Genomic DNA, 56,875 nt, shown 5'->3' with positions numbered 1-56,875 from the left:
TGCGCGGCCGACTTCGCCCAGATCACGAACACATCCGCGATCGGCGAATTCGAGATCCACATCTTCGAGCCGGTCAGCTTGTAGCCGTCGGCCACCTTCTCGGCGCGGGTCTTCATGCCGGCCGGGTCGGAGCCGGCGTCGGGCTCGGTCAGGCCGAAGCAGCCGATCCACTCGCCGGAGCCGAGCTTGGGCAGGTACTTCTTGCGCTGGTTCTCGTCGCCATAGGCGTAGATCGGATACATCACGAGCGAGGACTGCACGCTCATCATCGAGCGATAGCCGGAATCGACGCGCTCGACCTCGCGGGCCACCAGCCCATAGGAGACGTAGTTGGCGCCGGCGCAGCCATATTCCTCCGGCACCGTCACGCCGAGCAGGCCGAGTTCGCCCATCTCATTGAAGATGGAGCGGTCGGTCTTCTCCTCGAGATAGGCCTCCGAGACGCGCGGGAGCAGCTTCTCCTGCGCGTATTGGCGGGCCGTGTCGCGGATCAGGCGCTCGTCCTCGTTGAGCTGGTCGTCGAGCAGGAAGGCATCGTCCCACTGGAATTCCGCGAGCTTGTGGCTTGCGGAGTGGCTGCGTGCGGCTTCGGCCATGGTTTCTCTCCCGTTCGCTCAGGCGTCGACGTCGAAGCTGACGCCCTGCGCCAGCGGCAATGTCGTGCCGTAGTTCAGCGTATTGGTAGCGCGGCGCATATAGGCCTTCCACGCGTCCGAACCGGCCTCGCGGCCGCCGCCGGTCTCCTTCTCGCCGCCGAAGGCTCCGCCGATCTCGGCACCCGAAGGGCCGATATTGACGTTGGCGATGCCGCAATCCGAGCCTTCGCCGGAAACGAAGGTCTCGGCCTCGCGCATGTCGAGGGTGAAGATGGACGAGGAGAGACCGGCACCGACCGCGTTCTGCAGCGCGATCGCCTGGTCCAGCGTCTTGTACTTCATGACATAGAGGATCGGCGCAAAGGTCTCGCGCTCGACCGGGCCGGTCTGCTCGGGCATCTCGACCAGCGCCGGACGGACATAGAAGCCACCGCTGCCGACATCGACCTTCTCGCCGCCCTGGACCTTGCCGCCGGCAGCCTTGGCTTCGCCGAGCGCCTTCTGCATGCCCTCATAGGCAGCCTCGTCGATCAGCGGCCCGACCAGCACGCCGGCCTCGCGGGGATCGCCGATCTTGACCGAGCCATAGACCTTGATCAGGCGCGGGATCAGCGCGTCATAGACGCTCTCATGGACGATCAGGCGGCGCAGCGTGGTGCAGCGCTGGCCGGCCGTGCCCATCGCAGCAAAGGCGATGCCGCGGAGCGCGATATCGAGATCGGCGGAAGGCGCCACGATCGCGGCATTGTTGCCGCCGAGTTCGAGAATGGCGCGGGCGAAGCGGGCGGCGAGCTTCTGGCCGACTTCCTTGCCCATCCGGGTCGAGCCGGTGGCGGAGAGAACCGGCACGCGGTGATCCTGCACCAGTGCGTCGCCGATCTCGCGACCGCCGATCAGGACTTCCGACAGGCCGACCGGAGCCTCGGGGCCGAAGCGCTTCATGGTGCGCTCGACGATGGCCTGGACGGCGAGCGCCGTCAGCGGGGTCTTCTCGGAGGGCTTCCAGACGACGCTGTCGCCGCAGACGAATGCAAGCGCCGCATTCCAGGACCAGACGGCGACCGGGAAGTTGAAGGCCGAGATCACGCCGCAGACGCCGAGCGGATGCCAGGTCTCCATCATGCGGTGGCTCGGGCGCTCGGTGGCGATGGTCAGGCCRTAGAGYTGGCGCGAMAGRCCGACSGCGAAATCGCAGATGTCGATCATCTCYTGGACTTCGCCGAGCCCCTCGGAGGTGACCTTGCCGGCTTCCAGCGTCACCAGCAGGCCGAGATCGGTCTTGGCGTTGCGCAGCTCCTCGCCGAGCAGGCGGACGAATTCACCACGGCGCGGGGCCGGGACCTTGCGCCAGGCCAGGAAGGCAGACTGCGCGCGGCCGATCGCCGCCTCGGTCTCCGCAACGCTCGTCTCGCGCAGCGTCGCCACCGTCTCGCCGGTGATGGGGGAGCGTGCTGCAAGGCCCGCGGACGCGAAGACGGTGTCCGGCACGCCGAGACGCTTGAGCAGCGCGAGCGCATCCTTCGGCAAAGATGAAGCCATGTCCTGGTTCCGACCTGTCGATTGCTAGTATGTCAAATGGCGCGGGAAAGAGCCGCCGCGCCGGAAGGGCGCAGAATGCCCTCTTCCGGTTGCGCTCGGCAACCGATATGTTCTCACGAGTTGATGAGAATAGCTCATGACCTTTGATCTCGTTCCCGGACGCCTTTCGGTGCCCTCCCTGTCGGCGCTCGCGGCCTTCGAGGCGGCTGCGCGCCATGGCAGTTTCACGCGCGCCGCCGAGGAACTGAACCTGACGCAAGGGGCGATCAGCCGCCAGGTCGCGCATCTCGAGCAGGTGCTCGGCGTCAGTCTGTTCCAGCGCGTCAAGAAACGCGTCAGCCTGACGCCGGCCGGGAGCGCCTATGCGACCGAGATCCGCGATGGGCTCTCGCGCCTTGCGGCTGCGACCGTCTCGGCCATGGCCTTTCGCGGCGCGGCCGGCGTGCTGCATCTCGGTATCCTGCCGACCTTCGGCACACGCTGGCTAATTCCGCGTCTGCCGCGCTTCATCGAGGCCCATCCCGGCGTCACCATCAACTTCACGACCAAGCTGGTGCCCTTTGATTTCGCGCGCGAGCCGATCGATGCCGCCGTGCATTTCGGCGATCCGGTCTGGCCTGGCGCTGTGCTTCATCGCTTGATGGGGGAGGAGGTCGTTCCCGTGGCGGCGCCCTCGCTGGTCGAGCGCCTGGGCTTGAAGGAGCCGGCGGATATGCTGCGCGCGCCGTTGCTGCAGCAGGCGACGCGACCCCGGGCCTGGGCGAACTGGCTGAAAAAACAGGGGCTGCCGCCGGAGCGGGCGCTGATGGGGCCGCGCTTCGAGCAATTTGCCATGGTCTCGCAGGCGGCCGTGGCTGGGTTGGGTCTTGCGATCGTGCCGCGCTTCCTGATCGAGGAGGAATTGCGCTCGGGCGCGCTCGTCGTTCCGGTCGACCGGCCGGTCAGCGGCACGGAGGGCTATTACCTGGTCTATCCCGAGACCCGGGCGGCGCTGCCGGCGGTGATCGCCTTTCGCGACTGGCTGCTCGGCGAATGCGGGCTCACGGCCTGAGCACTCGACAAGCCGGCGCAGTCGCGTCATTCATGCGTGAAATTCACCAACCCCGGCCACAGAGCGTCGTGGCCCGAACTGCGCAGGACTGACATGCCGTCCTTTTCCGAGACCGCCGATGTCGTGATCTGTGGAGGGGCCGCCATCGGTTCCTCCGTCGCCTATCATCTCGCCGCCGACCCAGGCTTCAAGGGCAAGGTGGTGGTCCTGGAGAAGGATCCGACCTACCGCTACTCCGCCTCGGCGCTCTCGGCGGCTTCGATCCGCCAGCAATTCTCGAGTTCGGTGAACATCCGTATCTCGCTCCACGGCATCGAATTTTTGCGCAATATCGGGACGCATCTCGCCGTCGATGGCGAGGTTCCGGCCATCGATCTGCATGAAGGCGGCTACCTCTATGTCGCGAGCGGCGAGGGAGCCCCGGTCCTCGCCTCGAACCAGAAACTGCAGCAGGACGAGGGCGCCGATATTGCGCTCTATGCTGCGGATATGTTGCGCAGCAAATTTAGCTGGCTCAATGTCGAGGATCTCGCCTGCGGCACCTATGGGGTCAGCGGGGAGGGCTGGTTCGACGGTTGGGCGCTGCTCCAGGCCTTTCGCAAGAAGGCGCGCGCGCTCGGTGTCGAGTACCGCCAGGGCGAAGCGGCGCGCTTTATCGTGGAAGGCGGTCGCGTCGTCGGCGTCGAGCTTGGCGATGGCAGCCGCATCGGCTGTGGCGCGGTCGTCAACGCCTCGGGCACGCATGGTGCGCGGCTGGCGGCAACGGCCGGCATCGCGATTCCCGTCAGGTCGATGAAGCGCTACGTCTTCAGCTTCACCTGCAAGGGCGAGGTCGATAACTGCCCGCTTCTGATCGATACCTCCGGTGCCTATTGCCGGCCCGAGGGCAAGCGCGGCAGCGAGGGGCAGATGTTCATTTGCGGCGCCTCCCCGCCGGCCGAACTCGATCGCGAATGGATCGAGACCGATGCCGATGTGGAGGATGTCGACTGGTCCTTTTTTGAGGAGCATGTCTGGGCGCCGCTCGCCCATCGTGTGCCCGCCTTCGAGGCGATCAAGCCCGGTCGCGCCTGGGCCGGCCCCTATGACATGAATGAACTCGACGGCAATGCCATCCTCGGCCCGGCCGTCGGCCTGCCGAATCTCTATCTCGCCAATGGTTTCTCGGGGCACGGCCTGCAGCAGTCCCCGGCTGTGGGAAGGGGGATTGCCGAGCAGATTGTGCATGGCGGCTATCGCACGCTCGATCTTGCCGATCTCGGTCACGAGCGCATCGTTGCGGGGCGGCCGCTGACGGAGGCCAATATCATCTGAGGAGGCACGCATGGTCGATCCGGCTTATGTTCAGACCATGGCGCGCTACAACGCCTGGCAGAACCGGAGCCTGTGCGATGCGGCCGATACGCTTGACGAGGAAGGTCGCCGTCGGGATCGCGGCGCCTTCTTCAAGTCGATCCACGGTACGCTGAACCATATCCTGTGGGCCGACGAAATCTGGCTCCACCGGCTGATCGGGACGCCCAAGCCGCCGATCAGCGGCCGCGATGCACCGATCTATGTCGATGACTGGGCCGAGTTCCGCCGTCGGCGTGCCGAGCGCGACGAGGCGATCCTGGCCTGGGCTGCTACCGTCGACGCCAACTGGCTGCGCGGGACCCTGATCTGGTATTCGGGGGCCGCCGGCCGCGAACTCGGCAAGCCGCGCGCCTTTGCGCTCATGCACATGTTCAACCACCAGACGCATCATCGCGGGCAGGTTCACGCCATGCTGACGGCGGCCGGCACCAGACCCGAGGATACCGATCTCCTCCTCGTCGACGAACCGCGCTGAACGGCCCTCCGGTTCAGGCCTGCTTGGTCCGTTTCGCCCGGGCCAGAGTCTTCACGGGGGCAGGCTTGTCGCTGTCTTCTTTCGCTTCAGGCACGGTTGCCGTCGTGTTCTGGCTCAGCTTCTGGAACAGGCCGAGCCCGACCATCGCCAGCACAGCGAGCAGGACCAGCAGGCCGGGATAGACGACGTCGCTCATCGTGGTCCGCGACGCCTTGGTGATCAGCACCAGCGATTCCAGGCTGAGCGCAATGATGATGATCGTCATGAATTTGGTCAGCGAGCCGCGCGCTTCTGCCGGGCGCCGCAATTCGCGATCGCTGATCACCTCTTCCTCGAACAGGAATTTGCCGACATCCGCGACCGCGACCGCAATGATCACGAGGCCGATGCCGTCGAGCATGGTCTCAAGTGCGCCGTCGCCGGTTCGGAACCCGGTGAACGTCCGCCAGACCGCAACCACCATCAGCATCACCGAGGCGGCGAGCAGGGAACCCGCAATGGCGGTGTAGAGGATGCGACTGAAGAGCAACATGAGAGGCGCTGTCTGTCCGCAGAAATTCGGGCGGTTGGCGTGAGAAACGGGCATGGCGGCCCACTGTTCCATGCGGCTTGTCGATTGTTCCGGTTCGATGCAGGTTGCCGGCGCTGTTTCGGAGACCCGCCATGCCCGAGCTCTCGAGCCTGCTTGCCTTCGCCCTGATCGCGTTCGGCATGGTGCTGACGCCCGGTCCGAACATGATCTACCTGATCTCGCGCTCGATCTCGCAGGGACATGCTGCCGGGCTGATCTCGCTCATCGGCGTCGTGCTTGGCTTCGTCATCTACATGCTTTGCGCCACTTTCGGCATCACGGCGCTGCTCTTCGCCGTGCCTTATGCCTATGACGCGCTGCGCTTCGGTGGCGCGGCCTATCTCCTGTACCTCGCCTGGCAGGCGCTGCGGCCGGGCGGGCGCTCGCCCTTCCAGGTTCGCGAGCTGGTGCCTGACGGGCCGCGCAAGCTCTTTGCCATGGGCTTCCTGACCAGCCTGCTCAATCCCAAGATCGCGATGTTCTATCTCGCGCTGCTGCCGCAGTTCATCGATCCCGCGGCGGGTAATGTCCTGACGCAGTCGCTGGTGCTCGGCGCGATCCAGATCGTGATCAGCGGCAGCGTCAATGCGCTGATCATCTTTACCGCCGGCAGCATTGCCCTCTTCCTTCGCACACGGCCGTTCTGGGCGGTGGTGCAGCGCTGGCTGATGGGCACGGTGCTTGCCGGCCTCGCGGTGAAGATGGCGACGGAAGCGCAGCGCTAGCTCACATCCCCTTTCCGGATATCGTGCCGGACATCATGCGTCGTAGCCCCGGCCGCAACGGGCATGGACATGCGGCGCAGCAAGGCCAGCAGGAGTTTTTCATGAGTGTCGCCAACGGCCGGGCTTTGCTCGCAATCCCCGGCCCGACCAATATCCCCGATCGCGTGCTGCAGGCGATGATGCGGCCGGCCGAGGAACTCAGCTCCAAGCCGATCCTCGATCTGACCGAGACGCTCCTGACCGATTTCCGGAAGATCTTCCGCACCAAGGGCGAGACCTTCATCTATGCCGCCAACGGGCATGGCGGCTGGGAAGCGGCCCTGACCAATGTGCTCTCCCGCGGCGACAAGGTTCTCGTGCTGGCGAGCGGGCGCTTTGCCGTAGGCTGGGGCGAGATGGCCCGTTTCCTGGGGGCAGATGTCGAGGTCCTCGCCGGGTCATGGCGCGCAGCGGTCGATCCGGTGGCCGTCGAGGAACGCCTGCGGCGCGACACGAACCATGAGATCAAGGCCGTGCTCATGGTGCAGATCGATACGGCATCCGGCGTCGTCAACGACGTGCAGGCCGTGCGCAAGGCGATCGATGCCGCCGGCCACCCGGCCTTGTACATGATCGATGGCGTCGCCTCGCTCGGCTGCATGCGGTTCGAGATGGACGATTGGGGCGTCGACATTGCCATGTCTGCGTCGCAGAAGGGGCTGATGACGCCGCCCGGGCTGGCCTTCGTCGCGGCGAGCGGGAAGGCGCTGCACGCGCATCCGCACGCGACGATGCGGACGGCCTACTGGGACTGGACCTCACGGCTGAGCCCGCTCCTCTACATGAAGCATTTCGGCACTCCGCCCGAGCATCTGATGTTCGGCCTGCGCGCCGCGCTCGACATGATCCTCGAGGAGGGACTGGAGCCTGTCTGGCGCCGTCATGCCCTGCTTGCCGGGGCAACCCATGCTGCCATGTCGCGATGGGCCGAGGGCCAGGTCCTGACCTGCAATATCGAGGAACCATCGCAGCGGGCGCCCTCGGTCACGACAATCCTCGTTCAGGGCGATCCGAGTTCGATCACCGATTATGCGCGGACGGTCTGCGGCGTGACGCTCGGGCTCGCGATCGGCGATCTCGCCGGCAAGGCCTTTCGCATTGCCCATATGGGCCATGTCAATGCGCCGATGGTGCTTGGCAGCCTGAGCGCCGTCGAAATGGCCTTGCAGGCGCAGAATATCCCGCATGGTGCCGGTGGCGTTGCTGCAGCCATCACGCATCTCGCCCAAGGCGCGTAACCGGGCGGTTTGGGAATCGGCCCCAAGGGTGGATTGCAGCTTTCGGGGAAGCCGATGCAAGCACAGAAGGTCAGATCATCGGACCCGATACGATCCGCTGATCTGACGGCTGAGGCTCGCCGCAATGCGGCGGGCGCATTCTCGTGAAGAGGTCTGCTCGGCAAAAGCAGGGCTGTCCGGCGCAAATGCCCGTTCCCAGACTTCGCAGTCCTGCTCTAGCTTCGCGGTCCCATTCGGAACCAAGAGAGCGCAGGCCATGAGTGAGTTGACCCCGGACGAAGCCAAGGTGACGGCGTGGCTTGCCAGCCGCAAGGACGCGATGGTCGCGCTCCTGCGGGAGATGGTCGACACCGACTCCGGCTCCTATGACAAGCCGGGCGTCGACAGGGCAGGGCAGGTGCTCGCCCGGTTCCACGAAGCGAACGGGCTCAGCGTCGAGATCATCCCGGATGCTCGTTATGGCGATGCCGTCAAGGCGCGACTGCCGAATCCGGCCGCCAACGACCAGCGCCCGGTGCTGTTGCTGGGACATCGCGATACCGTCTTCCCGGAAGGCGAGCCGACGCGCCGGCCCTTCACCATCAAGGCCGGCCGGGCTTATGGTCCCGGTGTCGCCGACATGAAGGCTGGTCTCGTCATCGAGGCCTTCGTCGCCGCCGCCTTTGCCGAATGCGGTGGGCTTTCCGCTCCGCTCACCATGCTGACGACGAGCGACGAGGAGATCGCTTCCCCCTCTTCGCGCCCGATCATCGAGGCGGCGGCGCGTGAATCGCGCTGTGTCTTCAATGCCGAGCCGAGCCGGCTGCCGCCTGGCACCGAGTTCCTGCGCGATCACAAGCAGTCGATCACCAGCGGCCGCAAGGGTGGCGTCTTCATGCGTGCCGAATTCGTCGGCAAGGCCGCCCATTCCGGCGCAAATTACGAGAAGGGCGTCTCGGCCATTGTCGACCTCGGCCACAAGATCCCGAAGCTTCAGGGGCTGACCGATCTCGAGCGAGGCGTCACCGTCAATGTCGGGCTGATCGGCGGCGGCCAGACCGTCAATACGGTCGCTCCCCATGCCTGGTGCGAAATCGATCTGCGCTATGTCACGGCCGCGCAGCGCGATGAACTGGTCAGCGCGATCCGCGGCATCATCGAGACCCCCATCGTCGAAGGCTCGAGTGCGAAACTGACCATCAAGGGCGAGTTCGTGCCGCTGGAGAAAACCCCCGAGGCCGCTGCCCTCTACGATACCTATCGTGATGCCGCCGCGAGCTTCGGGATCAGCGTCAGCGCCGAGTTCACCGGTGGTTGTGCGGATTCCGGCTTCACTGCGGCGCAGGGTTGCCCGACGCTGTGCTCTGTCGGCCCGATCGGCGGAATGGCGCACACTCCCGACGAATTCCTCGAAGTCGAGAGCATCGTGCCGGCGGCGCAGGTGCTGGCGCTTGCCGTGATGCGCACGCCTGCGCGCATGGAGTGAGGTCCGGGCGCATTGCCCCGACGCGGATGCGCGGTCGCGCGCCGACCATCCGTCGGCCGAATCGCTGCTGACAGGGCGGCGACGCAAACTGCATCGATGCTCGCTCCCGGGGCGAGCGTCGATGGCGGGAATGGCCCCTTGTTTCAGTGGGCCCTCAGAACGCCTCTTCCCAATTTCGGCTGAGCCGCATCGCCGAATTGATGAGCCCGACCATGGAATAGGTCTGCGGAAAATTGCCCCAGAGCTCGCCGGTTTCGAGATCGGCATCCTCCGAAAGCAGGCCAAAGCTGTTGCGCCGTTTCAGGATGCGGCAGAACAGGTCCTTGGCTTCGTCGCGCCGGCCGATCGCATGCAGCGCGTCGACATACCAGAAGGCGCAGATCAAGAAGCCGGTATGCATGAAGCCGAAATCATCCTGCGTGCCGTAACGCAGCAGGAGGTCGCCGCGGCCGAGCTCGCGGCCGATGGTTTCGACGGTCGCAATATAGCGCGGATCCTCCGCCGTGACGAAGCCGAGCTCCGCAATCAGCAACAGGGTCGCGTCGAGATCGCTGCCGCCAAAGGTCGAGACGAAGGTGCCCTTCTCCTGGTTCCAGATCTGGTCGGTAATGACGCCCTTCAGACGTTTGGCCTCTCCACGCCAATAGTCCTTGCGGTCGGTGCGACCGAGCGTCCCGGCGATGCGTGCGAGCCGGTCGCAGGCCGCCCAGCACATCACGCTGGAGAAGGAATGCACGACCTGCTTCTCGCGCAGCTCCCACGGGCCGGCGTCGGGCTTGTCGAAGACTGCGATCGCGAGCTCGCCCATTCGCTCGAGCTGCCCGAAGAGCGCGTCCTTGCCGGGCTGGATCAGGCGGCGGTCGAAGAAGGAATGCGTCGCCGCGAGCACCACGGCGCCGTAGCCGTCATTCTGGATTTGCGTCGCTGCGCCGTTGCCGACACGCACGGGCTGGTGCCCGCGATAGCCTGACAGGTTTGGCACCTCGAATTCGGTCAGCACGCCGCCGCGCGTGATCGGGTAGAGTGGCGGCAGATGCTCCGCTCCGCTCTCGGAGAAGGTGTCGACGATATTGGTGATGAAGCCGAGGTAATCCTCCATCGTCCGCGTCGTGCCCAACCGATTGAGCGCATGCACCACGAAATAGGCGTCGCGCAGCCAGCAGAAGCGGTAGTCCCAGTTGCGCTGGGTGCCGGGAGCTTCCGGAATCGAGGTGGTCAGCGCGGCGACGATGGCGCCGCTCTCCTCGAAACTGCAAAGCTTCAGCGTGATCGAGGCGCGAATGACCTCCTGCTGCCACTCGAAGGGGATGGAGAGGGAGCGCACCCAGTCGCGCCAGTAATCCGTCGTCTTGTCCAGGAACTCGCGCGCGGTCGTCTCGATCTCGGCGCGCAATGCCTCGTCCGAGCCGATGAAGAAGGAGAAGGTCCGGTCGACCGCGAAAGGGACGCTGTCCATCACATAGGAGATCGGCGCATCCGTCGTCAGCCGGATCGTCTGGTCGGCGCCGACATAGCGGACATGGTTGGAGCCGCGCGTAATCTCGTCCGGCAATTCGCCGAGGCCGAGGCATGGCTTCAGCACGACCCGGATACGCGGCCGGCCAGAAAGCCGGCGCACGCGCCGCACCAGCAGCGGCGGCCGGAAAGAACGCTCGTAGCGCACGAAACGAGGCGCGAAATCGAGAATCTCGATGGCGTTGCCCTGGTCGTCGGACAGGACTGAGGAAAGGATCGCGGTGTTGTCGAGATAGCTTTGTTCGCATCGCGTCATGCCGACGAGTTCGATCGCGAACACGCCCTTCTCGGGCATGGCGTCGCCGTCATCGGGCTTGTTGTCGATCAGCGAACAGAAAACCGGGTCGCGGTCGAAGCGGGGAAAGCAGCCCCAGACGATATGGGCGCGCCGGTCGATCAGTGCGGCGATCGAGCAATTGCCGATCACGCCGAGATCGAGCGAGGCGGAATGCCGCGCCGTGGTGGAGGTTTCTACGGTCATGATCAGCCTTGGCAGAAAGCGTCAGTCGTCAGGCTGCCGCTTTCTGCGGCGGCGAGCAGGATGGTGCGGAGCGCTGTCGGGGAAGCAAGGCGCTGGCCGGCACAGGTTTCGCCCGCACCGATGCGGATCGACAGGCCGCCCAGCGCGTTCACCGTGGCAAAGCCCGCCTCGTCGGTAATGTCGTCGCCGATGAAGACCGGTGTCCGGCCGCTATAGGGTGCTTCCCGCATCAGCCAGGAAATGGCGTTGCCTTTGCTGGCCCCGGCTGGGACCAGCTCGGCGACCGATTTGCCTTCCTGCAAACGCACGGAGGGGCCCATCCCGGCTGCAAGCTTCCTGACCAGCGCGAGGGATTCATCCTGGAGTTGCGGCGCCAGGCGCCAGTGCAGAGCGGCCGAGATCCGTTTGTCCTCGACGAGGATGCCGACATGGCTGTTGGCGAAACGGATGAGCTCCCGCAGCGCCTCGCGCAGGGCTTCGGGAGCGTCCGCCTGGCTGCGGATGGTTCCGCCGAGGCGGATCTGTGCGCCATGAAGGCCGGCGATGTCGAAGTGATAGGGGGCGAGAAACCCGTCGAGGTCGGGGATAGGGCGCCCGGAGACAAGCGCCAGCGCTCCGCCCAGCGTAGAGCGCAGCGTATCGAGCGCCGGCGCGAGCTGCCTGTCGAGTTTGACCTCGTCGGGCATCGGCGCAATTTCGACCAGCGTTCCGTCAAAGTCGAGAAACAGAGCGACCTGCTTCGCCACCTTGGTGAAGTCGCGGGATTCGTTGGTAGATTCCGATTCGATCAGTTCCATCATCTCGTTCTGTTTGCGTGACGAAACGGGCGAAAGAACGACAGGTGAGCTGTCCAATGCCTGAGCGAGGGTTCTTGCATCATCCGCGCTATGGGCGGATGTTAGTGAACTTGCCACATTCTGCTTTCAGTTTGCCACAGTCATCATGATTTCAGCGCGAGCCTGACGCGGCTTCGCCATCTGACATCCGAAGCCCCTCGGAAACATTACGTGCGCCGGCGCGTTCTGTTCCCGCTTCCGGTGTCGAAATTCGGGCAGCCGGCTGATCGGAGTTTTCCCGGACATGCGTCTCGTCATCGTTTCCAATCGCGTCACCATTCCCGACCGCAGCGAGAAGGTCGCCGCCGGCGGTCTTGCCGTCGCGTTACGGGAGGCGTTGGAGAAACATGGCGGGCTCTGGTTCGGCTGGAGCGGGCATGTCAGCGAAGAGAAGACCCGTGCGGTGCGGACGCTCCAGCGCGGCAAGGTGACCTATGCGGTGACCGATCTGAGCGAGGAGGAGCGGCAGACCTATTATCTCGGCTTCTCGAACCGGGCCCTTTGGCCGAACATGCATTACCGGCTCGGTCTGACCGAGTTCTCGCGGGCCGACTATGCGGGCTATCTCGCCGTCAATCGCCGCTTTGCCAGGGCGCTCGTCGCGATGTTGCGGCCGGACGACCTGATCTGGGTTCACGATTACCACCTGATCCCCTTGGCTGCGGAACTTCGGCGGCTCGGGGTGAAGAACCGGATCGGCTATTTCCACCACATCCCCTGGCCGCCCTCCGAGGTCTTTGGCGCTCTGCCCTCGAGCATCACCCTGATGAAGACGGTCGGCGCCTATGACCTCGTTGGACTGCAGACCGAGATCGATGCGCGCAATGTGGTGAGCGGACTGGTCAATCTCTGCGGCGCAAAGGTCGATGGCGACGGGGTCCGCCTCGGTCGGCGTTCGATCCAGGTCAAATCTTTCCCGATCGGCATCGATGTCGAAGGCTTTCGCAAGCTTGCGACGAGTTCTGCGCGCACGACCGCGGTGTCGATCCGGCGCGCGACCGAGGCCTTTGGAGACCGCAAGCTGGTCATCGGCGTCGATCGCCTCGATTACTCCAAGGGAATCGTCCAACGCCTGGAGGCCTTCGAGCGCTTCCTGCTGGAAAATCCCGAGCAGCGCGGCCGTGTCGGTATGCTGCAAATCGCGCCACCCTCCCGCTCAGATGTTCCTGAATATGCGGAACTCGATCGCCAGTCGGACGAGACGGCCGGGCGGATCAACGCAGCGCTGGGCGAATTCGACTGGACGCCGATCCGCGTGGTCAAGAAGGCCTATTCCCGCAATGTCCTGGCCGGCTTCTATCGCCGTGCCCAAGTCGGGCTGGTGACGCCGATGCGCGACGGCATGAACCTGGTCGCCAAGGAATACATTGCGGCGCAGGATCCCGCCGATCCCGGCGTGCTGGTCCTTTCGCGCTTTGCCGGGGCGGCGCGCCAGATGAAGGACGCGCTGATCGTCAATCCCTACGATCTCTCGGAAATGTCGGAGGCGATCCAGCAGGCGCTGGTCATGCCGAAGCCGGAACGAATCCGGCGTTTCGAGAAGCTCTACGCCACCATCGCAGCAACCGATATCGGCTGGTGGACCGAGACCTATCTTGCCGCGCTCTCAGAGGGCGAAGCCGGGTTTCCGGTGACGCTCCCAGCGACCAAGAGAGCGGTTCGCGCCAAGCCGGCGACCGGAGCCAAGCAGCGACCGGCGACTTCGCGCGCTCCGGCCAAATCCGCAAGCGGCGCCGCAACGACCGTTCCGACATTGTCGGATCTGTCACAAATCGCGGCTGGAAACGGGCGCTTGCCACATTAATGAGAAGCGCTGCCGCCGATTTCACCTCGGGGTTGTAACGGCGGCCCTTGCCGAACACTCCTTTCGCTCGCTAGAAGGCGACAAGAACCGGGGCATGCTGCCGACTCATCCGGAGCCAGGTATCAGGTCTGCGAGCGGCATCGGCAACGATGTCTGAGGAGGCGGGCGGAGGGCCGATTTGATGCGAGGCGCTCTCGGAGGTCCGGGCGTTCTGCTGCGCCGTCTCCGCGAGGTCATGGCAGCGCCCGTCAGCCCGCAGGAGCGGCTGGATCGGCTTGTCGTCCTGATCGCCGGCAATCTGGTCGCGGAGGTGTGTTCGGTCTATGTCCTGCTCGAGGACGGTTCGCTTGAACTCTATGCGACCGAGGGCCTGAATCGCGAGGCGGTGCACCTGACCCGGATGCGCGCCGACGAAGGTCTCGTTGGCCTGATCGCGAGCGAAGCCGAGCCTGTAGCCCTGTCCGACGCGCAGTCGCACCCGGCCTTCTCCTATCGTCCGGAGACGGGCGAAGAGATTTATCATTCCTTCCTTGGCGTCCCGATCCTGCGCGGCGGCGCCGTGATGGGCGTCCTCGTCATCCAGAATCGCGCGTCGCGGCTCTACAACGAGGAAGAGATCGAGACACTGCAGACCACCGCCATGATCATGGCGGAGATGATCGCGGCCGGCGGGCTGAAATCGCTGGCGCCGCCCGGCAGCATGATTGGCCTCGACCGGCCGATTCACGGTGTCGGCGTCAAGCTGGCGGACGGTGTCGGGCTCGGCTACGCCGTTCTCCACGAACCCCGGGTCGCGATCACCAATCTGATTGCCGAGAATCCTGCCCGCGAGGTCAAGCGGCTCGAGGCCGCTATCGCCGAGATGCGCACCGCGATCGACGAACTGATCGAGCGTGGCGACGTGGCTCATACCGGCGAGCATCGTGACGTTCTCGAAACATTCCGCATGTTCGCCCATGACCAGGGCTGGCTCAGGCGGATGCGCGAGGTGGTGATGACCGGCCTCACCGCCGAGGCGGCGGTTGAGCGTGTGCAATCCGACACCCGCGCCAAAATGCTGCGCCAGACCGACCCTTATCTCAGGGAGCGCCTGCACGATCTCGACGATCTCGCCAATCGGCTGCTGCGGACCCTGATGGGCAAGGCGAATGGCGTTGCTCACGAGAAGCTGCCCGAGAACGCCATCCTGATCGCCCGCTCGATGGGGCCGGCGGCGCTGCTCGATTATGACCGCGTCCGTTTGCGTGGGCTTATCCTCGAGGAAGGCGGACCGACCAGCCACATCGCCATCGTGGCGCGGGCGCTTGGCATTCCGGCCGTCGGCGAGATCGTCAACGCAACCGCGCTGATCCAGTCCGGCGACGCCGTCATCGTCGATGGCCAGGCTGGCGAGGTGCAGATCCGTCCGCAGCCGGACGTCGAGAACGCCTACAAGGACAAGGCCCGCCTGCGCGCCCGCAAGCAGGAACAGTACCGCAAGCTCAAGGATCTGCCGGCCGTCACCAAGGACGGGGTCGAGATCAACCTCCAGATCAATGCCGGCCTTCTGGTCGACATGCACAGTCTCGATGAGACCGCCGCCGCAGGGATCGGGCTGTTCCGCACCGAACTGCAATTCATGGTCGCTCAGCACATGCCGACGACGACCGAACAGCAATCTCTCTACGGGGCCGTGCTCAAGGCGGCGCAGGGCCGGCCGGTTGTCTTCCGGACGCTCGATATCGGCGGCGACAAGGTGCTGCCCTATATGGAACGCGTCGAGGAGGAGAATCCGGCGCTCGGTTGGCGCGCGATCCGGATCGGCCTCGACAAGCCGCGCCTGCTGCGCGGCCAGATCAGGGCGATGCTGCGGGCCGGAGCCGGCCAGGACATGCGCATCATGCTGCCCATGGTCGCGACCGTGGACGAGTTCCTGCGCGCGCGCTTCATCGTGCGCCGCGAGCTCGCCATGATGGAGAAGCAGGAGCGTCCGGCGCCCACCAATCTCGAGCTCGGCGTCATGGTCGAAGTGCCATCGCTGCTGTTCGAACTGGCAGAAATCTCGCGCGAGGCCGACTTCCTGTCGATCGGCACGAATGATCTGATGCAGTTCCTGTTCGCAGCCGATCGTGAGAACCGCCGGGTGTCCGAGCGTTTCGATCCGCTTTGCGTTGCAGCGCTCCGCGCGCTGCGCACGATCGTTGAGGCTGCGGGCGAGGCAGGTTGCCCGGTCTCGGTCTGCGGTGAAATGGGTGGCAAGCCGCTGGAGACGATGGCGCTGATCGGCCTAGGCTATCGCTCCTTCTCGATGTCGGCGGCGTCGTTCGGGCCGGTCAAGGCGATGCTGCGTGCGCTTGACGTCAGGAAGCTGCGCGAGCGTATGGATTGGATGCTCGCCTCTTCCGATGGTGCATCGAGCCTGCGTTCGCAGCTTTCGGCATTGGCGACCGAATTGAAAGTGCCGGTCTAGCGACGCTGAAGCGCGCTTCGCCGGTCCCCAAACAGTGTTTCCGAGTTCCTGATGTCCCTTCAGCTTCCTCAAGACCGTCTCGACAGCATCGTCGCTCGCCACGCCGTTGCCACCGACGAGATCAATCGCTCGACCGATGCCGTGCGTACGGTAGAGCTTGCCAAGGAGCTGGCGGAGCTCGAACCCGTCGTTGCAGCGATTGCCTCCTGGCGCAATGCGCAGGCCTCTCTCGACGAGGCGCAGGGGCTGATCGACGATCCGGCGACCGACAGCGAATTCCGCGATCTCGCCTATGAGGAGCGGGACACCGCTCGAGCCGAGATCGACACGCGTGCCCACCAGATCCTGATCGCTCTCCTGCCCAAGGACGCTGCCGACGAACGCGGCGTCATTCTGGAAATCCGGGCCGGCACCGGCGGCGACGAGGCCTCGCTCTTCGCCGGAGACCTGCTGCGGATGTATCAGCGCTACGCCTCGCAGAAGGGCTGGAGCGTCGACATCATCTCGGAGAGCGAAGGCACGGTTGGGGGCTACAAGGAAGTCATCGCGGAGATCTCGGGCCGGGGCGTCTATGCCAAGCTCAAGTTTGAATCCGGGGTTCACCGCGTCCAGCGCGTGCCGGATACCGAGGCGAGCGGCCGCATTCACACCTCGGCCGCGACGGTGGCGATGCTGCCGTTGGCGACCGAGGTCGACGTCGCGCTCAATGACAACGATCTGCGCATCGACACGATGCGTGCCGGGGGCGCCGGCGGCCAGCACGTCAACAAAACCGAATCGGCCGTCCGCCTGACCCATATCCCGAGCGGGATCGTGGTCGTGGTCCAGGATGAGCGCTCGCAGCACAAGAACAAGGCGCGTGCCTTCGAGTTGATGCGCGCCCGGCTCTACGACATGGAGCGCATGAAGGCCGACGCCGAACGCGCGGCGGACCGACGCTCGCAGATCGGCTCCGGTGACCGGTCCGAGCGGATCCGCACCTACAATTTCCCGCAGGGCCGCGTGACCGACCATCGCATCAACCTGACGCTCTACAAGCTCGACGAGATGATGCAGGGGCTGGCGCTCGACGAGATCATCGATGCCCTTACGGCGGAGCACCAGGCGACGTTGCTTGCAGCGCAAAGCGGCGCGTGAAACCTTTTTACCGGACTGGCGTTGTTTCCATATCGACCTGAAAGCAGGCTGGAGGAAACCATGAAACTTGCATCAGTGATTGCGATGACCGGTCTGATGGCGCTGGCTACGGCAGGGACCGCTGAGGCGCAGACTCAGACTTTTGGCCGCGTCGTCCAGGGACAGGCCGTGCCGCTGCAGAATGCGATGACGCAGTCGCAGGCGCGCAAGGCGTGTTCGCAGGAAATGCACGGAGCGCGCGAGAGTAAATCTTCAATCAATCAGAAGATGAAGATTTGCATGGACCACAAGATGCAGGGCAATTGATGTCGATGCGAGCACCAACCCAGTGACGTCGCCACTGCAGAGCGGTGGCGACGCTCTAACGCCTTCGCCACAAGCTGTCGGTGTGCTGACCATTCGGGAGGCACGCCGGCAGCTTGCGGCGCGTCTGCGCGCTGCGGGGGGCGATACGCCGATACTTGATGCGCGCCTTCTTGTTGAAGCCGTGGCTGGGGCCGGCGGGGAGGACGACGCTCTGCTCGGTGAGCAGGCCGCCGCGGATCTGGATGGCTACGTCGCGCGGCGGCTGGCAGGCGAACCTGTCTGGCGCATCCTCGGCGAGCGTGAGTTCTGGGGACTGACCTTCAAGCTCTCGCCAGCGACGCTCGAGCCGCGCCCCGATACCGAGACGCTCGTCGAGGCCGCGGTCCATTCCCTTCGTGAGAGGCGCGGGGACGCGTTGTCGGTGCTGGACCTCGGGACTGGCACGGGCTGCCTGCTCATCGCGATCCTGAGTGAGTTCAGGCAGGCCAGGGGCCTGGGTATCGACCTGTCGGGAGAGGCCTGCAAGGTCGCAGCCGCAAATGCCCTTGCAAATGGCGTCGGTGACCGCGTGGCGTTTCGGGAAGGCGACTGGGTGAAGGACCTTGAGGGCCGCTTCGACCTGATCGTCTCCAATCCGCCCTATATTCCAGGCGATGAGATTCCCGGGTTGGATGTGGCTGTGCGCGCCTATGATCCGCTCCTGGCGCTGGATGGCGGGATCGACGGGCTCGTTCCGTATCGGCTCTTCGCGCGCGAGCTGACGCCGTTTCTGGCACCGGGTGGCATCGTTATTTTCGAGATCGGTGCCGGGCAGGAGCCGGATGTCTCTGCCTTGATGCGGGCCGAAGGCTTCCGGTATCACGGAGCGCGCAAGGACCTTGGTGGACACGAGCGCGCGCTGATCTTCTCCCGCTGAACCGGATACGCACAGAGATTGTGCGAATTTGCTTGGAACCGGACGCAAAAGCCGCTATGCAGATACCAGCCGAAGCTGGTGTCGTCAGCGCCGAGCCTAGGGCAACCTCCTCCTGATTGACGAGGATTTGCCTCCGGACACGTCCGAAGTTTGACGGAACTGACAAAGCAAGATCGGAATTCCGAAGGCATGGATGTGCCGTTCGGCTCATGGGGCGAGTTACCGCCTCTTTTGGAAACGAGCGCGTGAAGACCAAGAACGGCGCATTGCCCCTTCAGGTCGACTCCCTCCGGCACGGCGCCGCAACCCGCCGCGTGCCGGTACGCGTATGACAGTGACCCGGTTGCTTTGAACAGACAGAGCGCGAGATAGACGCGAATGAGACCAGGTCAGAACCGGCGTATGCGCGGCCGTAACAACAACAACAATAACAATAACAACAACGGCAATCGAAAGTCGCCCAACCCGTTGCAGCGCAGCTACGAGTCGAACGGCCCGGACGTCAAAGTTCGTGGTACCGCTCAGCATGTCGCGGAGAAGTACTTGCAGCTGGCGCGCGATGCCCAGTCGTCGGGTGATCCGGTCGCAGCTGAGAACTATTTCCAGCACGCTGAGCACTATTATCGCATCCTTCTCGCGGCGCAGGAGCAGATGGCCCAGCAATACGGCCATAGCTTCCCGCCGAATCGCGCCTTTGGTGAGGAGGGCGACGAGGGGGACGATGAGGGTGACGGCGATGAGAACGCTGCCTTCCCGCAGGGCTCGCCTCAGCCTGAGCTGCGGCATCAGGCTCAGGGAGGCGTGAACGGCAACGGCTATGGCCAGAATGCTGCCCCCCGTGGGGATGGCGAGGGCCAGGATGGCCAGCAGAACAACGGCCAACGCTTCGACCGCCCGCCCCGCACCGATCGCTTCAACGACCGCAACAACCGCCGTTTCGATCGCAATGATCGCCAGGACCGTGGCCCCGATCGTGGTGAACGCCGGTTCGACCGTCCCGAAGGCGGGCAGAACGGCCAGCCCGGGGGCTTCGCGCCGCGTTCCGAGCAGCCGGCTTCTACCGAGCAGGGCGAGAACGCCCCGGCGCAGAGCCAGGGCGAGCGTCGCTTCGAGCGCGGCGACCGGCCGGAGCGGGGGCCGCGTCCCGAGCGCGCCGAGCGTCGTCCGCGCCGGGAGGTCGAGCCTGAAGGCGAGGCGAACGATGTCGCTGCTTCGCTTCCGTCCTTCCTGACCAATCCGGTCCGGGTTCCGATCGCCGTCGCCGAGGAGCCCGTTGCGGCACCGGTCGAGGCTGCTGCTGCTCCTGCCGAAGCGCCGGCCGCCGAAGAGGCTGCCGCACCGAAGCGCACGCGCCGCCGCCGCTCGCCACGCGAAGTCATGGACGCGCTGGGTTCGGAAACCGATAGCGCTGCCGAGTAAGGCGCTCCGGTTTGACCAGATATGACAGGGGCCCGACGGGCCCCTGTTTTTTTTGGCTCAGGCGACGCCGAGGTCGAGCGTCGCTTGCGGGGCCTGGCTTTCGAGATGCATGCCAGCGGTCAGCGTGCCGCTACTCAGAATCTCGCAGTAGATTCCGCAGTCGACATGGCCATAGGTCTTCATCAACGCCTTCGGGATCTGGAGATCGCGGGCTCCGGTCTGCGGGTCGACATTGGTTGCCGCGCAGCGTTCGATTCGCTTGATCACACGCAGGCGCAGGCCCGACGGCGTGGACAGCTCCTGCCCGACCAGGTCGTTCTCCGCCCAGGCGGCCAGCCCCTCGACCATGACATTGCCGCGGAAGCGCAGCGGATCGAGCCGGGTGCCAAGGTGGTTGCCGAGATCCGCGACGCTGGCGAGGTTGATGATCGACATGAACCCCGAGCGTGAATCCATGAAGCGATAGCTTTGCGGGGCGGTGAGCAATTGCGGCTTGCCGCGCAGCTCGTCCGGCATGAAACCTTCAAAGAAGGCCGTCAGGGCCGCGTGGCCGTCCTGCGTCGTCATGTCGGCCCGCACGGTCTCGCGTCCATCCTGCCTGATGACAAGCGCGCGGCTTTCGTCGTCATAGCGCGTCTGCAGCCGTGCCAGCGATTCATTGCGCATCAGCATCAGATACTTGATCTTCGGCTGATGGACGGGCGCGGCCGGGTCGAAGCCGGAAGGGCCGTTCTCGATGGCGAAAAGCCGGTCTCCAGGGAAAAAGCCCCCCGTGCTCAGCGAAGCCGATTGCACGGGTTCGGGCGAGAGACCCTTGACGGGGTAGCGATAGAGCGAGGCGACACGCATGGAGTCTTTCAGTCCGCAGGCTGATCGGGCAGGGGTGATATAGCGGGTTCTACGAGGCGGGACCGATCAAATCCTTGCATCGGTTCGATCAGGTTGACTTCAAGCCTCCTCGGCCTCGGCCTCTTCGTTCTCCACGGAGCGCTGGCAGCCCCAGGCGGAGAGCACTGCATCGGTGTCCTCGACGACGAAAAAGCGCGCCGCGTCGCGGTCGTACCCTTCCGCCAGAAGCCGCTCGTAATCGGTATGGACGTGGCGGACATGGCTGCCGAGAGCGAGCCAGAGCGCCGTCGAGGGCGGCAGATCCTTCATGCGGCGGCGCTCGGCGAGCGCCAGGACCGCTTCGGCATCGGCAAGCGGAATGCCGGGGGCGAGCGCCCTCAACGCTTTGCGAATCGCCTGCTGTCGCCTTGTTCCCGCCATGGCCAAGGCTGAGCCTGTCGGAAGGGCGCCGTCAATCATTCGCAAGGGGCCCCCTTCCGTTGCGCGGATGTCACACTATCTTTGGTTGCGAAGGGTGTCCCTCGGGAGCCCTATCCTGATGAAAGGCAGCCGGATGCGTCGCCACGGGGCGTGCCGGCGGGCGGAGCGACAATATGAACATTGAGAAATACACCGACAGGGCAAAGGGTTTCCTGCAGGCGGCGCAGACGATTGCGCTGCGCGACGGACACCAGCAGTTTACGCCCGAACATCTTTTGAAAGCGCTGCTTGATGACAGCGAGGGCATGGCAGCCGGCCTGATCGATCGGTCGGGTGGCCAGTCGAAACTTGCCTTGCAACTGACCGATGCGGCGCTCGCAAAGCTGCCCAAGGTCAGCGGCGGTGGCGCCAGCGGCCTGCATCTGACGCCAGGCCTCGCCCGTGTCTTCGATACGGCGGAAAAGGCTGCGGACAAGGCCGGCGATTCCTTCGTCACGGTCGAGCGCCTTCTTCTGGCCCTCGCGGTCGAGAAGGAAACCGAGGCCGGCAAGGCGCTGGCCAAGGCCGGCGTGACGCCGCAGGCGCTGAATGCCGCGATCGAGGCGATCCGCAAGGGTCGCACCGCGGACTCAGCCTCTGCCGAGCAGGCCTATGACGCGCTGAAGAAATATGCGCGGGATCTCACCGCTGCTGCCCGCGAGGGCAAGCTCGACCCGGTCATTGGCCGCGACGAGGAGATCCGTCGCACCATCCAGGTGCTGAGCCGCCGCACCAAGAACAATCCCGTCCTGATCGGCGAGCCCGGCGTCGGCAAGACCGCCATCGCCGAGGGCCTTGCGTTGCGCATCGTCAATGGTGACGTGCCGGAGAGCCTGAAGGACAAGGAACTGCTTGCGCTCGACATGGGCTCGCTCATCGCGGGTGCGAAATATCGTGGCGAGTTCGAGGAGCGCCTGAAGGCGGTGCTCAACGAGGTCTCCAGCTCCGATGGTGGCGTCATCCTGTTCATCGACGAGATGCACACCCTGGTCGGTGCGGGCAAGACGGACGGCGCSATGGATGCCTCGAACCTGCTGAAGCCGGCGCTCGCGCGCGGCGAACTGCACTGCGTCGGCGCGACCACGCTCGACGAGTACCGCAAATATGTCGAGAAGGACGCCGCGCTTGCACGCCGCTTCCAGCCCGTCTTTGTCGACGAGCCGACGGTCGAGGATACGGTCTCGATCCTGCGCGGCCTCAAGGAGAAATACGAGCAGCATCACCGCGTTCGCATCACGGACTCGGCGCTTGTCTCGGCCGCGACCCTGTCGAACCGCTACATCACCGACCGCTTCCTGCCCGACAAGGCGATCGACCTTGTCGACGAGGCTTCGGCGCGCCTACGCATGCAGGTCGATTCGAAGCCCGAGGAGCTGGATTCGATCGACCGCGAGATCGTGCGCCTGCGCATCGAGCAGGAGGCTCTCAAGAAGGAGAGCGACAGCGGCTCGAAGGAGCGGTTGAAGCGGCTGGAATCCGAACTCGCCGATCTTGAAACGCGTTCGGCCACAATCACGGCCCGCTGGAAGGCGGAGAAGGACAAGCTCGGCCAGGCGGCCGAGATCAAGACCAAGCTCGACAATGCCCGCAACGAACTGGCCCAGGCGCAGCGCAAGGGCGAGTATCAGCGTGCAGGCGAGCTCGCCTATGGCGAGATCCCGCAATTGGAGAAGCAGCTCGCCGAGGTCGAGGCGATTGGCGATACCTCTGGCATGGTGGAAGAGGCGGTGACGCCTGACCATGTTGCGCAGGTCGTCAGCCGCTGGACCGGTGTGCCGGTCGACCGCATGCTTGAAGGCGAGAAGGACAAGCTGCTCCGGATGGAGGAGGTGCTGGCAGCGCGAGTCGTCGGCCAGCGTGAGGCGGTGGAGGCGGTCTCGACAGCCGTGCGGCGTGCCCGTGCCGGCCTGCAGGACCCGAACCGGCCGATCGGCTCCTTCATGTTCCTCGGACCCACGGGTGTCGGCAAGACCGAGCTTACCAAGGCGCTGGCGTCGTTCCTGTTCGACGACGATACGGCGATGGTGCGCCTCGACATGTCGGAATACATGGAGAAGCACTCGGTCTCGCGTCTCATCGGCGCGCCTCCCGGCTATGTCGGTTACGAAGAAGGTGGAGCACTGACCGAAGCCGTACGGCGCCGACCCTATCAGGTCGTCCTTTTCGACGAGGTCGAGAAGGCGCATCCGGACGTCTTCAACGTGCTCCTGCAGGTGCTCGACGATGGTCGTCTGACGGACGGTCAGGGCCGCACGGTCGATTTCCGCAACGTGCTGATCATCATGACCTCGAATCTCGGTTCGGAGTTCCTGGTGAACCAGCCCGAAGGGCAGGACAGCGACGCCGTGCGTGACGATGTCATGGGCGTGGTCAGGCAGGTTTTCCGGCCCGAGTTCCTGAACCGTATCGACGACATCATCCTGTTCCATCGCCTTAAGCGGGCGGATATGGGGGCGATCGTCGATATCCAGCTGGCACGCCTCGCCAGGCTGCTGACCGACCGCAAGATCGTGCTCGATCTCTCCGAAGACGCCCGCGCCTGGCTGGCCGACAAGGGCTACGATCCCGCCTATGGCGCACGTCCGCTGAAGCGGGTAATCCAGAAAACGGTGCAGGACCCGCTGGCGGAACTGCTGCTCGCCGGCAAGGTCACGGATGGCGAGACGGTGAAGGTCACCGTTGGGCCGACCGGGTTGATGCTGGGCGATGTCAGCGTCACCCGCGAAAGGCGGCCTGAGGGCGTGCCGCTGAACTAATAGGGACGGTACGACCTCGTTCTTCCCAACTGGGAAGGAGGCAGCGACCGCCGCGAGATGGATGAGGGAAGGGCCGCGCAAGCGGCCCTTTTCTCGTTTTAGGGCTGCGCTGCGCCGATCCGCCGACGCTTCGTCCGGCACTCGGTCTCGGGAGCGGGAGGGCTCAGCCTCGCTTCAGCAGGAACACCGCCTGCGCGCCGAACAGGTTCCAGAACCACCAGGGTGCGCTGACGCCAACCTTGCCGCCCGCCGCATCGAGCGCGACGGCGCGCTCCTTCTGTGCGCCGACGACATCGCACAGGGTGACGAAGTCGCGGATCGTGCAGAAATGGATGTTCGGGGTGTCCCACCAGGAATAGGGCAGGGCATCGGTCACCGGCATCTGGCCGCGGAAGAAGATCTGGCTGCGCATGCGCCAATGCCCGAAATTCGGGAAGGAGATGATGGCGCGACGGCCGATGCGCAGCATGTGCTCCAGAACCAGGCGCGGATTGCGCGTCGCCTGGATCGTCTGGGAGAGGATGACGTAGTCGAAGGAATCATCGGGATAGTCGGCGAGGTCGGTATCGGCGTCGCCCTGGATCACCGACAGCCCCCGCGCGACGCAGCCCGCGACACCCTCGCGAGACAGTTCGATGCCGCGTGCGTCGACCTGGCGCGTCTCGGCCAGCAGGGCCAGCAATGCGCCGTCGCCGCAGCCGACATCGAGCACGCGCGTGCCCGGCGTCACCATCTCGGCGACGAGCTTGAGGTCGATGCGATTGGTATAGGTCTCGCTCAGCGCCATGGCCTCACAACCCTCTTGCCCGAGCTGCCGCATTGATGAAGCCGCGCGTGGTCGCAAACAGGTTCGGTTCCTCCAGCAGGAAGGCGTCGTGGCCCTTGTCGCTTTCAAGCTCGACGAAGGAGACCGAAGCGCCGGCAGCATTGAGCGCATGAACGACGGCACGCGAATCCGCGGTCGGGAACAACCAGTCCGAGGTGAAGGAGGCGACGCAGAAGCGCGTCTTCGTGCCCGCGAAGGCCTTGGCGAGCACGCCGTCATGATCGGCGGCGATGTCGAAATAATCCATCGCGCGCGTCACATAGAGATAGGAATTGGCGTCGAAGCGTTCGACGAAGCTCAGGCCCTGGTGCCGCAGGTAGCTTTCGACCTGGAAATCGGCATCGAAGGAGAAGGTCGGCGCCTCGCGATCCTGCAGCTTGCGGCCGAATTTCCGGTGCAGAGCGGGTTCCGACAGATAGGTGATATGCGCACCCATGCGCGCCACGGAGAGGCCTTTGGACGGACGCGTGCCTTCTTCGAGATAGCGCCCGCCGCGCCAGTCAGGATCGGCCATCACCGCCTGGCGGCCGACTTCGTGGAAAGCGATGTTCTGGGCCGAGTGCTTGGCGGAGGTCGCAAGCGGCAGCGCCGAGAAGACGCGTGCGGGATAGCTCGCTGCCCATTCCAGCACCTGCATGCCGCCCATCGAGCCGCCGGCGACGCAGAACAGCGACTCGATGCCGAGCGCATCGACCAGATGCGCCTGTGCCCGCACCATGTCGCGGATCGTCACCATCGGGAAGCCGAGGCCCCAGGGCTTGCCGGTGTCCGGGTTGGTCGAGGCCGGCCCCGTCGTGCCGGTGCAGCCGCCGACGACATTGGCGCAGATCACGAAGAAGCGGTCGGTGTCGATCGGTTTGCCGGGGCCGATCATCGCCGCCCACCAGCCGCCCTTGCCGGTGATCGGGTTGCGGCTGGCGACATGCTGGTCGCCGGTCAGGGCATGACAGACGAGGACGGCATTCGACCGGGCCGCATTGAGTTCGCCATAGGTCTGGTAGGCGATCTGCCAGCTGTCGAGCGCCACGCCGCAATCCATCACCAGCGGCGTGGCTGCGTCGAACCGGACGACCGGGCTCGAGGGATCGTTCGCTTCCTTCAGCGGGTCTGCAAGGCTCAGGATTTCGTCGCGCATCGTCGTCCGCTTTGACAGGCTGATTTGTCTTGCCGGTCGGCTCGTTCGAAAGATCGAACTTACCGATGGCGTGCCGCAGGCGCGCTGTCAACGCGGCCCCGCGCGAAGCTGGCTTTGCTAAGCGCGGGCTTGAGGTCTAAGAGACGCGCGTCCGTCGCCTCACGCGCCAAGATCACGCCATGACCGAAATCGCTCCGACCACCCTTGCCGATCTGCGCGGTGAGATCGACCGCATCGACAGCGAGATGCACGCGCTCTTGATGGAGCGCTCGCAGATCATCGAAACGCTGATCGCCGTGAAGAAGACGCAGGTGTCGGGTTCGGCATTCCGGCCCGGCCGCGAGGCCGACATGATGAAGCGGCTGGCGCTGCGTCATAAGGGCCTGCTGCCACTCGACACCGTCGAGGGCATCTGGCGCATCATCATCGCGACCTTCACCTATGTTCAGGCGAATTACGCCGTCCATGCCGATGTCTCGGGCGGCGACGCGGCGATGCGCGATTCCGCGCGGTTCCATTTCGGCTTCACCGTGCCCTTCGTTACCCACGAGCATGCGCGTGCGGTGATCGCTGCCGTTGCCGAATCCGCTGGGGATCTCGGCATCTTCCGCATGGACCTCGGCGCCAGCGCCGGTGTCTGGTGGCGCGATCTCATCGGCCCGGAGCGGCCGAAGATCATCGCGCGCCTGCCCTTCATCGAGCGGCCTGACCATCCCGCGGGCACACCGGTCTACTGCATCGCCAAGCCGCTTGCGGATGCGGCCGTGCGCGAGATCGTGCTTTATGCCGCCAGGGTTGAACGCTGGTCGGAGACGCTGCGTGCAGGTCTCGCCCAGCATCTCGCCGAGGTCTCCGCCAGCGCCGCCGACGGTTCGCATCTTTCGCTGCTGGTCGCTGCTTCGGGAGAAGTCGAGCAGAGCGCGATCCGTGCCGCGCTCGAACCTGCGGGCCTCAGCGAGTTCGCCGAAATCGGCAGCCACGCCGCCCGTTTTGCCGTCAAGCCAGTCCGCTGATCTCCATCTCATTCCCCTGACAAGGTCCACAAGCCATGGCCACGCCTGCTTCCCGCCCTGTTCCGCGTCCCGGTGTCCTCGATATCGAGGCCTATGTGCCCGGCAAGTCCACGGCTCCGGCGGGGGTGAAGCTGCATAAGCTTTCCTCGAACGAGACCCCGCTCGGCCCGAGCCCGAAGGCAATCGCCGCCTTTGACAGCCTCAAGGGCAAGCTCGAGCTCTATCCGGACGGCTCGGCCACCAAGCTGCGTGAGGCGATCGCGTCGCGCTACGGCCTCGACCCCGCACGCCTCGTGTGCGGCTCGGGATCCGACGAATTGCTGCAACTCGTCACCAAGACCTATCTCGGCGACGATGACGAGGGCATCTTCACCGAGCACGGATTCCTCGTTTACCGCATCGCCATCCTGGCGGCCGGCGGCAAGCCCGTGGTCGTGCCCGAGGCCAATCTCACCGCCGATGTCGACGCGATCCTGAAGGCGGTGACGCCACGGACGAAGATCGTCTTCCTCGCCAATCCCAACAACCCGACCGGCACCTATCTGCCCTTCGAGGAGGTCAAGCGCCTGCATGCCGGCCTGCCCTCCGATGTGCTGCTGGTGCTCGACGCCGCCTATGCCGAATATGTCCGTCGCAACGACTATGCGTCGGGGCTCGAACTGGTGGCGACCAACGAGAACGTCGTGATGGCGCGCACCTTCTCAAAGATCTACGGCCTCGCCAATCTGCGCCTCGGCTGGCTCTACGGGCCTGCCCATGTCATCGATGCGCTCAACCGCGTCCGCGGCCCGTTCAACGTCAACGGCGCGGCGATCGAGGCCGGCACCGCTGCGATCGCCGACGAAGCCCATGTCGCGGCCGCGCTCCAGCACAACGAGACCTGGCTCGCCTGGACGACGGCCGAGGTGGAAAGGCTCGGCCTGACCGTCACGCCGTCGGTCGGCAACTTCATCCTGATCCATTTCCCAAAAACCTCCGGCAAGACGGCGAAGGAGGCTGACGCCTTCCTGAGCCAGCGTGGGCTGATCCTGCGCAGCGTCGGGGCCTATGGCCTGCCGGACGCGCTGCGCATGACAATCGGCTCCGAGGAGGCGAACCGCCTCGTCGTTGCGGCGCTTGGCGACTTCCTGGCCGGCAAGCAATGACGGCGACGACCGAGAGCTTTGCTCCGCGGCGTGAGGAGCCGATCTTCGGCTGCCTCGCGATCATCGGCATCGGGCTGATCGGCTCGTCGATCGCCCATGCGGCCAAGGATCTCAATCTGGCCGGGCGCATCGTCCTGAGCGACCGGGACGAGGGCGTGCGGGCCCGCGCCCGCGAGCTCGATCTCGGCCATGAGGTGGCGGAGACCGTGCAGGCCGCCGTGGCCGATGCCGATCTGGTCATTCTCTGCGTGCCCGTCGGCGCCTGCGGTGCGGTCGCAGGTGAGATCGCGTCTGCCCTGAAGCAGGGCGCGATCGTCTCGGATGTCGGCTCGGTCAAGAACGCGGTGGTCGAGGCTGTCGCGCCGCATCTGCCAGCGGGCGTGCATTTCGTCCCGGCCCATCCGGTTGCGGGCACAGAGAATTCCGGCCCGGATGCGGGCTTTGCCAGCCTCTTCCTGAATCGCTGGTGCATCCTCACTCCGCCGGACGGCAGCGATGACGGCGCGGTTTCGCGCACCCGGCATTTCTGGGAGGGCATGGGCGCCCTGGTCGAGGTGATGAGTGCGCAGCATCATGATCTCGTGCTTGCCGTCACCAGCCATCTGCCGCACCTGATCGCCTACAATATCGTCGGCACGGCCGAGGATCTCGAGGCGGTGACCCAGTCCGAGGTGATCAAGTTCTCGGCCGGCGGCTTTCGCGATTTCACCCGCATCGCGGCATCCGACCCGACGATGTGGCGCGACGTCTTCCTGCACAACAAGGAAGCGGTTCTGGAGATGCTGGGGCGCTTCAGCGAAGACCTTTCGGTGCTGACCCGCGCCATTCGCTTCGGCGATGGCGAGACCCTGCACAAGCATTTCACCCGCACCCGCGCCATCCGCCGTGGCATCGTCGCGCTCGGCCAGGAAAAGCCCGAAACGGAAAAGCTGCGCAAATCGTGAGAAGACGGGGCATGTTCTGCTCCGTTCGTCTTGCCAAGATTGGGCAGGGCTGGTAGAGCCCCACCCGTCGCCGCAATAGCTCAGCTGGTAGAGCACCTCATTCGTAATGAGGGGGTCGGGGGTTCGAATCCCTCTTGCGGCACCATCCAACCCCTTGAGGTTGTCGATTTTCCTAGATAATTCCGGCCTGAAGTCGCGCAGACTTGGAAGTTTCGCTTGGCGAGATCGATCGCCACGGCTCCTCCTTCCAACGCGCCTTCATGGCGCTCGCGGGCACCTTACGGTGCCGGCCGGAGGGGGGCATCCACCCCATCAGTTCACAGTGCAGGCCGCCGCTCGAGACCAAGCGCCCACGGCTCCTAGGCTCGAACCAATTCTCTGCGGCCAATAAGTCAAGTAGTCAGTTCTGGGGCACAACGGTTAGCGGTCGGCCATACGGATTTCCTGCCCCGTAGGGGTTGTTGATGCTGTCAGACGAATACGGGCTGCCGTATCGTCCGTAAGGATTGCTCGTGCTGTCTGGATCGTATGGATTCGCGCTGAGGCGACCTCGATAGTTACCGTCTTGGTCATAGAGCTTCGGCGCGTTTGTTGCGTAAGGGTTCTTTGCTGACTCGTTGCTGTAAGGCGAGCCGTAGCGGCCGTAGGGGTTGTTCAAGCTGTCCGGATTGTACGGGTTACCGGCTCCATACGGATTGTTGATGCACCGGGAATCATAGGGGCAATTTTGGGCGGTGGCTGTACCACTGATGCCAATGACGGCAACTGCCGCGAACAATGCCTGTTTCATCGTGACCACCTGCCGTCGAGTCTCTTGCGTCATCCCGGCGCGAAGATAGCATTCGCGCCCATTTTTGCTAGACGTTGGGCAAGCGCCGTGAGGGGCGTATCGCCAGACTTGCTTCAAAACGCTTCCGCCTGTGGAAAGCTCACTTGGAGCGCCGCGGCGTTTTTGATTGTTGGCCTTATGGATACTTGAATTAGAAAAATATTTTAAATTTGAATGCCATATAGATTTCTTACGGTTCCCTCCTGCGCACCATTGTTTAGCTTGGTTTCACAAGCATTCCGGATCAGCCGTAGGGCCAATCTGGGGCAAAGAGCCGAGCGTTTCCTCGGTCTTATGCTGCTGATCACGAATCGCGAAGCATCACTTCCGAGTGGCGGCCTGCTTTGCATATGTCCGGTAGCAATGCGGGCAAGTCGGCTTCCCGCTCGCAAATGCCATGCTGTCAGGCTCTAGGCGCTGAACGATATGGGTGTGTGGCAGGCGGAAGGTACCTACTCGCGAGCTGCCTGAATGGCTCACACACGATCCGATCAGCAGCGAGTGCTCGCTGCGCCTGCAGGAGGAGATTTCATGTCCTATGTCGATGAACTCGAGCCGCTCATTCGGTTGGAGCAGGAGCTGCGGCAGACGATCGCGCTGAGCCTCGCGGAAGAGAGGGGCCAACCCCACGTCGGGGCCCCGACCGAGGAGCAATTGCTCGCTGCCGATGAGGCGATCGCGGCTTGGGCCGAGGAGGTCGATTTCGAGCAGGACATGCGCGCTTTCCGGCCGCTGACGCCTCTGCAGACGCTGCTCGCCCAACATCTCGGGATATGCGAGCGCATTTTCGACATCCGCGACAGGCGGCTGTCCTGACCAGGATAAGGTCAATCGGGAGCAAGGCCGGGACGCTCCCGCGCGAGCCGGAACGGCCCGAGCGACCCGGCTGCCCCATGTTTCGCAGGTCTAGCTGCCAGCCGTCTCCTCGGCCGTCGCCTTGTCGAGAATCTCGACCACCTCTTCCAGGCTCTCCCTCACGCCGAGCATGAAGTCCTTGCGGAAGCCGATGATGGTGTCCGGCGGGTTGCCCTTGAACGTATAGACCACGCTGACCTGCGCGGGATTGACGTAGACGGGCTTCCCATCGGAGGGCGAAGTGAACTTGCAGAGCTTAGGCATGATCTCTTCCGTCAATGGCGATTCGATGAGCAGAGCTATACGGCAAGGCGGCCGCTCGACGAAAACGCCGGGCGTTGGTGCCAGCCAGCTGATGAAGATCGGCGTCACAATTTGGCGTAGCGAGAGCCGTGTCCGACGACGGCGGAACGTCGCTTGGGCATGCCGTCCCGGACCCAGCATTCCCACTCGGGCATCCCTGCGTCACGCTAAGTGAGGTGCCTCACATATCCGACCGGCCGGAATGCGTAGTCTTTCACGCACTGACGAATGTCGGAGCGCACCATGAGCCCCACCTGTGACGAGAAGCTTGAGCAGTTCCGGCGCAGGGAGGTCGAACGCGCGCAGAAGGCAGGCCTGTCAGCCTATATCCTGAACGAAGACGGCAGCGTGATCCGCATCGCTCCCGACGGCAGGCTAGATCTGATTGTCGTTCAACTCGGTAGCCAACACGCACAGGCCCCCGGGGCTCGCTCTCGATAGCTCACGGCCCGACCTCGGGCAGTCGTACTGCTTGCCCCGGGGCAGTCCCCGAGCCCCGATGTTGGCGGATATCGCCTGGGCCGCTTGACGGTGTCATGCCGCGTCAGCTCGCTCGCCCGCCGCGTTCACAGGTCGATCGCAGCCTCGGTCAATGACGAGCGGCAGCCACCGGAGGCGCCGACTCGCGACTCGACACGGGCCTGCAACAGGTGTGATCTCGACAAGAGCGCCGAGGGCTGCGACGACGCAGGCCTTCCAAGCCGTGCAAGTGCTGGTTGTTCCGGGAGGTCTCACCATGACGCGCAGGTTCACCGCAGCTTTGTCCTTCATGCTCTCCCTGGTTCTGGCAGCGCCGGCCGGGGCGCAGATCGGCACGCCAGGGAACGCGCCGCTCACACCTGGTGGCCCCAGGCAAGGTCTTGGGCCCCCCTCGCTCAGCGACAGTGTGCCGGATATCCGATTGCATTCGAGTGGCGGCGGGATCCCGGGCGCAGGCCCGCCGATCGGCTATGGAGGCACGCAGCCGCTGGGCAACGCCGGCATCGGGGCCGGATATGGCATGGTCGATCGCCGCGCGGTCAGAACGACCGGCCGGCACTGCCAGACATCGAGCCGGATCTGCGTGCTGAAGGGCACGGCGCCTGTCAGGTCCGGGTGCTCATGCCGATTGTCCAATGGCAAACGCGCGCGGGGCCATGTCGTGCCGTGAGGCTGCCGAACGGAGGCCGTTGAGCCCGACGGGAGCCCGAGCCAACTACGCCTCGCGCCCCGCTGGAAGGCGCGACCTATCGAAACCCCGCCAGAAGCCCTGCTGCGACGGCGAGGCCGCTTACGCAGCCGACGCGCAAGCCAAGCGCCATGCCGCCCGTGGAGGCGGCGAGCCCGGCCTTGACCAACGTGTTGACGCCTGTCGCGAGCAGGATCGCATGGCCCGCGAGCGTCGGGTCAATGACGCCGAGCGCCATGCGCGACATCGAGATCACGACGGCATCGACATCAGCAATGCCGGACAGAGCGGCCGTGGCGAGCACGCCCGCATCGCCGAAATGCTGCTGCAGCAGGCGTGCGGCAAGCATCACCACCGCGATGAACGCTGCCATCTTCAGAGCGGAGCCGAGTTCCAGTGGATTCGAGATCTTCAGCTCCGGGCGCTCGGAGGAGCCGCCAGTGTTGATCAGCATGAGGCCGGTGCCTGCCGCCAGGACGCCGCCGGCGCAGGCAAGGGGCAGTGCAAGGAGCGGGATCAGGACCGGGTTCAATGCCATCGCGACCACAGCGACGCGCAGGACCATCACCACCCCGGCGATGAGGATGCCGGCGCTGAGCAGACGGCCGGAATCAGAATGCTGGCGCGCGAGCCCGGCCAGGGTCAGCGTTGTCGCGGTGGAGGAGGCGAGGCCGCCGGCGACCGCCGCCATGATCACGCCAAGGCGGTCGCCAAAGATCCGGACCGCGACATAGCCTCCGAAGGACACGGCCGCGATCAGGATGGCGAGCAGCCAGATCGAATAGGGATTGATCGATCCCCATGGGTCGATCGGGCGGTTCGGCAAAATCGGAAGCAACAGGAACGACATCGCGAGCAGGGTCAGGACCGAGCGGATTTCCTGCCAGCTCAGCGAGGCCACCCACCGGTGCAGCTGTTCGCGCAACGCCAGCAGCAAGGTCATCGCGACTGCGCCTGCAATCGCCGCAGTGAGATCGCCCACCACGGCGAGCGCGCCCAGCATGAAGGTCAGCATCCCGGCGATGACTGAGGTCGCACTGACATTCTGCTCGGCGCGCGCCTCCAGCCAGTGGAAGGCGCCGAAAGCCGCACTGTATCCGAGAAAGACCAGGCCGATCGCGATGCCCCCGAGCTGCTGGCCGATGGCTCCGGTCACGCCGCCGAGCAGCCCGGACAGCGCGAAGGTGCGCAGGCCCGCGGCGCGCTGGTGGTCATCCTCGTCGCGCGTGCGCCAGCCACGTTCGAGACCGACCACGAGCCCGATGGCGAGGGAAACGGCGAGGCGGCTCAGGAGGGCGTGTTCATCCATATCGGTCTGCGGCTTGGCTCGGGCGTGGCGATCGTTCGACGAGCATATCGGAAGCGGCCGGTTCGGATAGCGCCCAGGGCGCATCCCATGTGGCACCCGCGGCTGTCATCTGCAGGTCATGCAGGCGGTCTTTAGACCAGCCCATGTCGTCATCGCGGGCGGCCTGGCCCGTCTTATGCTTGGTGAGTTGGTCATGAATCGGCTGGTCATTATCTACTCGGAAGAGGACTACGCCTGCGCTTGCGAGCGCCTCGAGGAACTGCGCACCAGGCCGGATTGCCGGGCGAAGGACGAGGAACTCGACGCGATCCATGATGCCATGCTCGCCTGGGAGCTGAGGCAGGACGACTGACATCCAGCGGACGGTTCTGCTGCTCGCCCGTCGCGAACTGGCAGGCACCCGAGTCCATGTTGCGACGCACTCAGCCCACATTCTCACGCTAGCCACCCTGGACCGCCCGAAGAATCTCCGGGGCGGACGTCGCATTCCTGCGGGCGCGCGACACTCTGGCCGGCATCTCTCGGCCGCTAGCGAAAGGAGCCTGGCCGATGCTCGTGCAGATCGGAACTCTCATCGCCGCGACGAGCCTCATTCAGCTCGCGAACGGCTTCTTCAACACCTTCCTGTCCCTGCGGCTGACGATCGAGGATTTCGGTTCCACGCTGAACGGCGTCGTGCTCAGCGCCTATTTCATCGGCTTCACCATCGGGGCGGTCGGGTCCGGGCAGGTGATCCAGCGCATCGGCCATATCCGCGCCTATGCCGCATTCGCGGGCATGGTGGTGGTTGCGACAGCCACGATGCCGCTTCTTGTCTCGCCATTGGCCTGGATCGTTTGCCGCGCCGTCATCGGCATGGGCTGCGTCGGCCTGTTCATCACCACGGAGAGCTGGCTGAACGCCAAGGCGCAGGCGGATCAGCGCGGGCGGGTGTTCTCGATCTACATGGTCGGCACGTTCCTGGCGCTGGCGCTCGGCCAGTTGCTGATCGGCAAACTCGCCATTCACTCCATGACGCCCTTCAACATCATCGCCGTGCTCTTTGCACTTGCCCTGGTGATGGTCAGCACGACGCGCGCCGAGGCGCCGGGGATCGCACCGGAGGCGACGCTGCGCTATGGCGAGTTGACCCGGCAGGCGCCGGTGGCCGTGGTCGGCTGCGTCATCAGTGGCATGATCAGCAGCGCCTTCTACGCGCTCGTACCGGCCTGGATGCTGAGCAATGGCGTGCCGCAGCAGACGATCGCGCTCTTCATGCTGGTCGCGGTGCTGGGCGGTCTGGCGCTTCAGGTTCCGGTTGGGCGCCTGTCTGATCGTGGCGACCGCCGGCTGGTTCTGGCCGGCCTCGCGCTCGGCTTTGCGGCGGCGGCGCTGCTGCTGGTCATGTTGCCCCCGAAGCTTGCAGCGGTGCTGCCCGTGGCGGCGGTGCTCGGCGGCTTCATGTCGACGCTCTATCCGGTCTGCGTCGCCCATGCGCTCGATCGCATGCCCTCAGATCGCGTCGTTGCCGTCAGCGGCAGGTTGATCCTGGTCAGCGGCTTCGGCTCGGCCCTGGGGCCGATGCTCGGCGCCGCCGTCATGTCGCGCTTCGATATTGGCGGGCTGCTCTATTTCATGGCGGCCGCGACCATCCTGCTCGCCGCGGTCTCCGGCCTGCGCGTGCTCGTCAAGGCGCCGCCTGTCCGGGTCGAGCGTCCCTTCGAGATCATCGACCCATTGACGGCACCGATCTCGCAGGAGCCGGAAGCGACGGATCCGGACGGAACGCCGCGCGCTGTCCCCGCCTGAAGCGTGCGGCGGGCAGCCTCAGGCATCGGCCCGAAAAGTGGATTACGGTTTTCGGGAAAGCCGATGCAAGCACAGAGAATCATCGGCTCGAAAAGTGGATGACGGTTTTCGGGAGGGCCGATGCAAACGCAGAAGATCACCGGCCGGGATACGATGTCCGGTCCGATGACCTAACCCATGATGTGATAGCCGGCATCGACATAGATCGTGTTGCCGGTCATGCCGGTGGCGGCATCGCTGATCAGGAAAGCGGCGACCTGCCCGACCTCGTCGATGGTGACGACGCGCCCTTGCGGAGCCCGCGCCGCGGCTTGGGACAGAAGCTCGTCGAAACCGGCGATGCCGCCGGCGGCGCGTGTCTTCAACGGGCCCGGCGAGAGCGCGTGCAGGCGGATGCCCTTCTGGCCGAGTTCATGGGCGAGATAGCGGGTCGTGCTCTCGAGCGCAGCCTTCACCGGTCCCATGATGTTGTAATTGTCGAGCACCTTCTCGGCGCCGTAATAGCTCATGGTCAGGATCGCGCCGCCCGCGCTCATCAGCGGCTCGGCCTTGCGGGCCATTTCGATCAGCGAATAGCAGGAGACGCGCATTGCCTGCTCGAAGCCGTCCCGCGTCACATCGACGACCCGGCCATGCAGGTCGTCGCGCGGTGCAAACGCGATCGAGTGGATGACGAAGTCGAGCTTGCCCCAGCGCCTTGTGATTTCCTCGAACACGGCGTCGAGCTGCCCGGGCATCTCGACATCGAGCGGCATGATGATCGGGCTGCCGAGTTCCTCCGCGAGCGGGCGCACCCATTTCTCGGCCTTGGCGTTCAGATAGGTTATGGCCAGCTCCGCGCCGAGCCGGTGCAGGACCCTGCCGCATCCGAAGGCGATGCTGTCCTCGTTGGCGATGCCGACGATCAGGCCCTTCTTGCCGCGGACGATGTCGTCGATCGTGCCCATCTGGCTAGTCTCCGAAGATCACGCGGCGGAAACGGCTGAGCGCATAGGTGAAGTATACACTGCCGATGACGACGAGCGCGACGAGCTGCAGCCAGACCACGGAGAGGCCCGCGCCGCGATAGAGCACGGCCTGCGAGAACCCCACGAAATGCGGTGTCGGACTGATGATCTGCATCACATATTGCAGCCAGACGGGCATGCTCTCCATCGGCGTGCTGGAACCCGACAGGAGCTGCATGATCACCAGGATCGGAATGGCGAGCAGCCCGAACTGGCCCATCGAGGTGGCGAGCGTGCCGAGCATGATGCCGAGCGCCGCGACCGTGAAGGCGTAGAGCGCCGCACCCGCCAGGAAGAGCGTCAGCGAGCCGGCGATCGGCACCTGCAGCCACCATTGCACGACGACCGCGAGCGACAGCCCGGCCGCGACCAGGATGACGAGCCCGTTGGCGATGATCTTCGCCAGCATGATCTCGGCCGGCACGACCGGCATCACCAGCAGATGCTCGACCGTGCCCTGTTCGCGTTCGCGGATCAGCGCCGCGCCGGTCAGGATCACTGTCAGCAACGTGACATTGTTGATCACCTGCATCACCGAGGTGAACCAGGCCGAATTCAGGTTCGGATTGAACTTGGAGCGGATGACGACATTGATGGGGGCGCTGGTCACGGTTTCCCGGCCGGCCAGGAAATTCGTCACCTCTTGCGCGATGATCGACTGGATATAGACCGAGCCGTTTCCGGCCTGGGTCATCGCGGTGGCATCGACATTGAGCTGCACGGATGCCCGCCGGCCGGAGAGAAGATCGGCCTGGAAGGAGGGCGGGATTTCCAGCACGAAGACCAGCCGGCCGTGATCCATCTCCTCGTCGATGTCGCGTGCGCTGATCGTCAGCGCGCTCTTGAACAGCGGTGGGTTCAGTGCGTTCTGGATCTGGCGCGAGAGATCGGAGCGGTCCTCGTCGACAATGCCGACGGTCAGGTTCTTCGCCTCGGTCGAGGCACCGGTCGCCACCGTGTAGACGGCGATGCTGAAAGCATAGACCACGAGGATGAGCATGACAGGGTCAGCCCGAATGCTGCGCAGTTCCTTGATGACGAGCTGGTAGATATTGGCCAGATGCAGCCGAAGGCCCGTTGGCCCTTGCTGCGCTGGTTCCGTCGTGGCGCTGGTTCTCTCCGGCGACATCTCAGAGCTCCTGTTTGCGCAGGAGAAGCTGCGAGACGACGAGGAAAAGGACTGCGAAGCCAGCGAGCATGATGAGGTTGAACGACAGGTCGTCGAACCCCAGGCCCTTTGTGAAGGCGCCGACGCTGACCGGCTGATACCAGGCCGTCGGGAAGCCGAGCCCGATCATCCGTGCTCCGCCCGACAGCGAGGCGACCGGAACGAGCAGGCCCGAGAAGTTCACTGCCGGTATGATCGACAGGATCGCGGTGGCGAATACGGCGGAGACCTGTGTCCTGGTGAAGGTCGAGATCAACTGGCCGAAGCCCGTCGTCGCGATCACGTAGAGCAGGGTGCCGAGCACCAGCATCGCGATCGAGCCCTTGATCGGCACCCCGAAGAGGATGATCGCAAGCAGCACCAGCAGCACGAAGCTGATCATCGCGATCGCGATATAGGGCAGCTGCTTGCCGAACAGGAACTCGAACTTGGTGATAGGCGTCGACTGGAAATTGGCGATCGAGCCGGTCTCCTTCTCCCTCACCACCGCAATGGCGGACATGACGGCCGGGATCAGGATCAGCATCAGCATGATCACGCTCGGCACCATCGCATTGACGCTCTTGAAGGCCTGGTTGTAGCGGAAACGGGTCTCGACATTGACGAGACTGGCCGCGCTCGTGCCGGCACTGTTCTGGGCGAGCCATTCCTTGGCGTATTGCGCGGCAAGCCCGGTGACGTAGCCCTTCGTCGTCTCGGCGCGGAACGGCATGGCGCCGTCGAGCCAGACCGCGACCTCCGGCTTCCTGCCGGATTGCAGGTCGCGCCCGAAGCCGGGCGGGATCTCGATCGCGAGCTGCAACTCGCCGTTCCTCAGCCGCTGGTCGAGCTCTTCGGCCGTCCTGATCGGCGCACGCTCGTCGAAATAGCGCGAGCCGGAAAAGGCCTCGATCAGCTGGCGGCTTTCGGGGGTATTATCCTGGTCGAGCGCCGAGAAGCGCAGGTTCTCGACATCAAAGGAAATGCCGAAGCCGAAGGCGATCATCAGGACGAGCGGGCCCAGGAAGGCGAAGGCGAGCCGGATCGGATCGCGCAGCAGCTCCATCGTCTCGCGCCGCGAATAGGCCCAGAGCCGCTTCGGGTCGAAGCGGCGCGGGGCCCGGATGGGTTCCGGTGGCGGGAGTACCGCGTTCGGGTCAGGCGCCTCCGATTTCGCTTCGCGATCGATCCCTGCGGCCTCGGCGAGATAGTCGACGAAGGTGTCCTCCAGCGAGGAGCTTCCACGTTCCCTGACCAGTTCCTCCGGTGTGCCGACTGCGAGCACCTTGCCGGCATGCATCAGGGAGATGCGGTCGCAGCGCTCGGCCTCGTTCATGAAATGCGTCGAGAGGAAAATCGTCACGCCGTCATCGCGCGAGAGATCGATCAGCGTGCGCCAGAAGGCGTCGCGCGCGATCGGGTCGACGCCGGAGGTCGGCTCATCGAGAATGAGCATGGCCGGCCGATGGAGTACGGCGACCGCAAGCTGCAGGCGCTGCTTGATGCCGAGGGGCAGGCTGTCGGGCCGCGAGTCCACCACATCCCTGAGGTCGAAGCGCTCGAGCAGCTCCGCGATGCGACCTTCGATCTCATCGTTCGGCAGGTGATAGAGCTTTGCGTGGAGTTCGAGATTCTGCCGGACCGTGAGTTCGGTATAGAGCGAGAAGGCCTGCGACATGTAGCCGACATTCCGGCGCGTCTCCATGTCGTTGGAGCCCATCGGCTTGCCGAACAGCTTGGCCCAGCCCTCGGTCGCCGGCAGCAGGCCGGTGAGCATCTTCATCGTCGTCGATTTGCCGCAGCCGTTCGAGCCGAGGAAGCCGAAGATCTCGCCGCGCTCGATCCGGAAGCTGACATGGTCGACGGCCGTGAAATCGCCGAAGCGTCGGGTCAATCCTTCGGCCTCGATCGCCGGCACGGCGCTGTCGCTGGCCGGGCGCGGGCGTACGATGACCTCCTGGTGCTGCGCCCGCTTCGCCTCCGGGAGCAGCGCGATGAAGGCGGCTTCCAGCGATGTCTGGCCTGTCTTCCCCAGGATCTCGGAGATCGGCCCCGAGGCGATCACCTTGCCGTCATCCATGGCGGCCAGCCAGTCGAAGCGTTCGGCCTCGTCCATATAGGCGGTGGCGACGATCACGCTCATTTGCGGCCGCCGGCCACGGATGGTGTTGATCAGGTCCCAGAACTGGCCGCGCGACAGCGGGTCGACACCGGTGGTCGGCTCGTCGAGGATGAGGAGGTCCGGGTCGTGGATCAGGGCGCAGCACAGGCTGAGTTTCTGCTTCATGCCACCCGACAGCTTGCCGGCCGGGCGGCCTTCGAACGGGTCGAGACCCGTCGCCTTCAGCAACTCGTCGATCCGCCGCCTGCGCTCAGCTTCGCCCTGGCCGAAGAGCCGGCCATGGAAGTCGATATTCTCGAAGACGCTCAGCGTCGGATAGAGATTGCGGCCTAGGCCCTGCGGCATATAGGCGATGCGGGCGCCCTGCTTCTCGCGATGGGCCTTGTCGGCCATGTCGCCACCGAAGACCGTGACATGTCCGGTCTGGATTTCCCTGACGCCGGCAATCAGGGCGAGCAACGCAGATTTGCCGACGCCGTCGGGACCGATCACCCCCACCATGCGGCGGGAGGGGAAGTCGATCGAGACATCGTCGAGCGCAACCGTTTTGCCGTACCGGTGCGAGACATGCTCGACCTTGGCAATGACGCCGTCGTTCATCAGGGGAGCTTCACGGTGAGATCTTCGGGCCACTGGATCGACGGGCTGGTCCGGACGAAGCCCATGCCGCGCACCCCTGTCTTGGCCTGGCGGTGATATTTCTTCAGGACGCGCGGATCGATCTGCAGCTTGACGCGGAACATCAGCTTCTCCCGCTCGTCGGCCGTCTCGACGCTCTTCGGCGTGAACTGGGCGTCCGCCGCGACGAAGCCGACATTGGCCGGGATGACATATTGGGGCAGCGGATCGACGGTGATCCGGGCCTCGTCGCCAAGGGCGAGCAGCCCGGCCTGTGCGGCCGGGAGATAGATCGTCATGTAGACATCGCTGAGATCGAGCAGCGTCAGGATGCGCGCGCCTGCGCCGACGACCTCGCCCGCGCGTGCGAGCTGGTACTGAACCCGGCCGCTGCGGGGCGCGACGAGCGTCATGTCGACGAGAACCGCCTCGATGCGGTCGACCTCGGCTTCGGCGCTCTTGATCGCGAACTGCGCCTGGTCGCGCTGGGCCTCGGCTGCGACGAGCGCGGCCTTGGCGGTATCCGCCTTGGCGACGCGCTGGTCGAAGGTCTGCCTGGTCAGATAGCCCTTGTCGACGAGCTGCTGGCCACGCTCCAGCTCAGCCTGGCTGAGGGTGATCTCGCTCTTGCGCTGGACGATCAGCGCATTGGCTTCCGCCAGCCCATGCTTGGCCTTGAGAACCTGGGATTGGGCGCCGCGAAGCTGGGCTTCGTATTCCGGCGACGAAATGCGCGCGACCACTTGCCCGGCGGTGACGTCGTCGCCTTCATTGACGAGCACTTGCGACAGGCGGCCGGCATATTTGGCGGAGATATCGATCTGCGTCGCCTCGATACGGCCGTTCGACTTGGCAATCCCGCTGGGCATCGAGCCGCTGCGCAAGCGCTGGAGGAACGCCTGGATCTTCGACTGGGCCTGGGCCGGCGCCGTGATCGAGAGGTCGCGCGAGACCGGGGCGAGCACGCTGCCGACGGTCAGGAGCGCCACCGCCAGGGCTGTCGCTGCGGGTAGACGGACCACTATCATCATCACTCTCCGAGCTCGGCGGTTGCGCTTGCGGCGAGAACCGGCTGCTTCCTGATCCTGTGTTATGACCGCGCGGGCTCTCGCGCAGCCACTCCGGTGCTCCGAAGCAGCCGCAGCGTATGCTGCGCGATCATGCGTTCCTCGTCCGTCGCGACGACGAAAATCTGCGTCCGGCTGCCTTCGGCATCGATGCGCCTGTCATTGCGCCGGTTGGCCTCGGCCTTGAGCGACAGTCCTGCCCAGTGCAGGCGATCAACCACGTTCTGTCTGACCTGCCAGGCGTTCTCGCCGACGCCGGCCGTGAAGACGATGCCGTCGAGCCCACCGAGCGTGACCGACAGGCTGGCGATGGCTTGCGCGACGCGGAGGCTGAAGAAGTCGATCGCCATTGCGGCCTCGGGCCTCTCGCTCTCCTGCAGTTCGCGCACATCGTTGCTGATGCCGGACAGCCCGAGCAGGCCGCTTTCGTGATAGAGCATCTGGCCGACTGCGGCCGGGCTCATGCCCTTCTGCTCGATCAGATGCAGGACGACACCGGGATCGAGCGAACCCGAGCGCGTTCCCATCGGCAGTCCGTCCAGCGCGGTGAAGCCCATCGTCGTCTCGATGCTGCGGCCGCCCTGCAAGGCGCAGACGGAAGCCCCGGAGCCGAGATGGGCGATGATCACCCGCTTGTCTGCAATCTCCGGTGCGATGCCGTACAGCGCCTTCGAAACATATTCATAGGACAGGCCATGGAAGCCGTAGCGCCGGACGCCCTCGTCATAGAGCGCACGCGGCAGGGCGAAACGGTCTGAGAGTTCGGGATGGCCGCGATGGAAGGCCGTGTCGAAGCAGGCGACCTGCGGCAGGTCGGGCCGGCGTTGGCGCAGCACGCGGATCGGGTCGAGATTGCTGAGCTGATGCAGTGGCGCGAGCGGGATGAAGGTTTCGAGCGTCTTCATTACCGCGTCGTCGACCAGCACCGGTGCCGAATAGACCGGGCCGCCATGGACGACGCGATGGCCGATGCCGATGATGGCCATGTCCCGGATCTCGCCGACGACCCAGTCGGCAACGACCTGTTGCGCCTGCGCCGAGTTCGCAACCTCCGCGACGGTGAAGCTGCGCTCGATCAGCGACGTTCCGTCATGGCTCTTTGCCTTGAGCCGCGGACGGGTTCCGATCCCGTCCACGGCGCCGCCGAACATCAGCTCGATATCGTCGCCTGCGACGCAGTAGAGCTTGAACTTGATGCTCGAGCTGCCGGCATTGACGACGAACAGGACCTCGGTCACCGGCTAGGCTCCGATTGGCTTGGCCTGCAGCAACGCATGGGCATAGAGCCCGGCAACGGCGCAGGAGGCGAGGCGGGTCCGGACATTGTCGGCGCGGCTGGTCAGAATGATCGGCACGCGCGCGCCGAGTACGATGCCTGCGGCATCGGCCCCGGACAGGAAGGTCAGGTTCTTCGCCAGCATGTTGCCGGCTTCGAGGTCGGGCACCACCAGGATCTGCGCTCGGCCTGCTACCGGCGAGACGATGCCCTTGATGCTGGCCGCCTCCGGGCTGATCGCATTGTCCAGCGCCAGTGGCCCATCGAGCAGGCCTCCGGTGATCTGGCCGCGATCGGCCATTTTGCAGAGCGCTGCCGCCTCGATCGTGCTGGGGATCTTGGTGGTCACGGTCTCCACGGCCGAGAGGATCGCGACCCTCGGGGCTCCCAGGCCGAGCCCGACATGCAGATCGATGGCGTTCTGGATGATGTCGCGCTTGGCTTCGAGGTCAGGAAAGATGTTCACGGCCGCGTCGGTGATGAAGAGCGGCTCGGCATAGGACGGCACGTCCATGATGAAGACATGGCTGATACGCCGGCCGGTGCGCAGGCCTGTCTCCTTATTGGTTACCTCGGCGAGCAGCTCATCGCTATGCAGACTGCCCTTCATCAGGAGGGCCGCCTTGCCGCTGCGGACGAGTTCCACGGCCTTGGCCGCGGAAGCGACGCTATGCGGCGTATCGACGATCTCGAAGCCCGCGATGTCGAGCCCGGCAGCCTTGGCGGTCGCGATGATCCGGGCGGTGGGTCCAACGAGGATCGGTTTGATCAGACCCTGCGCTGCTGCGTCGAGCGCACCCCTGAGAGAGGACTCGTCGCAGGGATGCGCCACCGCCGTCATGACCGGCGCAAATTCGCGCGCCTTCGCGATCAGGCGCTCATATTTGTCGTGAGCATGACCTGATCGGGCGCTCGCGACAGCTTGGGAAGGCTGAGACATTCTGCGCTTCACTTCCGGGGCGATGAACTGCGGTGGGGCGCTGCCTTCGAGGCAGTGTCGAGGGCTGTCTCCTTGCGTGCAACCGACCGGCTCGCCAAGCGATGCAGATTGTCGGCGGTCGCACGCGTTTCGTGAACCGGCGACTGATCGGGAAACATCCGGCTGATCCGCTCGAAACGGACAAGCGCTTCGCCTTCGAGCGGCCCTGCAGCGGTCAGAATGTCGTGAAATTCCTCGAGCGATAGATGGGGGGTCTCGGTTTGCAACACCGTGGCGATCGCTGCGACCGCCGCTTCGCCGTCGAAGCGCAGCATGAAGAACTGTTCGCGGACGTTGAGCTTGAACTGCTGGAGCGTCATGCCGTCGAGCTTTTGATGCTTGCTGTGCAGGCGACGCAGTACGGCAAAGATCCGTTCGTCGATGCCGCCGCGTGCCGCTAGGACGTACATCACCGCACGCAGGATCGCGATCTTTGCGCTGACGCGTCCGACCCGTTGAGCCAGGTCGGAACGGCCTGCTTCGAGCGCCGCGACGCCGCGGTCGCGATCCGCTGGCCACGGGCGCGCCGTCTCGTCGGTGACGCCGAGCGCCGCCTGCAAGGCAGGCGCGCCGTAAATCTGTTTGAAGACGAGTTCGGTCGTGGAATCCCGGATGTCGCGGAACAGGTCGAGCGAGGCGACGATGTTCTGCGAGATGATCTCCTGCCAGGCCAGGAATGGATTGTCCTGGGCCGCGGGGCGGCGGTGTTCCCGAACGAGTTCCGCCCAGCCGCTGACGCCGCGCATGAAGGGGTTGTTGTGCGAAAAGATCTCGAACTGTGAGCGCAGCGGATTGAGCCGGCGTTCCAGCTCTGCAGCGGGCGCCGTGGCGGCAGCCTGCACGAATGGGCGCAGCCAGGTCTTGTAGAAACTGGCATTGATCTCGGAGACCTTGGCGACTGTCGCGAACCGACGGTCATCCTCCGCCGTGTTCAGTCCCAGGGCCCGAATGTCGTCGAGGCTGCGCGCCTCGAAGCGCAGGATATTGTCGCCGGTCACAAGATCGGCGTAGTCTTGGCCGGGCTCGCGCGGTGTGATCACCGCCTCCCACAGCCCGGGTGGCAGGATGTCGATCAGATCCATGTTCTCCGTGAGCTCGGTATGCTCCTTCTTCGCCACGGAGCTTGAAACGAAGACGCCGAGATGTCCGGCCTGCGGGTGGATGGAGTAGACGATCGTCTGCTCGGCTGCGATCAGCGCGAGGTCGCTTCCATAGAGATCGGTGATCCAGCCGAGTGCCTGCTGCGGCGGCGTGATGTTGTCGCCCCAGGAGCAGAACACGACGATCGGCGAGGCGACTTCGCGCAGGTCGATCCGCTTGCCGGAAGAGAGCGTCAGTTCCCCCTTGGTCAGCTTGTTGCCGACGAAGAGCTGTTCGACGATGAACTCGATCTCCTCTCGGTTGAGCAGCACATGCCCGCCCCACCATTTCTCAAAGGAGAGAAAGCGTTCGGCTTCGGTATCGACCTTCGACCAGACATCGTAGAGCTTGCTCCACCACGTATTGGCCGGGTTCAGCTTCTCGAAATTCTGAACGAGATAAGCGCCGTCGAAGATTCCGGCGCCGAGATCGCCGGTCAGCGAGGTGAGCCAGGAGCCGCCGAGCATGCCGCCGGAATAGCGCATCGGGTTGAGCCCATCCTTGCCGTTCCAATAAGCCAGCGGTGCGCCCGCGGCCATGATCGGCCCCATCAGCTCGGGCCGGGCGGCGGCGAGCCCGAGCACGGCCCAGCCGGCCTGGCAGTTTCCGATGACGCAAGGCTTGCCGGAGTAACCGGGATGACGCCTGGTGACGGCCTCGATGAAGGCAGCCTCGGCGCAGCCCACATCCTCGATCGTCTGGCCTCTCACCGGATCCGGCAGGAAGCCGATGAAATAGCAGGGATGTCCGGCAGCGAGCGCTGCGCCGATTTCGCTGTCGGGTTTCATGCCGCCAATGCCCGGACCATGGCCGGCACGCGGATCGACGACGATGAAGGGGCGTGAGGACTCGTCCGTGACGACGCCTTCGGGTGCAATGATCCGGACCAGGCCGTAATTGACCGGACGGGGCAGGCTACGGCCGCTCATGACGATCTCGAAGCCAAATCCGAGGACATTGGGAGCCGCCATCGCCAGATGGTCGAGGTAATTGTCGCCCCGCCGGCGCAACACATCGAGCATCAGCACGTTGCGCTGTGCGACGTCGACCAGATACGCGGCGAGGTCGGAGCCGGCATGGGCCATCGCAGCGGTCGCGCCAGGCGACGTCACGGAATATGCGCTCACCATATCGTTGTCCTCATATGGCCGGGGGGCCGATACGTCAGAAACTTCACGATGATCTTTCGCACTGCAATATCACCAGACTGAGACGCCCGCGCAACCTATGCAAGAGGGGCTTGTCATATGCGGCATTCGCCGGCGCGGGGAATTGACTTCAATCAAGTCGGCTCGCCGGCAGGATGTTCAGGATTCAATGCAATATCCTTAGCCGGAATATGGGGGTAGCTCTTGGCGCGATCATGGGAAATGGCGGTGACTGATGGCTGACAATGCAGCTCCGGGCTTGCGGAGTGCGAGCACGATTGAGTTGAGCCTGACCGATGGTGCACAGTTGTTCAACACGCTCGATCCGTTTCCCTTCCGCCAGCGCGACCTGTCGGGGGATGCCGAGCAGTACATCGTCGAATGGGCCGAGGAGCTGCCCAAGGATCGCGCCATTGAAATCCTCATCGACATCGCGGCGGACGGCGAATCCGGCGGCGCGGCGCCCGATCTTGCTGCGGCCATCGGCAATTGGTTCGACGGGCGTGCGCGATCTGAGACAAAGGCGATGCGGCAGCTGTTTCGGGACGGTCGCTTGGCCTTCCTGATCGGCCTCATCGTCCTGAGCGCCTGTCTCTTCATCGGCTGGTGGCTGTCGGAGCGTATCGAAGGCCCGTTCGCGCGCGTGCTTCAGGAGAGCTTCGTGATCATCGGCTGGGTCGTGATCTGGAGGCCGGCCGAGATGTTCCTCTACGACTGGCTGCCCATGCTTCGCCGGCGGACGCTCTATAGGCGCCTCGCCTCGGCACGGGTTACGGTGAGGAAGACGTCCGCGCCGACGAAGGCGGTGGGCACCTAGAGCATGCTGCGAAAGAGTGGCAACGGTTTTTCGCATTGAGAATGCTCTAAATTATGAGAGTCGATCGCACCGGATCCTGTCCGGTCCGAAGATCTAACTTTCGGTGTTTGCATCGGCTTTCCCGAGGGCCTCAATCCACTGTTCGGGCCGATACGCGAGGCGATCGGCACCGCGCTCGCGCTCAGACCGGCTCGATCGCGACCAGAATGTCGCCGGCTGCCACCGTCGATCCGGCCCTCGGACCGATCCGTTGAACCGTTCCGCCGGCGGGGCTCTTCAACTCCATGAAGAGCTTCATCGATTCCAGCACGGCCACGATCTGCCCGGCCTCGACGGTGTCGCCCGCGGCGACATGCAACGCCGCAAGTGTTCCTGGCATCGGTGCCCGCACGGTGCTGCCGGAATCGCCGCCCGCATCGCGGCGCGCTGCTGCGGCCTCGATCGCGAACGCGATCTCGATCCGGCCTTCGAAGCCGCCGAGGCGCAGGAGCAGACCCTGGGTGTCGCAGACGGCGTATGCCATCTGGCTCGCCCCGCTCATGGCCACCACCCACTCGGCGTCCGAGCCACCGCGACGGAGCGCGATATCATGTTGGCCACCGGCTGACGCGACGCGCAGGAAGCCATCATGGGTTTCGATAGTGAGCCGCGTCGCATCTGCGCCGGCTCCGATGGCCAGATGCGTCGTCGCCGGCCTTCCGGCAGGCGCGAGAAGGCGAAAACCCTTGAGCGCATGCCATGGCGTGCCGTCGGGCTCGGTCCCGCGCGCCGTGAGCCAGAGGGCCGCCGCCACCGCATTGAGCAGGTCCTGCGGCACGGCTTGCGGCTTCCAGCCTCCCGGGAAATTCTCGCTCAGGAACAGGGTTGTGGCCTCGCCCCTCGTGAAGCTCGGAGTTCTCAGGGCATCCGCCAGGAACGCACGGGTGGTCGCCGGCCCGAGCATCACCATCCCATCCAGCCCTCTGGCGAGCCGCTGGGCCGCGCTCGTGCGATCGGGCGCATGGGCGATGACCTTGGCGAGCAGGGAATCGTAATGCGGCGTGACCTCGCTGCCGGCTGCGATGCCGCTGTCGACGCGCGCCGCCTGCGGTTCCCGCCACAGCCTGATCACACCGGTATCGGGCCGGAAGCCGTGGTCCGCCCGCTCTGCCGTCAGCCTGGCTTCGATGGCGTGGCCCGAGCAGCGGATCTCGCCCTGGGCCAGCGGCAGGGGCTCGCCTGCCGCGATGCGGATCTGCCATTCCACCAGATCGAGCCCGGTGATCGCTTCGGTGACCGGGTGCTCGACCTGCAGYCGGGTGTTCATCTCGAGGAAGAACACCTCCTGCGTCACGGCATCGACAAGGAATTCGACGGTCCCGAGATTGTCGTAGGAAATCGCGCGCGACAACCTCAAGGCGTAGTCATGCAGGGCCGCGCGTGTCTCATCCCGCAGGTTCGGGGCTGGCGCTTCCTCGATCAGTTTCTGGTTGGAGCGCTGCACCGAGCAATCGCGCTCGAAGAGATGGACGATGGCGCCGTGCCTGTCGCCCGCGACCTGGACCTCGACATGGCGCGGGCGCGTCACGAATTTCTCGATCAGCAGGCGCCCGTCTCCGAATGCGGCTTGTGCCTCGCTGCCCGCCGCGGAGATGGCGGCATCGAGATCCTCCTCCCGTTCGACCTTGCGGATGCCCTTGCCGCCGCCACCGGCAGAGGCCTTGACCATGACAGGCAGACCGACGCGCAACGCCTCCCGCTTCAGCACGTCGCGGGACTGGTCGGCCCCGTCATATCCGGGCACGCCCGGCACGCCGGCCTCGCGCGCGATCTGCTTGGAGCGGATCTTGTCGCCCATGGCAGCGATGGCGGTGGCCGAAGGGCCGATGAAGGCGATGCCTGCCTTTTCGCAGGCGGCGATCAGGTCGAGCCGTTCCGAGAGAAAGCCATAGCCGGGATGGATCGCCTGCGCGCCTGTCGCCAGTGCAGCCTCGATGATCCGGTCGGCTCGCAGATAGCTGTCGCGCGCGGGGGCCGGGCCGATGGAAATGGCCTCGTCCGCGAGGCGCACATGCAGCGCGTCACGGTCCGCATCGGAATGGACTGCAATGGCGCGGATGCCGAGACGGCGGCAGGTCTTGATGATGCGGCAGGCGATCTCGCCGCGATTGGCAATCAGGATGCTCTCGAACATGGCGGCGGTCACATCCGGTAGACGGGGCGAGGGGAGGTGTCGCGCGCTTCGCCTGCGGCAAGCGAGAGACACAGGCCGAGCACGTCGCGCGTCTGCGCCGGCTCGATGATCCCGTCATCCCAGAGCCGTGCAGTCGCATAATACGGGTCGCTCTGCTCCTCGAACTGGGCCCGCGTCCTGCGATCGAGCTCGGCGATCGTTGCCTCGTCGGCCGCGCCCTTCAGGCTCTGGCGGCGCAGTTCCGTGACGACCGTGGCTGCAACCTCGGGGCTCATCGTGGCGATACGGGCATTCGGCCAGGAGAACAGGAAACGTGGCCGGAAGCCGCGCCCGCACATGCCGTAATTCCCGGCGCCATAGGAGCCGCCGATCAGCACGGTGTATTTGGGAACGCGCGCATTCGAGACGGCATAGACCAGCTTGGCGGAATGCTTGGCGATGCCCCCGCGTTCGGCTGCGGTGCCGACCATGAAGCCGGTGATGTTCTGCAGGAAGATCAGGGGGATCTGGCGCTGGTCGCAGAGCTCGATGAAATGGGCGCCCTTCAGCGCCGATTCTGAGAAGAGCACGCCATTATTGGCGATGATCCCGACGGGGTAACCGTGGATGCGGGCGAAGCCGGTGACGAGCGTTGCGCCATAATCGGGCTTGAAGACATTGAAGCTGCTGTCGTCGACGACGCGGGCGATCACCTCGCGCACGTCATAGGGTCTGCGTAGGTCGGTCGGGACGATGTGCTCGAGTTCGGCCGCATCGAGCCGCGGTGGCACGGACGGGTAGGGCGCTGCGCCCAGCCTGCCGATTTCGCCGAGCGAGCCGACGATCTCGCGGAGCTTGGCGAGGCCCTCCATTTCCGTTTCGACCAGATGGTCGCTGACGCCCGAGACCTGGGTGTGCATCTCGGCCCCGCCCAGGGTCTCGCCATCGACGATCTCGTGGATCGCAGCCTTCACGATCGGAGGGCCGCCGAGATGGATGCGCCCGGTGCCCCTGACCATGATCACTTCGTCGGACAGCGCTGGAATATAAGCGCCGCCGGCGGTGCAGCCGCCGAAGACGAGCGAGATCTGGGGAATGCCGGCCGCCGACATCCGGCATTGGTTGTAGAAGGAACCGCCGAAATGGTCGCGGTCCGGAAAGACCCGGTCCTGTTCCGGCAGGAAGGCCCCGCCGCAATCGACCAGGTAGAGGCAGGGCAGGCGATGTTCCTCGGCAATCTCCTGCGCCCTGAGATGCTTGCGCACTGTCTCGGCGAAGAACGAGCCGCCCTTCACCGTCGCGTCATTGGCGATCAGCATGCAGGCACGGCCGGAGACGGTGCCGATGCCGGTGACGATGCCGGCGCCGGGCACCTCGTTGCCGTAGAGCCCCCAGGCTGCCAGCGGCGAGAGTTCGAGGAAGGGGGATTGGGCGTCGAGCAGCAGGTCGATGCGCTCGCGCACCATGATCTTGCCGCGCGTTTCGTGCCGCTCGCGCATTCTGGGGCCGCCGCCATTGGCGACGAGGGCATGGCGCTCGCGCAGGGTGGCGAGCATCTCGGTGAGAGGCGGGGGCACGTTTGCGCGCGCTTCGCTCGTGGAGCCTGCAGACATGGTTCCTCCCGCCTCGGCGCTCGCCCTTGATCTCGTTGATCAAGTCACCTACCGTCCGTTAGGTAGGCGACTTTGCGCCGAGAGGTCAAGCAGCGGGGAGAGTGCGATGACGGCGGTGGACAGACTGGGGCCCAGGACCGACGAAGAGCTGCGCCGCTCGCCTTACTTCACCGAGGAGCACGAGGCGCTGCGCGATCAATTGCGCCGCTTCGTCGAGACCGAGATCAAGCCGCATGCGCTCGCCTGGGAGGAGGCCGGTTTCGTGCCGCGGGAGGTGCTGCGTCGGATGGGCGAGCTCGGTTTCTTCGGCATCCGCTACCCCGCCGAATTCGGCGGCTCGGAGATGGATACGCTGGCGACCGTGATCCTGGCCGAGGAGCTTGGTCGCTCGACTTTCTCCGGCGTTGCTATCACCGCGTTGGTCCATACCGACATGGCCTCTGTCCATGTCTTCAATGCCGGCAGCAAGGCGCAGCATGACCGCTACATGCCGGACATCATCGCCGGCAAGACGATCTGCGCGGTGGCGGTGACCGAGCCTGACGCGGGTTCGGATGTGAAGGGCATCCGCACCACGGCACGGCGCGAGGGCGAAACCTATGTCCTGAACGGCGCCAAGATGTTCATCACCAACGGTGTCCATGCCGATCTCTACTGCGTCGCCGCCAAGACCGATCTCTCGGCCAGGCCCTCGCAATCGGTCTCGATCTTCCTGGTCGAGAAGGGAACGCCCGGTTTCCGGGTCTCACGCGCACTCGACAAACACGGCTGGCGCTCTTCCGACACCGCCGAGCTCGTCTTCGAGGACTGCCGCATCCCGGCCGCGAACCTGCTCGGCCAGGAGGGGCGCGGCTTCTACGCGATCATGCGCAACTTCCAGAATGAGCGCACGGTCATCGGCGCGATGGCGATGGGCGAGGCGCAGGCTGCGCTCGATCTCACGCTGGATTATGTCCGCACCCGCAAAGCCTTCGGGGCTCCACTCTGGGAAAAGCAGGCCATCCGCCAGAAGCTCGCCATGCTCTCCGCCAAGGTCGAGGCGGGGCGCCAGCTCGTCTATCACGCCGCCTGGCTCGACGCCCGTGGCGCTGAGGCAACGCGCGAGGTCTCTATGGTCAAGGCGTATTGCGGCGAACTGGTCAACGAGGTGATGTATGCCTGCCTGCAGTTCCATGGCGGCATGGGGTTCATGCGCGAAAGCGCCATTGAACGCCTGACGCGGGATGCGCGGGTCCAGTCGATTGGCGGCGGGGCCACCGAAGTCATGCTGGAAGAGGTGGCGAAGCGGTTGTGAGCATTCAGACGACGAAAGCGGAGCGCGGTGCCGTAGAAGGGGGCGCGCGCCGGCTGATCCTCGACACGGCTGCACGCCTGCTGCGCCAGGGTGGCTATCACCAGACCACCCTGCGCGAGATCGCCGAGGCGGTCGGTATCCGCAAGGCCAGCCTCTACTATCACTTCGCGTCGAAGGAGGAGATCGTCGAGGCCGTCGTCAATGACGGCGTTCGCTTCGTTCAGGAGGCGGTGGTTGCCGCTTTGCAGGGATCCGAGGGGGCCGAGCCACGTGCCCGGCTGGAATGCGCGATTCACGCACATCTGACGGCGCTGCATGGCCATGGCGATTACACCTCGGCGAGCATCAAGGCCTTTGCCTTCGGCGCGATGTCGGTGCCGGACAGCGTGCGCAGGGTTCGCCGCGCTTATGAGGACGTCTGGCGTCTCCTGATCGCCGAGCTTCAGGCCGCCGATGTGATCGCCGCAGAGCGTTCGCCGGAGGCGCTGCGCCTCTTCCTGCTCGGCGCCCTCAACGGCTCCACCGACTGGTACCGCCCCGGGCGCTTCGACATCCCGGAACTGGCACGCGAATTCGCCGCTCTGATTGCGCCGCGAGCCGGGCTTGCCACGCCCGATTGACGCATTGCGCTGCAACAAGTTCCGGCTGCCTTAACGCGGTTTTGACCTTCGCATCGTAACGATGCGGCATGCAACGCGACAGTTTGTTCCGATTTGGTGGAGAATTCCGCGATTCCGACCGGGAGGAGATCTTCCAGGCGGCCCGGTTGCCGGAGACCCTCCGGCAGTGCCGACTGATCTTCCTGATCTCGGCGCTGCTGAACACGTTCTTCCTCGTCAGCGACTGGCGCTTCTTCGGGACGCCGCATTTCCTCGTCGCGGTGTCAGCACGCCTCTCCGTCGTGGCGGTGTCGGTTCTCTGTGCGATCCTGATCCGCAGGGCTACCCGCTTCAAGCAGGCCGAGGCCGTGACCGTCCTGTGGGAGGTCGGCTGCGCCGTGGCGGTCGCCTTCCTGGTCAGCTCGCGCAGCGATCTGGCGCTTTTCGTCGTGTTGCTGCTGCCCTCCATCTTCTATCTGGTGGCGCCGATATCCTTCCGCTGGACCTTCATCCTCGGCGTCTGCACCAGCCTGCTCATGCTGCTCGGCTATCTCGGTTCGGGCCCCTATCCCAGCACCTTCGTCGGGCTGGTGCTCGTGCTGGCGATGCTGAACTTCGCGCTCGGCCTGGTCGTGATCCACGCCAACCGCCTGAGGCGGCTGGAATGGACTGCGACCCAATCAGAGCGGGCTGCAAAGGAGGAGCTCGACGAGAGCCGCGCCATGATCGAGCGCCTCTTCATGGCCGTGCCGATCCCGCTCGTCGTCGCATCGGTGGCGGATGGGCGCTTCGTGCGGGCCAATGACGCGGCGCTGCGCTTCTTCGGCAAGGGAGCGGGAGGCGATCTGCGCGAGGTGGCTGTGCCGGATGTCTTCGTCGATGCTGAAAGCCGGCGCAGCCTGACCCGGCAATTGCTTCGCGGCGCGCATGTCGGCGAGTTCGAGGCCGAGATCCGTGACGGATCCGGCACGAGCCGCGACGCATTGATCACCGCGACCTCTTTGTCGATGGGCCAGTCCTCGACGATCGTCGCCGGCATTGTCGACATCACCGAGCGCAAGGCCGCCGAAGCGCATGTTCGCTGGCAGGCGACGCATGACGCTCTGACGGGCCTGCCGAACCGCCTGCTCTTCCAGGAGCGTCTGCAGGAAGCCCTGGCGGATCTCGGCGATGGCGAGACCGTGAGCCTGTTCCTGGTCGATCTCGACGACTTCAAATCGGTCAACGACACGCTTGGGCACGATGCCGGAGATGCCCTGCTGAACGAAGCGGCCGCGCGCCTCCTGCGCCATACGGCCCCCGGAGATCTCGTCGCGCGACTGGGCGGCGACGAATTCGTGGTGCTCTCGACCGAGACGATGGACGTGCCCGAGGCTCAGGCCAAGGCGGAACGGCTGCTGACGGCGCTGCGTGGCCCGCTCAGCCATCTCGGACACGCGATTTCCTCTCGCGCCAGTCTCGGCATCGCGCTTGCGCCACAGCATGATAGCGCTCCGATCGAGCTGATGAAGGATGCCGATCTCGCGCTCTATCGCGCCAAGGCCTTGGGCCGGAACATGGCGGTGGTCTATGACAGCGGCATGCGCGAGGCGATGAACGCGCGCGTCGCCATTTGCCGCGAATTGGCCGAGGCGTTGGCGCAGGACCGCATCCTGCCCTTCTATCAGCCGCAGGTTTCACTGGTCACTGGCGCCATCGATGGCCTTGAGGCGCTGGCACGTTGGCGCCATCCGGAACGCGGGATCGTACCGGCAGCCGCGTTCGTCCATGGGTTGGAAGATCCGGAGACCGCTTCTGCGATCGGCGATGTCATCCTGCGCAAGGCGATTGCCGATCTGAGCAACTGGCTGGCAACGGGGATCACGGTCCCGCGGGTCTGGGTCAATCTCGCGCCAGCGGTGTTCCGCGATCCGCAGTTTTCGGAGAAGCTGCTGGCCCAGCTGGCAGAGGCGGGCGTCCCGACATCCTGCTTTGGCGTCGAAGTCACCGAGACGGTGCTCCTGGCCCGCGCGGCCGGGGATGCCGAGCGCGCGCTGAAGACGCTTCGCCAGCGCGGGGTCTCCGTCGCGCTGGACGATTTCGGCACCGGCTATGCGTCGCTGACCCATCTCAGGCGCTTCCCCGTCGATGTCATCAAGATTGATCGCGGATTTGTCCGCCATCTCGACGAGGGTGGGGAGGATGCTGCCATCGTGCGCGCGATCATCAACCTCGCGGCCGACCTGAAGCTGGATCTGATCGCGGAGGGCGTCGAGACACGGAAGCAGGAGGCCTTCCTGCGCCAGTGCGGCTGCAGCTTCGCGCAAGGCTATCGCTATTCCCGTCCGGTCCCGGCGCATCGGGTGCCGTGGCTGAGCCAGCAGTCAGGCTTGCAGCCGGCCGAACCCGCCATGGATGCAGACCGGGGCGGCGTGGCTGCGGCCTGACCACGCGCCCGGCGCTTGCTAAGCATGTCATTGCAAGCTCGCGCACCGTCGAGGGGATGGTGCAGATCAACAATCCGAGGACCGTTTCCGCATGCGCGCCTTCTATCACCCGGACCAGTCGCTTCACGATCCGCAGCAATACATGCGCTTCGGCCGCGTTGTCGCGCCGAAGGATCTGCCGGAACGCACGGAGCAATTGCTGGGCGCGCTCGCCCGCCATGGCATCACGCCGGAGCGCCCCGGCGCTCACGGCGTCGACCCGATCCTGGCCGTGCACAGCGAGGAATTCGTCCGCTTCCTCGAGACGCTGTGGGAGCGCTGGGTCCAACTGCCAGAGCGTGGCCCCGAAGCGTGGCCCAACACTTTCCCCTATTGGAGCGGCAGGGTCGATGAGGACATGCGTTCGCCTTGTCGGCCAACCGGCCTGATGGGCCAGCTCGGCTGGTTCCTCGGCGATCTCTCCGTGCCGGTCGGCGAGCACTGCTGGACCTCGACACTGCGCTCGGCCGAGACGGCGGTCTCAGGTGCTGACGCCATCCTGGCCGGCGAGCACGCGGTCTATGCGCTTTGCCGCCCGTCCGGCCACCATGCCCGTGCCGATCGCGCCACCGGTTTCTGCTACATCAACAATACGGCGGTTGCGGCCCAGCGCCTGCGCTCCAAGTTCGGCAAGGTCGCGATCCTTGATGTCGATGCGCATCATGGCGACGGCACGCAGCAGATCTTCTACCGCCGCTCGGATGTGCTGACGATCTCGGTCCATGCCGACCCGGTGAACTATTATCCCTTCTTCACCGGGTATGCGGACGAGCGCGGCAACGGTGCGGGCGAGGGCTTCAATATCAACCTGCCGCTCGCCCATGGCGCGGGCGGCGCCGAAATGGAAGCCGCCGTCGATCGTGCCGGCAAGGCCATCCGTGACTTCGGCGCCGAGGCGCTGGTCATCGCGCTCGGCTATGACGCGCACAAGGACGACCCGATCGGTGTGCTCAAGCTCGAGGCTTGCGATTTCGGAACGATCGGGCGGCAGGTGAAGGCCATGGGATTGCCGACCCTGGTGGTGCAGGAAGGGGGCTATGCGATCGAGGCGATCGGCGGCTGCCTCGACGGCTTCCTGACCGGCTTTGGCGCCTGAAGACGGCGCCCTCGTGATGTCCGGCCCTGGGCCGGGCATCACGCCTTGAAGCCACAATCGATCAACGAGGGCGCGGAGGCCGGGGCAAGCCCGGCCTCCGCGCCAGGCGAAGTTCAGATCACTGCCTCGATCAGGAACGGTCCCTTCCGGGACAATGCGCCCTGGAACAGCTTGGTGAATTCCTCGGCGGTGGTCGCGCGGCCCGCTTCGACGCCCATGCCGCGCGCCATCGAGACCCAGTCGAGCGCCGGCTCGTCGAGATTGAGCATCAGCTTGGCGTTGCGGCCGAAATCATTGACACCGACGGCGCGCATCTCGCCATGCAGGATCTGGTAGGTCCGGTTGGCAAAGACCACCGTGACGACGTCGAGATTCTCGCGCGCCTGTGTCCACAGGCCCTGAACCGTATACATGCCGGAGCCATCGGCCTGCATGCCGATGACCTTGCGGTCCGGGCAGGCCACCGCTGCGCCGATCGCGAGTGGAATGCCCTCGCCAATCGCGCCGCCGGTGAGCTGGATATAGTCGTGCTGCGGGGCGTTGTGGCATTGCTGGTAGAAGACGCGGCCCGATGAGACCGACTCGTCGCAGATGATGCTGTTCTCGGGCAGCAGCGTCGCCACGATCGTGCAGACCTTGTCGGCGTCGAGCGCGCCGGTCGGCAGGGCAGCAACCTCCTTGCGAGGCTCCGCGACATAGAGCGGTTGGCTCTGGCGCGCGCCAAGCTCATCGGCCAGCGCCTCGATCGCGAGCGGCAGGTCGTCGCCGATCTCGGCCAGCGTCACCACCGCGCAGCTGTCCTGGATCAGGCGGCCGGGCTTGCCCGGATAGGCAAAGAAGCCGACCGGCACCTTGGCGCCGACCAGAACCAAAAGGTCGATATCCTTGAGCGCCTCGAGCGCGATATCGACCGGGTAGGGCACTTTCGGCAGGGCGACACGGCCGACGCCGCGCTCGATGCGGCCATTCGACATCTGGCCGAAAACGCGCGCGCCGGTGACGGCGCAGATCCGCGCCGCCATCGCCATCGGGCCTTCG

48 protein-coding genes and 1 tRNA gene (2 of these 49 running past the window's edge) are annotated in these 56,875 nt (G+C 65.1%); 27 read left to right on the top strand and 22 right to left on the bottom strand.

Annotated elements, in window-relative coordinates; translation table 11 throughout:
• Together AC1DW9_RS19350 and amaB are read right to left on the bottom strand one after the other, a co-directional pair.
• On the bottom strand, nt 1–596 hold the 5' portion of the coding sequence (locus AC1DW9_RS19350; RefSeq protein ID WP_113515131.1) for an acyl-CoA dehydrogenase. It extends 622 nt beyond the left edge of the window; only the first 596 of its 1,218 coding nucleotides appear in the window; the start codon lies at nt 594–596; its stop codon lies off the left edge, out of view.
• 18 nt (nt 597–614) lie between these two features.
• On the bottom strand, nt 615–2,135 hold the full coding sequence (gene amaB, locus AC1DW9_RS19345) for an L-piperidine-6-carboxylate dehydrogenase (protein ID WP_441490108.1): 1,521 nt from the start codon (nt 2,133–2,135) through the stop codon (nt 615–617).
• Between the two features lie 136 nt (nt 2,136–2,271).
• Between amaB and AC1DW9_RS19340 the strand changes: the two genes are divergently transcribed.
• From AC1DW9_RS19340 to AC1DW9_RS19330, 3 genes are all read left to right on the top strand, one after another.
• A complete protein-coding gene (locus AC1DW9_RS19340; RefSeq protein WP_476775456.1) occupies nt 2,272–3,186 on the top strand; it encodes a LysR family transcriptional regulator in 915 nt (304 codons plus the stop codon).
• Between the two features lie 93 nt (nt 3,187–3,279).
• Complete coding sequence (locus AC1DW9_RS19335; protein WP_441506051.1) at nt 3,280–4,500, top strand: NAD(P)/FAD-dependent oxidoreductase; 1,221 nt, start codon at nt 3,280–3,282, stop codon at nt 4,498–4,500.
• A 10-nt stretch (nt 4,501–4,510) separates the two neighbouring features.
• The gene (locus tag AC1DW9_RS19330; RefSeq protein WP_441506052.1) at nt 4,511–5,017 is read left to right on the top strand and encodes a DinB family protein; all 507 of its coding nucleotides are present in this window, start codon (nt 4,511–4,513) and stop codon (nt 5,015–5,017) included.
• A 13-nt stretch (nt 5,018–5,030) separates the two neighbouring features.
• Here AC1DW9_RS19330 and AC1DW9_RS19325 read toward each other — a convergent pair whose 3' ends face one another.
• Nucleotides 5,031–5,549 (bottom strand): GNAT family acetyltransferase, encoded by a 519-nt coding sequence (locus tag AC1DW9_RS19325; RefSeq protein WP_441506053.1) that lies wholly within the window; start codon nt 5,547–5,549, stop codon nt 5,031–5,033.
• A gap of 131 nt (nt 5,550–5,680) precedes the next feature.
• Between AC1DW9_RS19325 and AC1DW9_RS19320 the strand changes: the two genes are divergently transcribed.
• The 3 genes from AC1DW9_RS19320 to AC1DW9_RS19310 all read left to right on the top strand — a co-directional run bounded on the left by AC1DW9_RS19320 (nt 5,681) and on the right by AC1DW9_RS19310 (nt 9,055).
• Entirely contained in the window at nt 5,681–6,313 is a 633-nt protein-coding gene (locus AC1DW9_RS19320; protein WP_441490103.1) for a LysE family translocator, read from the top strand.
• A gap of 101 nt (nt 6,314–6,414) precedes the next feature.
• On the top strand, nt 6,415–7,590 hold the full coding sequence (locus tag AC1DW9_RS19315) for a pyridoxal-phosphate-dependent aminotransferase family protein (protein WP_441490102.1): 1,176 nt from the start codon (nt 6,415–6,417) through the stop codon (nt 7,588–7,590).
• Nucleotides 7,591–7,846: 256 nt separating this feature from the next.
• A complete protein-coding gene (locus AC1DW9_RS19310) occupies nt 7,847–9,055 on the top strand; it encodes a M20 family metallopeptidase (protein WP_476767876.1) in 1,209 nt (402 codons plus the stop codon).
• 154 nt (nt 9,056–9,209) lie between these two features.
• On the opposite strand, the gene AC1DW9_RS19305 is transcribed toward AC1DW9_RS19310, so the two are convergent.
• Complete coding sequence (locus AC1DW9_RS19305) at nt 9,210–11,051, bottom strand: glycoside hydrolase family 15 protein (protein ID WP_441490100.1); 1,842 nt, start codon at nt 11,049–11,051, stop codon at nt 9,210–9,212.
• A gap of 2 nt (nt 11,052–11,053) precedes the next feature.
• Nucleotides 11,054–11,848 (bottom strand): trehalose-phosphatase, encoded by a 795-nt coding sequence (gene otsB, locus AC1DW9_RS19300; protein WP_441506055.1) that lies wholly within the window; start codon nt 11,846–11,848, stop codon nt 11,054–11,056.
• Nucleotides 11,849–12,131: 283 nt separating this feature from the next.
• On the opposite strand from otsB, the gene otsA reads away from it, so the two are divergent.
• The 6 genes from otsA to AC1DW9_RS19270 all read left to right on the top strand — a co-directional run bounded on the left by otsA (nt 12,132) and on the right by AC1DW9_RS19270 (nt 19,918).
• Nucleotides 12,132–13,691 (top strand): alpha,alpha-trehalose-phosphate synthase (UDP-forming), encoded by a 1,560-nt coding sequence (otsA, locus tag AC1DW9_RS19295; RefSeq protein WP_441506056.1) that lies wholly within the window; start codon nt 12,132–12,134, stop codon nt 13,689–13,691.
• Nucleotides 13,692–13,872: 181 nt separating this feature from the next.
• A complete protein-coding gene (gene ptsP, locus AC1DW9_RS19290) occupies nt 13,873–16,140 on the top strand; it encodes a phosphoenolpyruvate--protein phosphotransferase (RefSeq protein ID WP_441506057.1) in 2,268 nt (755 codons plus the stop codon).
• Nucleotides 16,141–16,191: 51 nt separating this feature from the next.
• On the top strand, nt 16,192–17,277 hold the full coding sequence (prfA, locus tag AC1DW9_RS19285; protein WP_441479668.1) for a peptide chain release factor 1: 1,086 nt from the start codon (nt 16,192–16,194) through the stop codon (nt 17,275–17,277).
• Nucleotides 17,278–17,337: 60 nt separating this feature from the next.
• Nucleotides 17,338–17,583, top strand: coding sequence for a hypothetical protein (locus AC1DW9_RS19280; RefSeq protein WP_441490096.1), 246 nt, complete (start codon nt 17,338–17,340; stop codon nt 17,581–17,583).
• Nucleotides 17,584–17,665: 82 nt separating this feature from the next.
• A complete protein-coding gene (gene prmC, locus AC1DW9_RS19275) occupies nt 17,666–18,499 on the top strand; it encodes a peptide chain release factor N(5)-glutamine methyltransferase (RefSeq protein ID WP_441506136.1) in 834 nt (277 codons plus the stop codon).
• A 402-nt stretch (nt 18,500–18,901) separates the two neighbouring features.
• The gene (locus AC1DW9_RS19270; RefSeq protein WP_441506058.1) at nt 18,902–19,918 is read left to right on the top strand and encodes a DUF4167 domain-containing protein; all 1,017 of its coding nucleotides are present in this window, start codon (nt 18,902–18,904) and stop codon (nt 19,916–19,918) included.
• Nucleotides 19,919–19,975: 57 nt separating this feature from the next.
• On the opposite strand, the gene AC1DW9_RS19265 is transcribed toward AC1DW9_RS19270, so the two are convergent.
• Complete coding sequence (locus AC1DW9_RS19265; RefSeq protein WP_441506059.1) at nt 19,976–20,767, bottom strand: MOSC domain-containing protein; 792 nt, start codon at nt 20,765–20,767, stop codon at nt 19,976–19,978.
• 99 nt (nt 20,768–20,866) lie between these two features.
• Nucleotides 20,867–21,187, bottom strand: coding sequence for a DUF2293 domain-containing protein (locus AC1DW9_RS19260; protein WP_441506137.1), 321 nt, complete (start codon nt 21,185–21,187; stop codon nt 20,867–20,869).
• 173 nt (nt 21,188–21,360) lie between these two features.
• Between AC1DW9_RS19260 and clpB the strand changes: the two genes are divergently transcribed.
• The gene (gene clpB / locus AC1DW9_RS19255; RefSeq protein WP_441506060.1) at nt 21,361–23,982 is read left to right on the top strand and encodes an ATP-dependent chaperone ClpB; all 2,622 of its coding nucleotides are present in this window, start codon (nt 21,361–21,363) and stop codon (nt 23,980–23,982) included.
• Nucleotides 23,983–24,145: 163 nt separating this feature from the next.
• On the opposite strand, the gene metW is transcribed toward clpB, so the two are convergent.
• A complete protein-coding gene (gene metW, locus AC1DW9_RS19250) occupies nt 24,146–24,769 on the bottom strand; it encodes a methionine biosynthesis protein MetW (RefSeq protein ID WP_441490093.1) in 624 nt (207 codons plus the stop codon).
• A 4-nt stretch (nt 24,770–24,773) separates the two neighbouring features.
• Entirely contained in the window at nt 24,774–25,943 is a 1,170-nt protein-coding gene (gene metX / locus AC1DW9_RS19245; protein ID WP_441506061.1) for a homoserine O-acetyltransferase MetX, read from the bottom strand.
• A gap of 179 nt (nt 25,944–26,122) precedes the next feature.
• On the opposite strand from metX, the gene AC1DW9_RS19240 reads away from it, so the two are divergent.
• From AC1DW9_RS19240 to AC1DW9_RS19225, 4 genes are all read left to right on the top strand, one after another.
• The gene (locus tag AC1DW9_RS19240; RefSeq protein ID WP_441490091.1) at nt 26,123–26,956 is read left to right on the top strand and encodes a chorismate mutase; all 834 of its coding nucleotides are present in this window, start codon (nt 26,123–26,125) and stop codon (nt 26,954–26,956) included.
• A gap of 35 nt (nt 26,957–26,991) precedes the next feature.
• Entirely contained in the window at nt 26,992–28,101 is a 1,110-nt protein-coding gene (locus AC1DW9_RS19235; RefSeq protein WP_441506062.1) for a pyridoxal phosphate-dependent aminotransferase, read from the top strand.
• Nucleotides 28,098–29,045, top strand: coding sequence for a prephenate/arogenate dehydrogenase family protein (locus AC1DW9_RS19230; protein WP_441506063.1), 948 nt, complete (start codon nt 28,098–28,100; stop codon nt 29,043–29,045). Before AC1DW9_RS19235 ends, AC1DW9_RS19230 begins: the two co-directional genes overlap by 4 nt.
• Nucleotides 29,046–29,114: 69 nt before the next feature.
• A tRNA-Thr gene (locus AC1DW9_RS19225) sits at nt 29,115–29,190 on the top strand.
• A gap of 255 nt (nt 29,191–29,445) precedes the next feature.
• Here the strand turns inward: AC1DW9_RS19225 and AC1DW9_RS19220 are convergent.
• Nucleotides 29,446–29,835, bottom strand: a complete 390-nt coding sequence (locus AC1DW9_RS19220) for a hypothetical protein (RefSeq protein ID WP_441506064.1) — start codon at nt 29,833–29,835, stop codon at nt 29,446–29,448.
• Nucleotides 29,836–30,405: 570 nt separating this feature from the next.
• On the opposite strand from AC1DW9_RS19220, the gene AC1DW9_RS19215 reads away from it, so the two are divergent.
• Entirely contained in the window at nt 30,406–30,690 is a 285-nt protein-coding gene (locus AC1DW9_RS19215; RefSeq protein WP_441506065.1) for a hypothetical protein, read from the top strand.
• Between the two features lie 90 nt (nt 30,691–30,780).
• Here the strand turns inward: AC1DW9_RS19215 and AC1DW9_RS19210 are convergent, their stop codons facing one another.
• On the bottom strand, nt 30,781–30,993 hold the full coding sequence (locus AC1DW9_RS19210; protein WP_441506066.1) for a hypothetical protein: 213 nt from the start codon (nt 30,991–30,993) through the stop codon (nt 30,781–30,783).
• Between the two features lie 282 nt (nt 30,994–31,275).
• On the opposite strand from AC1DW9_RS19210, the gene AC1DW9_RS19205 reads away from it, so the two are divergent.
• Nucleotides 31,276–31,473 (top strand): hypothetical protein, encoded by a 198-nt coding sequence (locus AC1DW9_RS19205; RefSeq protein WP_441490085.1) that lies wholly within the window; start codon nt 31,276–31,278, stop codon nt 31,471–31,473.
• 295 nt (nt 31,474–31,768) lie between these two features.
• Complete coding sequence (locus AC1DW9_RS19200; protein ID WP_441506067.1) at nt 31,769–32,182, top strand: hypothetical protein; 414 nt, start codon at nt 31,769–31,771, stop codon at nt 32,180–32,182.
• A 76-nt stretch (nt 32,183–32,258) separates the two neighbouring features.
• Here the strand turns inward: AC1DW9_RS19200 and AC1DW9_RS19195 are convergent, their stop codons facing one another.
• Complete coding sequence (locus tag AC1DW9_RS19195) at nt 32,259–33,509, bottom strand: MgtC/SapB family protein (RefSeq protein ID WP_476775459.1); 1,251 nt, start codon at nt 33,507–33,509, stop codon at nt 32,259–32,261.
• A 193-nt stretch (nt 33,510–33,702) separates the two neighbouring features.
• On the opposite strand from AC1DW9_RS19195, the gene AC1DW9_RS19190 reads away from it, so the two are divergent.
• Both AC1DW9_RS19190 and AC1DW9_RS19185 read left to right on the top strand, forming a co-directional pair.
• On the top strand, nt 33,703–33,861 hold the full coding sequence (locus AC1DW9_RS19190; RefSeq protein ID WP_441490082.1) for a hypothetical protein: 159 nt from the start codon (nt 33,703–33,705) through the stop codon (nt 33,859–33,861).
• Nucleotides 33,862–34,058: 197 nt separating this feature from the next.
• Nucleotides 34,059–35,297: an MFS transporter gene (locus AC1DW9_RS19185; protein WP_441506069.1), complete on the top strand. Its 1,239-nt coding sequence runs from the start codon at nt 34,059–34,061 to the stop codon at nt 35,295–35,297.
• A 170-nt stretch (nt 35,298–35,467) separates the two neighbouring features.
• Here the strand turns inward: AC1DW9_RS19185 and fabI are convergent, their stop codons facing one another.
• The 7 genes from fabI to AC1DW9_RS19150 form a co-directional block, all read right to left on the bottom strand.
• A complete protein-coding gene (fabI, locus tag AC1DW9_RS19180; RefSeq protein ID WP_441506070.1) occupies nt 35,468–36,244 on the bottom strand; it encodes an enoyl-ACP reductase FabI in 777 nt (258 codons plus the stop codon).
• A 4-nt stretch (nt 36,245–36,248) separates the two neighbouring features.
• Complete coding sequence (locus AC1DW9_RS19175) at nt 36,249–37,433, bottom strand: ABC transporter permease (protein ID WP_441506071.1); 1,185 nt, start codon at nt 37,431–37,433, stop codon at nt 36,249–36,251.
• 1 nt (nt 37,434) lies between these two features.
• A complete protein-coding gene (gene rbbA / locus AC1DW9_RS19170; protein ID WP_441506072.1) occupies nt 37,435–40,173 on the bottom strand; it encodes a ribosome-associated ATPase/putative transporter RbbA in 2,739 nt (912 codons plus the stop codon).
• The gene (locus tag AC1DW9_RS19165; protein ID WP_441490077.1) at nt 40,173–41,219 is read right to left on the bottom strand and encodes an HlyD family secretion protein; all 1,047 of its coding nucleotides are present in this window, start codon (nt 41,217–41,219) and stop codon (nt 40,173–40,175) included. Before AC1DW9_RS19165 ends, rbbA begins: the two co-directional genes overlap by 1 nt.
• Before the next feature lie 62 nt (nt 41,220–41,281).
• On the bottom strand, nt 41,282–42,496 hold the full coding sequence (locus tag AC1DW9_RS19160) for an acetate/propionate family kinase (RefSeq protein ID WP_441506073.1): 1,215 nt from the start codon (nt 42,494–42,496) through the stop codon (nt 41,282–41,284).
• 3 nt (nt 42,497–42,499) lie between these two features.
• Nucleotides 42,500–43,474 (bottom strand): phosphate acetyltransferase, encoded by a 975-nt coding sequence (locus AC1DW9_RS19155; protein ID WP_441506074.1) that lies wholly within the window; start codon nt 43,472–43,474, stop codon nt 42,500–42,502.
• A gap of 8 nt (nt 43,475–43,482) precedes the next feature.
• The gene (locus tag AC1DW9_RS19150; RefSeq protein WP_441506075.1) at nt 43,483–45,783 is read right to left on the bottom strand and encodes a DUF3141 domain-containing protein; all 2,301 of its coding nucleotides are present in this window, start codon (nt 45,781–45,783) and stop codon (nt 43,483–43,485) included.
• A 253-nt stretch (nt 45,784–46,036) separates the two neighbouring features.
• On the opposite strand from AC1DW9_RS19150, the gene AC1DW9_RS19145 reads away from it, so the two are divergent.
• Nucleotides 46,037–46,618: a hypothetical protein gene (locus AC1DW9_RS19145; protein ID WP_441506076.1), complete on the top strand. Its 582-nt coding sequence runs from the start codon at nt 46,037–46,039 to the stop codon at nt 46,616–46,618.
• A gap of 181 nt (nt 46,619–46,799) precedes the next feature.
• On the opposite strand, the gene AC1DW9_RS19140 is transcribed toward AC1DW9_RS19145, so the two are convergent.
• Together AC1DW9_RS19140 and AC1DW9_RS19135 are read right to left on the bottom strand one after the other, a co-directional pair.
• Complete coding sequence (locus AC1DW9_RS19140; RefSeq protein WP_441506077.1) at nt 46,800–48,791, bottom strand: acetyl/propionyl/methylcrotonyl-CoA carboxylase subunit alpha; 1,992 nt, start codon at nt 48,789–48,791, stop codon at nt 46,800–46,802.
• 8 nt (nt 48,792–48,799) lie between these two features.
• Nucleotides 48,800–50,383 carry an acyl-CoA carboxylase subunit beta gene (locus AC1DW9_RS19135; protein WP_441506078.1) on the bottom strand — a complete coding sequence of 528 codons (1,584 nt, stop codon included), beginning with the start codon at nt 50,381–50,383 and terminating at the stop codon, nt 48,800–48,802.
• Nucleotides 50,384–50,489: 106 nt separating this feature from the next.
• Here AC1DW9_RS19135 and AC1DW9_RS19130 point away from each other — a divergent pair, with 106 nt between their 5' ends.
• From AC1DW9_RS19130 to AC1DW9_RS19115, 4 genes are all read left to right on the top strand, one after another.
• Nucleotides 50,490–51,677: an acyl-CoA dehydrogenase family protein gene (locus AC1DW9_RS19130; protein ID WP_441490070.1), complete on the top strand. Its 1,188-nt coding sequence runs from the start codon at nt 50,490–50,492 to the stop codon at nt 51,675–51,677.
• On the top strand, nt 51,674–52,297 hold the full coding sequence (locus tag AC1DW9_RS19125) for a TetR/AcrR family transcriptional regulator (protein ID WP_441506079.1): 624 nt from the start codon (nt 51,674–51,676) through the stop codon (nt 52,295–52,297). Before AC1DW9_RS19130 ends, AC1DW9_RS19125 begins: the two co-directional genes overlap by 4 nt.
• A 68-nt stretch (nt 52,298–52,365) precedes the next feature.
• Nucleotides 52,366–54,702: a putative bifunctional diguanylate cyclase/phosphodiesterase gene (locus tag AC1DW9_RS19120; protein ID WP_476769003.1), complete on the top strand. Its 2,337-nt coding sequence runs from the start codon at nt 52,366–52,368 to the stop codon at nt 54,700–54,702.
• A gap of 91 nt (nt 54,703–54,793) precedes the next feature.
• Nucleotides 54,794–55,837 carry a histone deacetylase family protein gene (locus AC1DW9_RS19115; protein WP_441506081.1) on the top strand — a complete coding sequence of 348 codons (1,044 nt, stop codon included), beginning with the start codon at nt 54,794–54,796 and terminating at the stop codon, nt 55,835–55,837.
• Nucleotides 55,838–55,950: 113 nt separating this feature from the next.
• On the opposite strand, the gene AC1DW9_RS19110 is transcribed toward AC1DW9_RS19115, so the two are convergent.
• Nucleotides 55,951–56,875, bottom strand: partial view of an acetolactate synthase large subunit gene (locus AC1DW9_RS19110; RefSeq protein WP_441506082.1) — the 3' portion only. It continues 632 nt past the right edge of the window; the window shows 925 of its 1,557 coding nt (coding positions 633–1,557); the start codon falls outside the window, past its right edge; its stop codon occupies nt 55,951–55,953.

It is taken from the genome of Allobosea sp. P4_E12 (assembly GCF_056401655.1).
This window is presented reverse-complemented; position numbering and strand designations above follow the sequence as displayed.

Excerpts from the sequence above, each read along its gene's own strand:
- AC1DW9_RS19115 (WP_441506081.1), top strand. The coding sequence starts at position 54,794 with ATGCGCGCCTTCTATCACCCGGACCAGTCGCTTCACGATCCGCAGCAA.
- AC1DW9_RS19190 (WP_441490082.1), top strand. The coding sequence starts at position 33,703 with ATGAATCGGCTGGTCATTATCTACTCGGAAGAGGACTACGCCTGCGCT.
- AC1DW9_RS19150 (WP_441506075.1), bottom strand. The coding sequence starts at position 45,783 with ATGGTGAGCGCATATTCCGTGACGTCGCCTGGCGCGACCGCTGCGATG.
- otsB (WP_441506055.1), bottom strand. The coding sequence starts at position 11,848 with ATGGAACTGATCGAATCGGAATCTACCAACGAATCCCGCGACTTCACC.
- AC1DW9_RS19335 (WP_441506051.1), top strand. The coding sequence starts at position 3,280 with ATGCCGTCCTTTTCCGAGACCGCCGATGTCGTGATCTGTGGAGGGGCC.
- AC1DW9_RS19315 (WP_441490102.1), top strand. The coding sequence starts at position 6,415 with ATGAGTGTCGCCAACGGCCGGGCTTTGCTCGCAATCCCCGGCCCGACC.
- AC1DW9_RS19195 (WP_476775459.1), bottom strand. The coding sequence starts at position 33,509 with ATGGATGAACACGCCCTCCTGAGCCGCCTCGCCGTTTCCCTCGCCATC.
- AC1DW9_RS19220 (WP_441506064.1), bottom strand. The coding sequence starts at position 29,835 with ATGAAACAGGCATTGTTCGCGGCAGTTGCCGTCATTGGCATCAGTGGT.
- AC1DW9_RS19280 (WP_441490096.1), top strand. The coding sequence starts at position 17,338 with ATGAAACTTGCATCAGTGATTGCGATGACCGGTCTGATGGCGCTGGCT.
- metX (WP_441506061.1), bottom strand. The coding sequence starts at position 25,943 with ATGCGCGACGAAATCCTGAGCCTTGCAGACCCGCTGAAGGAAGCGAAC.
- AC1DW9_RS19130 (WP_441490070.1), top strand. The coding sequence starts at position 50,490 with ATGACGGCGGTGGACAGACTGGGGCCCAGGACCGACGAAGAGCTGCGC.
- prfA (WP_441479668.1), top strand. The coding sequence starts at position 16,192 with ATGTCCCTTCAGCTTCCTCAAGACCGTCTCGACAGCATCGTCGCTCGC.
- AC1DW9_RS19155 (WP_441506074.1), bottom strand. The coding sequence starts at position 43,474 with ATGTCTCAGCCTTCCCAAGCTGTCGCGAGCGCCCGATCAGGTCATGCT.
- AC1DW9_RS19210 (WP_441506066.1), bottom strand. The coding sequence starts at position 30,993 with ATGCCTAAGCTCTGCAAGTTCACTTCGCCCTCCGATGGGAAGCCCGTC.
- AC1DW9_RS19145 (WP_441506076.1), top strand. The coding sequence starts at position 46,037 with ATGGCTGACAATGCAGCTCCGGGCTTGCGGAGTGCGAGCACGATTGAG.
- AC1DW9_RS19310 (WP_476767876.1), top strand. The coding sequence starts at position 7,847 with ATGAGTGAGTTGACCCCGGACGAAGCCAAGGTGACGGCGTGGCTTGCC.
- AC1DW9_RS19135 (WP_441506078.1), bottom strand. The coding sequence starts at position 50,383 with ATGTCTGCAGGCTCCACGAGCGAAGCGCGCGCAAACGTGCCCCCGCCT.
- metW (WP_441490093.1), bottom strand. The coding sequence starts at position 24,769 with ATGGCGCTGAGCGAGACCTATACCAATCGCATCGACCTCAAGCTCGTC.
- AC1DW9_RS19320 (WP_441490103.1), top strand. The coding sequence starts at position 5,681 with ATGCCCGAGCTCTCGAGCCTGCTTGCCTTCGCCCTGATCGCGTTCGGC.
- AC1DW9_RS19215 (WP_441506065.1), top strand. The coding sequence starts at position 30,406 with ATGTCCTATGTCGATGAACTCGAGCCGCTCATTCGGTTGGAGCAGGAG.
- AC1DW9_RS19235 (WP_441506062.1), top strand. The coding sequence starts at position 26,992 with ATGGCCACGCCTGCTTCCCGCCCTGTTCCGCGTCCCGGTGTCCTCGAT.
- AC1DW9_RS19265 (WP_441506059.1), bottom strand. The coding sequence starts at position 20,767 with ATGCGTGTCGCCTCGCTCTATCGCTACCCCGTCAAGGGTCTCTCGCCC.
- AC1DW9_RS19330 (WP_441506052.1), top strand. The coding sequence starts at position 4,511 with ATGGTCGATCCGGCTTATGTTCAGACCATGGCGCGCTACAACGCCTGG.
- ptsP (WP_441506057.1), top strand. The coding sequence starts at position 13,873 with ATGCGAGGCGCTCTCGGAGGTCCGGGCGTTCTGCTGCGCCGTCTCCGC.
- AC1DW9_RS19240 (WP_441490091.1), top strand. The coding sequence starts at position 26,123 with ATGACCGAAATCGCTCCGACCACCCTTGCCGATCTGCGCGGTGAGATC.
- AC1DW9_RS19230 (WP_441506063.1), top strand. The coding sequence starts at position 28,098 with ATGACGGCGACGACCGAGAGCTTTGCTCCGCGGCGTGAGGAGCCGATC.
- rbbA (WP_441506072.1), bottom strand. The coding sequence starts at position 40,173 with ATGAACGACGGCGTCATTGCCAAGGTCGAGCATGTCTCGCACCGGTAC.
- AC1DW9_RS19185 (WP_441506069.1), top strand. The coding sequence starts at position 34,059 with ATGCTCGTGCAGATCGGAACTCTCATCGCCGCGACGAGCCTCATTCAG.
- otsA (WP_441506056.1), top strand. The coding sequence starts at position 12,132 with ATGCGTCTCGTCATCGTTTCCAATCGCGTCACCATTCCCGACCGCAGC.
- AC1DW9_RS19205 (WP_441490085.1), top strand. The coding sequence starts at position 31,276 with ATGAGCCCCACCTGTGACGAGAAGCTTGAGCAGTTCCGGCGCAGGGAG.
- AC1DW9_RS19200 (WP_441506067.1), top strand. The coding sequence starts at position 31,769 with ATGACGCGCAGGTTCACCGCAGCTTTGTCCTTCATGCTCTCCCTGGTT.
- AC1DW9_RS19270 (WP_441506058.1), top strand. The coding sequence starts at position 18,902 with ATGCGCGGCCGTAACAACAACAACAATAACAATAACAACAACGGCAAT.
- AC1DW9_RS19340 (WP_476775456.1), top strand. The coding sequence starts at position 2,272 with ATGACCTTTGATCTCGTTCCCGGACGCCTTTCGGTGCCCTCCCTGTCG.
- AC1DW9_RS19325 (WP_441506053.1), bottom strand. The coding sequence starts at position 5,549 with ATGTTGCTCTTCAGTCGCATCCTCTACACCGCCATTGCGGGTTCCCTG.
- AC1DW9_RS19175 (WP_441506071.1), bottom strand. The coding sequence starts at position 37,433 with ATGTCGCCGGAGAGAACCAGCGCCACGACGGAACCAGCGCAGCAAGGG.
- AC1DW9_RS19165 (WP_441490077.1), bottom strand. The coding sequence starts at position 41,219 with ATGATAGTGGTCCGTCTACCCGCAGCGACAGCCCTGGCGGTGGCGCTC.
- AC1DW9_RS19260 (WP_441506137.1), bottom strand. The coding sequence starts at position 21,187 with ATGGCGGGAACAAGGCGACAGCAGGCGATTCGCAAAGCGTTGAGGGCG.
- fabI (WP_441506070.1), bottom strand. The coding sequence starts at position 36,244 with ATGGGCACGATCGACGACATCGTCCGCGGCAAGAAGGGCCTGATCGTC.
- AC1DW9_RS19120 (WP_476769003.1), top strand. The coding sequence starts at position 52,366 with ATGCAACGCGACAGTTTGTTCCGATTTGGTGGAGAATTCCGCGATTCC.
- AC1DW9_RS19305 (WP_441490100.1), bottom strand. The coding sequence starts at position 11,051 with ATGACCGTAGAAACCTCCACCACGGCGCGGCATTCCGCCTCGCTCGAT.